This window comes from Flavobacterium profundi, from assembly GCF_006491645.1.
GTDB lineage: Bacteria > Bacteroidota > Bacteroidia > Flavobacteriales > Flavobacteriaceae > Flavobacterium > Flavobacterium profundi.
In genome coordinates, this window is sequence record NZ_VDCZ01000012.1 from 1 (window position 1) to 57,186 (window position 57,186).

A 57,186-nucleotide genomic window follows, 5' to 3' on the forward strand; every position below is an offset into this window, starting at 1 on the left:
GTTTTTCTAAAACTAATCTTACGCATTCTAATTTAAATGCATAATCGTACTTGACTTTTCTTTCCATAAAAATACCCCCAAATAGTGTCTAACTTTTTGGGGGCAGTGCAAAACGGCGCTTTTTTATTTAAAAATGCATTGTCTATTAATAATACGTATAACGTCTTACTTTAGAAATATATTTGGCTAATCGAATCACTTGATGGCTATAGCCATATTCGTTATCATACCAAACATACATCACGATATTTTTACCATCTGCAGAAACAATTGTTGCATTACTGTCATAAATAGATGGAGCAGAAGTACCTACAATATCAGAAGAAACTAATTCGTTATTTAATGAGTATTTAATTTGCTCTACTAATTTCCCTTCTAAAGCATATTTTTTCATGATATTGTTTAAATCAGCTACAGAAGTTTCTTTGTTTACTTCTAAATTTAAAACAACTAATGAACCATTTGGAACTGGTACACGAATCGCATTAGAAGTTAGTTTTCCGGCCAAAGTTGGTAATGCTTTTGCAACAGCGCTTCCAGCACCAGTTTCTGTAATTACCATGTTTAAAGCTGCAGAACGTCCTCTACGGTATTTTTTATGCATATTGTCTACCAAGTTTTGATCATTGGTATACGCGTGGATAGTTTCTATATGACCTTTTACAACTCCTAATGTGTCTTCAACTACTTTTAAAATTGGAGTAATTGCGTTTGTAGTACAAGATGCCGCTGAGTAAATGGTAACTTCGTCTGGATTAAAATCTTCATGGTTTACCCCATAAACAATATTAGGAACTCCTTTACCTGGTGCAGTTAATAAAACTTTATCTACACCTTTAGAAGTTAAATGTCTTTTTAAAGCTTCTTCAGTGGTGAAAGCTCCTGTGTTATCAATTACTAAAGAATCTTCAATACCATAATTAGTATAATCAATTTCTTCAGGGCTTGAAGCGGTGATAATATGTACTGTTGTACCATTAATAATTAAAGCGTTGTTTTCAATATCTGCTTGAACGGACCCCTCAAAATCACCATGTACAGAATCATAACGTAATAAAGAAGCTCTTTTTTCTAATAAAACAGCATCCGTTTTATCACGAGTAACGATAGCTCTTAATCGCAATTGTTGTCCTTTACCAATTTTACTCATCATTTCGCGAGCTAAAAGACGTCCAATTCTACCAAAACCATATAATACTACATCTTTTGGTTTGATTTCTTTATATTCTTTGGCATTCTTTAATTTGTCAATTACAAAAGCTTTAGAGTCGTTGTATTTATCATCTTCTAAATGGTATTCATACGTAAGTTTACCAATATCAATTCGTGAAGGTGGTAAATCTAAACTTTGAATAGCACTAGCAATTTCAACAGAATCAAAAATATTAATTGGTTTTTCAACAAATTGTCCTGCATATTCATGAAGGTTGATAATGTCACTCACGCTTCTGTCAATCAATTGATTTCTAAAAAGAATTAATTCAATAGACTTGTCATACCATAAATCACTGATGATTTTAATAAATTCGACACATGCTTTTCTTCTATCTGCTTGAAACGTAAGCTCTTTTTCGTATAAAGTGTTGTTGTTCATGAAGTAAAATATAAAATGGTGTTGTGTAATTTTTTTGCAAAAGTACTCATTTCAATCGTTTTCGTAAAATATTTTTTTAAATAAAAAATCACTATAAAAATATTTTGTCTCCAAGTAAATTAAAGTAATTTTGGAACTACTAATTGAACCCAAAATGAAATTTGTTTTTACGGCTATTTTCTGCTCACTTTATTTTATTGCTTATTCTCAAGAACAAACTACTGAAAAAAAATGGTTGCGAATTGGTTTAGTATCTGGATATACTTCCCAAGACACCTTTTTAAAACAAGATAGCGATTATTTGTATGAAAATATTAGTTATAAAATCTCCAGTCATTTTAATTTATCTAAAAAGGATAATCATACTTGGGAATTATTAGTAGAACCTAGTTATTACAGATCAAGGCATCAGTTGTTTAATTATTGGTTTATTAGTCATACGGTACCAAATGGAGATGAATTAAGAGCTAAATTCATGCCTTTTAAGTCCATGAACGAATACGTTCTAAATTTGGGGGTTATATATCGTTATTATTTTAATTCTAAAACTTCTGTATATGGTTTGGCTAATGTAGGTCCTATGTATATAGATACAGAGACTGAACGTTTGCAAAAAGGATTTGCTTTTAGTGATATTTTTGGCTTAGGTTCTAATTACAAATTAGGACGTATTTCTATAGATGTAAAATGTTTATTTAGACATGTATCCAATGCCAATCTTCAAAAGCCAAATTTTGGATATAATGCAATAGGTTTTGAATTGGGCACGTATTACGAATTTAATTAAATAAAAGAAGCAGGATTCTTCTTTAAAAGAATCCTGCTTTTACTTAAATAATAATGAAGATGAAAAATTAAAAGATAACCTGTATCAATTGACCATCACTTGTGATCAATTTGTATTGTGACCTTGGGTTTCTTTTACTTTTAATATACGTAGTCACTTTTTCAGCATCTTCTGCTTTTCTTCCGTCAACAGTCAGTACAATACTACCTTGTAAGGCTTCAGCATATTCCATTATTTCAGGGTTTTTTATGGTTTTAATGCGTACACCATAATCTATTTTGTTTTCTTTTTTCTCATTGCTAGAAATATCTTCAAATTCTACACCATTGGCTTCTAATATCAATAATTCTCTTTTGGTTAATTTAACTGGAATGATTTTTTCACCTCCTTCTCTTAAAACCGTAACATTAACTGTTTCTTCAGGACGTTTAGAGTTAATATATGTAGTTAAATCATTGAATTTGTTGATTTTTTTGTTATCTATCTTCACAATGATATCTCCTTCTTTAATTCCTGCTTTTTCAGCTCCCGATTTTTTGGTAACACCACCTACATAAAATCCTTGTGTTTCATTTACTCCAATTTCTTTTGAGAAAACACTATTCAATTCTCTACCTTCAATTCCTAAAACACCTCGTTGCACATTTCCAAACTGCATCAAATCTTCAATAATTTTTCGGGTTATATTAGAAGGTACTGCAAATGAATATCCTGTATAACTACCTGTTGGAGAAGAAATCATAGTATTAATGCCAATTAATTCACCACGTGTATTCACTAATGCGCCACCACTGTTTCCTGGGTTAACTGCTGCATCTGTTTGAATAAAAGATTGTAAACCTTGATTGCTTAAATCTCTAGCTTTAGCCGATACAATTCCAGCAGTTACGGTCGATGTTAAATTGTAGGGATTGCCCACTGCTAAGACCCATTCGCCCACTTTAAGGTTTTCTGAGTCACCAAAAACAATATACGGGAGTTTTTCGTCTGTATCAATTTTAATTAAAGCAATATCCATGCTAGAATCGGTACCAATTAACTTGGCTTTGTAACTCTTATTATTGTTTAGAGTGACTTCTAATTGGCTAGCATTATCAATTACATGATTATTGGTAACAATATACCCATCTTCTGAAATAATAACTCCAGAACCTGTTCCTATTTGCATTTGTTGTTGCGTACCACCTCTTCCGTAACCAAAAATGTATTCCATTGGATTACTGTACACTCTTTGTAAAGTCATATTTTTAACATGGACAACACTGTGAACTGCAGTTTCGGCAGCAGCAGTAAAATCAATATTTTCAGCTCCTAAGGCTACATTTCTTGTGTAGTTTGGAGCTACTGTAACTACTGAATTATTTTCGGGTTCTAAAAATAATTTGTAAGCACCTAAAGTAATGGCTCCACTTAATAATGCCACTAAAAAAATACTTCCTAATCGTTTCATATAAATTAAATTTTCTATAGTTATAAAAATGGGTTATTTTTTATTTAAATGTTTTTAAATAATGAAAACACATCTAAAAAAATAACAATAACGTTATGATATGATTCCATTGTAAAATTAAACACAATATTTTAACAAAAAACCAGTTTAACGCTCGCTTAACAATGTTTAACATCTTATTAGTAATTCAAAATTGTAAGATCTAAGATGATTAAAATTAAGTTAGGTATACGAAAGAATAGTTTTCAATCGTTATTTCTTTGTTTTATCTTTGTATCTTATTATTCACATACATGAACCTTACATTTTATAAATATCAAGGAACGGGAAATGATTTTGTTATGATTGACAATCGTACCAACTTCTTCCCCAAAAATAATACCAAACTCATTGCATTTTTATGTGATAGAAGATTTGGAATAGGTGCAGACGGATTAATTTTATTAGAGAATCATGAACACTACGATTTTAAAATGGTGTATTATAATTCGGATGGAAATGAGAGTAGTATGTGCGGGAATGGTGGAAGATGTCTCGTAGCTTTTGCAAAGCAATTGAATATTATTTGGGATAAAGCTGATTTCGAAGCTATTGATGGTTACCATTATGCGACTATTGATGAAATTAATAAAGTCTCTTTGCAAATGAAAGATGTAGATGAATTACAAGTGTTTGAGAATTATACGTTTTTAAACACAGGTTCACCGCATCATGTGGAAACCGTTACAGATTTAGCACAATTTGATGTAAAAACTATTGGTGCTCAAATTCGATATTCCGATTTGTATGGAAAAGCAGGTAGCAATGTTAATTTTGTAGAACAAATTGACAGTGACAAATTTGCAGTACGTACTTATGAAAGAGGAGTAGAGGATGAAACATTATCTTGTGGCACTGGAGTAACTGCAGTAGCAATTGCAATGTATCATAATCAGTTTACCAATTCTAATAAAGTGAATTTGAAAGTAGAAGGTGGTGATTTAGAAGTGAATTTTGAAGCAAATAACGGAAAATATACACATGTTTTTTTAACAGGTCCAGCAAAATTTGTTTTTGAAGGAACCATCGAAATCGAAGCTATATAGTGATTACTTTAAAAGGACAACATATCTATTTAAGAGCATTAGAACCTGAAGATTTAGAGTTCGTTTATGCAATTGAAAACAATGAGGAAATTTGGGAAATTAGTAATACACAAACCCCTTATAGTAGGTTTTTAATTCGCCAATATCTTGAAAACGCACATCAAGATATTTATGAAGCCAAACAACTCAGATTAGCGATTTGTCTCTTGAATTCTGATGTAGCTGTTGGATTAATTGATTTGTTTGATTTTGATCCCAAAAATAGTAGAGCAGGAATCGGTATTTTAATCCAAAAAGAAGAAGATAGAACCAAAGGAATCGGGACCGAAGCACTTCAATTAGTAATACAATATGCATTCCATCAATTGCAATTACATCAATTATATGCAAACATTGGTACTGAAAACTCACGTAGTTTGCAACTTTTTTCTAAATTTGGTTTTCAGAAAATCGGAATCAAGAAAGATTGGAATCTAAACAATGGGAAGTACCAAGATGAATATTTGTTTCAATTAATTAATTTTAAAAAATAGCCAATTGAATTTAAAAAAAATAGTTGCTTTTATAGCAGTAGCAGGAATTATAGTAGCAGGAATTGTAGCTTTTGTAATCTATAACAAGGCTTTTGTTCCGAATACAAAATTTACTCAAAATGAGGTGTACGTTTATATTCCAACGAATGCTTCTTACGAAGAAGTGAAAGATACGTTAAGTCATTATTTAGTAGATTTAGATAAATTTGACTTTATGGCTACCAATCGCAAATACAACCAAAATATAAAAGCAGGTCGTTTTTTATTGAAAAAAGGGATGTCTAATTTTGATGTTGTACGTGCCTTACGATTGAATGTGCCTGTTAAAGTAGCTTTTAATAATCAAGAAAGTATTGGAAATTTAGCTGGAAGATTAGCATCACAAACAGAACCAGATAGTTTGGATTTTGTAAAAGCCTTTACTGATCCAACATTTTTATCTGAAAATGAATTTACAGAAGAAACGGTTTTAGCTCTTTTTATTCCAGATACTTATGAGTTTTATTGGAATACATCTGCGGAAAAAATAGCAGATAAAATGGCTAAATCCTATCGAAGATTTTGGAATAATGAAAGAAGGATGAAAGCAGCGGATAAAAATCTTTCTCTTATACAAGTGGCTACATTGGCTTCTATCGTGCATAAAGAAACGGTTAAAGTAGAGGAAAGACCAAGAGTAGCGGGTGTTTATTTGAATAGATTGGCTACTGGAATGCCTTTGCAAGCGGATCCAACGATAATTTATGCCTTAAAAAAACGTTCAGGCGATTATAATCAAGTGATTAAAAGAGTCTTGTATGAAGATTTAAAAATAGATTCTCCTTACAATACCTATGTGAATGCAGGTTTGCCTCCAGCACCTATTACGATGCCAGATATTTCTGCTATAGATGCCGTCTTAAATGCAGAAAAACACGATTACTATTACTTTTGTGCCAGTCCTTCAAAACCAGGTTATCATGCTTTTGCTGCTAATTATGCACAACATCAAATCAATGCAAGAGAATACAGTCAGTGGGTAAATAAATTAGGAATTAACAGATAGTTTTTGAAGCGATTCATCCCTACATATTTGGTTTCCTTTTTCCTGTTTTTTGTTGCAATCTTTTCTTATTTTAAACTAAATAAGAAAAGGATTTTCACGTCAACCAGGGCTAGTTGGGGTTTCATTTTCTTTTGGGTGAGTTTTTTTTCGTATTCGCAATCCCAACTCAATTTATTTTTAAAACCTTCGGATACTTTAAATAGTAATAGAAAAAAAAGTGTTTACATAGCGGAATCAGTGGTTTTAGGAGGCACGTTAATTGGGTTAAATCAATTATGGTATAAAGACTACCCTAAAAGTAACTTTCATTTTATAAATGATAATGAAGAATGGCTTCAAATGGATAAATTGGGTCATATGTATTCGTCTTATCATTTGGGTAGGATAGGAGCAGAAGCTTTAGCATGGAGTGGTGCTTCTCAAAAAGAACAATTGTTGTATGGAGCGACTTTAGGTTTGGGTTTTTTAACTGTAGTCGAAGTTTTTGATGGTTTTTCTCAAGAATGGGGTGCTTCTTCAGGAGATATGATTGCCAATGTTACAGGAACTGCTTTATTTGTTTCTCAAGAATTACTTTGGAAAGAGCAACGAATTACACCTAAATTTTCTTTTCATCAAACCCGATATGCAGCTTTGCGACCTGAAACTCTTGGAAACGGATTGCAAGAAGAAATACTAAAAGATTATAACGGACAAACCTATTGGTTGTCTTTTAATTTGCATTCTTTTTTTAAAAAAGAATATCTCCCTAAATGGCTTAATCTAGCTGTTGGTTATGGTGGTGATGGAATGGTTTTTGGAAATCACCAAGAAGCTTTGAATGCTAATTTTAACACTTCCATTTCACGTCAATTTTATCTGAGCTTTGACCTAGATTTGACGAAAATTAAAACAAACTCCCATTTTTTAAAGACTATTTTTTCCGTTTTTAACACGGTAAAAATTCCGGCTCCAACGCTCCAAACTACTGATTTTAACGGATTTAAAATGCACTTTATCTATTTTTAGAAAACTTTAACAAGCTCATAATCAATATTGTAAATTTTGTCGTATCTTTGCCCCCGGAAATTTCAGTGCTGTGGCAGGGCCTGAGAAATTAAAATTTATGATAAAAAAAGGTTCGTATTTTTTTGGATTGACCATCCTAGTAGTATTAGTTTCATCGGGATTTAATTCGTATGAAATTGAAAAAGTAGAAGGGTTTCATTTAGGAGAAAATGAGAAAATTTCGTACTCAGTTCCTAGTGAGAATGAAGATGAAATCGAAATCGAGAGCAGCTTAGTAGCTGTCCCTTACGTTGGAAAGACTTTTGTTGGTTTTAAACAAGCATTAGCTTTCAAAGAATCAAGAGGTATTTTAAACATGGTGAACTCTTATGGGTACATGGGTAAATATCAATTTGGAAAAAGTACATTGCGTTCTGTAGGAGTTTATGACTTTGATGAGTTCTTAAGAAATCCAGAATTGCAAGACAAAGCATTTAAAGCTTTAATTGCAAAAAACAAATGGGAATTAAGAAAAGAAATTAAAAAGTATAACGGAAAAGTTATAAATGGTGTTAAAATTACAGAATCAGGTTTAATTGCTGCTGCTCACCTTGGAGGTGCTGGTTCAGTAAAAAGATACCTAAGAAGCAATGGTCAAAGAGGTTTCAAAGATGGTTTTGGTACTTCGCTAAGAAGTTACATTAAAAAATTTGGAGGTTATGATATTTCTCACATTGCTCCAAATAAAAATGCCAAAGCTAAAATTAGTTAGTTAATTACATTTTATGTACAATGAAAATGCAAGGTCGCTTATGTAAGTCGACCTTGTTTTTTTTCCACTCTGCTACAGTTCTAGTCTTAATAAATTCTGTAGGAAGTGTAATATCGCAAGCAATACATAAATGTGTATTTGGTTGTAATAGTTGTAATAAATCGTCCACTAATTTATTGTTTCGATACGGAGTCTCAATAAAAAGTTGGGATTGATTTTTTTCTTGTGATATACGTTCTAGGTACTTTACTTCGTTTTTCTTTTCATTTGCATCTATGGGTAAATAACCATTAAAAGCAAAACTTTGTCCGTTCATACCACTCGCCATTAAAGCTAATAAAATAGAACTTGGACCTACTAAGGGAACTACTTGAATCCCTTTTTCATGAGCTAATTTTACAATAACAGCACCTGGATCGGCTATACCAGGACAACCAGATTCGCTTAATAAACCTACGTTTTTACCTTCCAATAAAGGTTTAATCATAGTGTAATGTTCAGAAACCTCTGTATGCTTGTTTAATAATGAAAGTTTTAAATCGGATTGTTTTTTTTCAGGTTGTATTATTTTTACAAAGCGACGCGCTGTTTTTTCATTTTCTACGATGTAATCGTCAATAAAATCAATACTTCTTTTAATAGTTTGAGGTAATACGTCTTCAGGAACTACAGTTGTTTCTCCTGGATTAGATAAAGTACAAGGAATCAAATAGAGTTTTCCAAAAGAGGTATTCATAGTTTACTTTATTTTTTTTGCAATGACATCGCATGCTTTGTCTAACATTTGGTAAACATTTTCAAATCCTTCTTCTCCTCCATAATAAGGATCAGGTACTTCAACGTTTTCATTAGGAAAAAGCTCATTTAAAATTAATTTTACTTTGGCTTTCGCTTCTGAATCAGGGGCTAATTGAAGAATATTTTTGTAATTTGACATATCCATTGCATAAATAAAATCAAATTGTTCAAAATGTTTTGCTGTAAAATGTTGGGCTCTCTGGTCGGTAATATCAATTCCATATTTTTTAGCAATGGCAATCGAACGTTTGTCTGGTAGTTGTCCTACATGCCAATCTCCTGTTCCAGCTGAGTCTACTACAAATTGATCTTTAGGTAGTTTGCTTTTTAAAATACCTTCTGCCAATGGTGAACGACAGATATTTCCTAAGCAAACCATTAAGATTTTTGGAGCCATTTTTTATAAAGAAAGTTTTTTATTAATATCGTCGACAAACTTTCTGAATTGTTTGTCGGTTGTGACTAAGTTATCGACTGTTTTACAAGCATGCAATACAGTAGCGTGGTCTCTATCTCCAATTTGATTTCCAATGTTAGCTAAGGAAGACTTAGTGTATTTTTTTGCAAAAAACATGGCCAATTGTCTGGCTTGTACCACATGTCTTTTTCTTGTTTTAGATTGAAGTGTTTCAATGTCTAATTGGAAATAATCGGATACGATTTTTTGAATATAGTCGATAGAAATTTCTCTTTTTACATTTTTTACAAACTTTTCAACTACTTGTTTTGCTAATTCAATAGTCACTTCCCGTTTGTTGAAAGAAGATTGAGCAATTAATGAAATGATAGCGCCTTCTAATTCTCTTACGTTACTTTTGATGTTTTTAGCAACATATTCAATGATTTCTTCAGGCATTTCAACACCATCTCTATATAAAATATTTTTTAAAATAGAAATTCTTGTTTCGTAATCAGGCTGATGTAATTCAGCAGACAATCCCCATTTAAATCGAGAAAGTAAACGTTGTTCAATATCTTGCATGTCTACCGGAGCTTTGTCAGAAGTTAAAATAACTTGTTTTCCGTTTTGATGCAGATGGTTGAATATGTGGAAGAATACATCTTGAGTTCCAGATTTTCCTGATAAAAATTGAACATCATCTATAATAAGAACGTCAATTAATTGGTAAAAATGGATGAAGTCATTTCTTGTATTTTTCTTAACCGAATCGATATATTGTTGGGTGAAAATTTCAGCTGAAATATATAAAACTGTTTTTTCAGGGAATTTATCTTTTATTTCCACACCAATGGCATGAGCTAAGTGGGTTTTACCTAAACCTACACCGCCAAAAATTAATAATGGATTAAAAGAAGTTCCACCTGGTTTATTGGCTACTGCCATTCCAGCACTACGAGCCAATCGGTTGGAATCACCTTCTAAAAAATTATCAAAACTGTAATTCGCATTTAATTGCGAATCAATATTAATATTTCTAATTCCAGGAATGATAAAAGGATTTTTTAATTCTGGATTTTTTTGAACAATAGGAACATCAACTTCTTGCGTTTTTACCGCCTGACGATTGTTACTAGGAATTTGTTCAGTGAATGGAAGTTTGTTCCCGTAGGTGTTTTCCATTTTAATTTTATAAAGCAACTTTGCGCTTTGTCCTAACTCTTTTGTTAGGGCTACTTTTAAAAGCTTTACATAGTGCTCTTCTAACCATTCATAAAAAAATTTACTAGGTACTTGGATAGAAAGTGCGTTATCATTAAGGTCAACTGCCTGTATCGGTTCAAACCATGTTTTATAGGCTTGTTCCTGTATGTTATCTTTTATAAACAACAGACAATTTTTCCATACTGATTGCGCAGTTTTATCCATATATTTGTTTTTTTTTATAATTATTTAGCTTTTTATAGTAGTTGTCTTACAAAGATGAATGAGTTAATAGCTTTGTAAACGGGAGAACAAATATGTGAACAATTTTTGGTAAAAAAAAACAAAAACGCTATTGATTTTTAAAAAAAAATATTGTAAGCCTGTAAAGGGTTGCTTAACGTTAAATTAAGATGTATTTAATATGAGAGAATATCAGTTTGAAGTGCGTGTAAGATATGCTGAAACAGATCAAATGGGAGTAGTGTATCATGGTAATTATGCGCAATACTTTGAAATGGGAAGAGTAGAATGGCTAAGAAACTTAGGGGTTTCATATAAATGGATGGAAGAAAACGGGATTATGTTACCAGTGGTTTCTTTGCAAATGAATTATAAGAAGCCAGCGCGTTATGATGATGTGTTAACTGTGAAAACAATCTTCAAAAGTCAAACCTCTGTTAAGATAGAATTTGATTATGAAATTTATAATGATAAGGAAGAGTTATTAACAACGGGTTATTCTATGTTAGTATTTGTAAACATGAAAACAGGCAGGCCAACTTTACCTCCAGATTATGTAAGTGAGCGAATAAAACAGCTGTAGTTTTTTAAGTTGTTATTTTTTTACAGTCTATTTCAAATAAAGACTCAAATAATGCTGTGATTTTTGTTTCGTTTTGTTTTCGAGTTGCAATTTCAATTTGGCAGTTCATTTCCATTTTTTGTGAAATAATTTGTAATTGGTGTTCTTTAATCACACGCATTACTTTATTCATGTTTTTATAATCAAAAGTGATGAGAAAATGAACGTCAATCGTTTTTTCAACAATAGTTGCATTTTCAAGTGCCAATTGAGCTGCTATTTTATATGCTGAAATTAAACCGCCTACACCTAATTTAACGCCTCCAAAATAGCGAACTACTACTATTAAAATATTGGTTACATCAAAAGATTGGATTTGACCATATATTGGAGCGCCAGCACTGTTATTAGGTTCTCCATCATCATTAGCGCGGTAATATTTGTTTTCTGTACCAATTTGAAATGCATAACACCAATGTCTGGCAGCATGATGTTGTTTCTTTAATTCCGAGATGTGTTCTTTTATTTGTTCTTCATTCGTAACAGGAAATGCATAACCATAAAATTTGCTATTTTTTTCTTTGAAGAGTACTTCTTCAGATGGAATTTCAATTGTTTTATAAGTGTCGGTGTCAGTTAAACTCATTTAAAAAGATACTAATACTAATGCCAGTATCGCTAAGGCAATACCTACATAATTTTGTTTTTTTAATTTTTCTTTGAATAAAAGAAGTCCAATTAATGTGGTCAACAAAATTACGCCAATATTTATTAATGTGAACAAAGTTGCGCTTTGAATTTTTTCATTTTGCAAGGCACGGATTAGAAAATACATGGAAAAATAATTAGGAATACCTAAAGCAATGCCGCCAATTAAGTTTTTAAAGTGAAATTCAAATTGGTTTTTATAATGTTGGTAAACGAAAACCAAGCAGCCTACTAAAAAAGCACTTAGGAAGGTGAAAGAAGAAAACAAGCTGGTATCAGCTAAAGGTACTTTTGTTTTTTGAATAAAATGAATGCTGGTATCAATAATTCCTGAACCAAAAAAAAGTAATATAGGAAACATGAAATTAGTGGTTTCAATAGTGGTTGTGCTTTTTTTGGTCGTAAAATAAACCGCAAATAAGGCTGTTCCGATTCCTATAGCTTTTAAAAAACCAATACTTTCTTTAAAGAATAGAAGCCCGAATAAAACAGGTATTATCAAGGACATTTTACTAGCTACAGAGGCTACAGAAACGCCATTGAGTTGCGAAGTTTTTCCCATAGTAAAAAAAATAGCTATGAAAAGACTTCCTAGATACATGCAATATAATAACCAGGGTTTTTGCAGTGTTGTCGCTATAGAAATGGATTGCTCAGTAGTGTAGATGCCTACTATAAAAGCTACGATGTAATTGCAAACAATAGCTTGAAATGTATTGATGTTATATTTGGTAAAATATTTAAAAACAACAAATAAAAGCACAGAGAAAAAAATAGCCCAAAAAAGAGAAATCATCAAATGGTTTTTATAAATTCTAGTAAGGACGTAACATCTTCAGTTTTTGGGTTAAGGTGCCAAGTTTGTAAACCAGCTTTTTTTGCGCCTTCAATATTTTCTAATTTATCATCTACAAAAAGTGTTTTTTTGGGAACCAAATTATGATTACCAATGATGTATTTATAGGTGTTTTCGTCTGGTTTTCTTTTACCAATTTCAAACGAAAAATAGACTTTTTCAAAACAACCATAAAAATCACGCGCAAAAGATTGTCCTACTTTGTGTTCAAATTTATCAATATGGGTGGAATCGGTATTGCTGAGTAAAAACAAGCGATATTTGGAAGAAATCATTTGAAGGAATTCTAATCGATACAAAGGGAAGTCTAATAACAAGGCGTTCCAGGCCTCTCTAATAGTTACTAGATCGGCATTGTGTGTATGTTTCTGAATGCCTTCGATAAAGGCTAATTCGTCTATTTTGCCTACTTCATATTTTTTATTTAATATATCTAAATCGGAATTCCATTCCTTTACGCCTAGTTGCTCTAAAGCCCTCTCTGTAGCACCATAATCTAAATTGATGAAAACATCACCAAAATCAAAAATAATTGTATCAATCATGATTTCTGAATAATTTAAGTGTATCGTCCATTATGCTAATTGTTTCTAAAGCTGTTGAATTAAGAATCGGGGCTTTAATTCCTGAATTCAATTTTTGATTGCCTTTAAAAACACGAGCTTCGTCCCATAAATTTAAATCTATAAAGGATTGCAAGGTTTGACTGCCTCCTTCAATAATTATAGATTGGATTTCTTTTTTGTGCAAACGATTTGTTAAAATTAATAAAAAATCAGTATTAAAAACAATATTTTCGTAAATAATATTTTCATTTTTTGTTAAAATATCATTTTCTGTAAAGATAATTGTTTTTGTAGTGTTGTCTTTAACTGCATAATTATCAGTTATTTTATTGGATTTATCCAATACAATTCGAATGGGATTATTCCCTTTAAAATCACGTGCATTTAACTTTGGATTGTCCTCTAAAACAGTGGTTGTACCTACTAATATACCTTGTTCTTCAGTTCTCCATTTATGTACCATTTGTCTAGAATAGGGATTGGTTATCCAAACGGGACTTAATTTATGATGTTCTTTTGTTCTTAAAGAACTATCTGGAGCAATAAAACCGTCTTTACTTTCCGCCCATTTTAAAATAATATAAGGTCTCTTTTTTTGATGAAAAGTAAAAAAGCGTTTGTTTAACTCGTTGCATTCTTTTTCCAAAACGCCTACTATAACTTCGCAATTATTCTCCCGTAGTTTTTTAATCCCATTTCCTGCTACTTTTGCAAAAGGATCAATGGTTCCTACTACAACTTTTGGAATTTTATGGGTAATGATTAAATCGGAACAAGGTGGTGTTTTTCCAAAATGACTGCAAGGCTCTAAACTAACATAAATAGTTGCTTTGGAAAGTAAGGATTTGTCTTTTACAGATTGAATAGCATGTACTTCAGCATGTGCTTCTCCTGCTTTTCTGTGCCAACCTTCGCCAATAATTCTATCGTTATACACAATTACACTACCCACAAGTGGATTAGGATATGTGGTTCCTAAACCATTTTTAGCCAGTTGGATGCATCGCTTCATGTATAACTCATGTGTATTCATCTTACAAATGTAGTATTTTTAATATATATTTTAGAATGGATTTGTGGCAAATTATGTACTTTTACCACACAAATTTGTAGTTATGATTCTTAGAAAAATCGAACCTAAAGATAATGCACAAATAGCTAAAGTTATTCGTGATGTTTTTGATGAATTAGATGCCCCAAAAGTAGGAACTGCTTATGCGGATCCTATTTTAGATACTTTGTTTGAAGTGTATCAGCAACCTAGAAGTGTTTATTATGTAGTTGAAAATGAAGGTGTCGTTTTGGGAGGTTGTGGTATTGCTCCTTTAGAAAATGGAGCAACTCATATTTGCGAATTGCAAAAAATGTATTTCGCACCTGAAATTAGAGGTACGGGAATGGCTAAAACAATGATTGAAAATTGTTTGCAATTTGCCAAAGAAAATGATTTTACTCTTTGCTATTTGGAAACCTTGTCTTTTATGAAAGCTGCTCAAAAATTATATACTAATTTAGGGTTTAAAGCTATCGATGCTCCTTTAGGTTGTACAGGTCATAGTAGTTGTGAAGTTTGGATGACCAAAGAGTTGCAATAATAGAAATTAAGAAAAATGCTTTTAAAAGATTATAAAAAAAAATTCATTGCAAATCTTGAACCTTTGTTTGATCCAATGGAATCTGAAAGTTTCTTTTTTCTGATTCTAGATGATTTGCATCAGATGAAAAGAGTAGATTTGGCTTTACAACCTGATTTTGAAATTTCGGATACCGAACTCTTTAAATGGAATGAAATACTTTTCCAATTAAAAAAAGAAAAACCAATTCAATATATTTTAGGGGAAACCGAATTTTATGGTTTGCGTTTTTTTGTCAATGAAAACACCTTAATTCCAAGACCAGAAACGGAAGAATTGGTACAATGGATTATTGAATCGCAAAATAAATCTTCTCAAGAAATCACTATTTTAGATATAGGAACGGGTTCTGGTTGTATACCCATTGCAATAAAGAAAAATCTATCGAATGCAAACGTTAGTGCGATAGATGTTTCTAAAGAAGCACTTTTGGTTGCGGAAAGAAATGCTGTTTTAAATGGAGTTGCTGTTCATTTTATACATCAAGATATCTTACAAACCGAAGCTTTGGAAACCTTTTACAATGTTATCGTATCCAATCCTCCTTATGTGAGAGATCTTGAAAAAGAGGAAATCAAGAAAAACGTATTGGATTACGAACCTCATTTGGCATTGTTTGTAACCAATGAGGATGCATTACTTTTTTATCGAAAAATTGCACAATTAGCCAAACATAGTTTAACACCAAACGGCTATTTGTTTTTTGAAATCAATCAATATCTAGGCTCGGAAACCGTTAGCTTATTGCAAGACTTAGGGTTTCAAAACGTTACATTGAAAAAAGATATTTACGGAAACGACCGAATGATTCGTTGTACGTTGTAATTATTACTCGTAACGAAGTGCTTCAACCGGATCTAGTTTAGAGGCTTTAATTGCTGGATATAAACCTGAAATAATAGTTACAATTAATGTAGTAATAAAAGCTGCAAACATCGCTAACCAAGGAATTACAAAGGAAAATCCAAATAATAATGCTAATACGGTTCCTAATATAATTCCAAAAATAATTCCTAAAATACCTCCAATTTGACTGATAATAAAAGTTTCTGTGAAGAATTGCCATGCAATCGTGCTTCTTTTGGCACCAAGTGATTTTCGTATACCAATTTCTCGCGTTCGTTCACTTACCGATACTAACATAATATTCATCAAGGCAATGGTGGAACCAAAAACCGTAATAGCACCAATAATCACCGCTACTAAGTTAATAACGGCTAAATTTGATCCTAACGTTTGAATTAAATCATCACTGCGTTCAATACCAAAATTATTTTTTTGAATAGGATTCAAGCGTCTAATTAATCGCATGGTTAAGGTAGCATTGTCAACCGCTTCATCCAGTAACGCTTCGTTATGTACTTTTACATCTAAATCATAGTTGATGTTAGGTGCAGAAAAAATGGAACGCGCAATTTGATTGGGAATTAAAACACGTAAATCTTGACTGTTTCCAAAGGTTGAACCTTTTTCCTTTAGTACACCTATGACTTTAAATTTAGCACCACGAATAGAAATTGTTTTATCTAAAGGATTTTTATCTTTAAACAATCCTTTTTCAAAATCAGAACCTAAAATACAGACATAATTGTTGTTGGAAACATCAAAGGAGTTGAAATTTCTTCCTTTAACCACTTCTAATCCTTTATTCGGACAAAAGTTCTCATCCACACCTACAATGTTAATTTCTGGATCGGTTTTGTCTCCCTGATACTTTACTTCAATACCACTTGCTGCGGTAAAAGATAAGGAAGTTGTAGTGTAAGGAAAATTGAATTTATCTTTAAAGGCTTTAGCCTGCGGATAACTAATAATAGGATTTATTTTTTGATCGGCATCGTTACGATTAATTTGAGCTGAAAAATCATACCGACTTATGGAAAATGTATTGGCTCCCATAGAGGCAAAATTGCCAAATAAATTTTTCTCTAAGGCTTTCGTTAAGGTTAAAATACCTACCAAAAAGGTAATTCCTAACATAATAATGAAAACCGTTAACGATGTACGCAAAGCTTGACCCTTAATGGAATCGATTGCTATTCTTGTATTTTCTCTAAATAATCCTATCATAACGACTATTAGACTTTAGAATACAAATTTTGTTACATAAAAATGTAGAATTTAGAATTTAGAATTTAGAAAAACGATAAAAAGAGTAATTTTATAATTCAAAAAAATAAAATTTTTAAATGAGCGAAAAAGATTTAAAAACAAGAACAAAATCTTTTACATTATCTATTCTTGATATTGTTGAAGAAATAACACCTACTATTTCTTCTAAAGTTATTATTTATCAAATTTCTAAATCAGGAACTTCAGTAGGTGCTAATTATCGTGCATCTTGTAGAGCAAGAAGTGATAAAGAGTTCTTGTCAAAAATGAATATTGTTTTAGAAGAAACTGATGAAACTTTATTTTGGCTTGAAATTATAAAAGAAAGAAATTTAATAAAAAATGATAAAATCAAAAAAGCAATACTTGAAGCCAATGAATTAGTTTCTATATTTGTAACCATTATTAAAAACACTAGAAAAAGAATAGAAAACGAGAGTCAAAAAAAAGTCTGAATGGATAATTTATACTACTCATTTTCTAAATTCTAAATTCTAAATTCTAAATTTAAAATGGCTCAAAAACCAAGTATACCAAAAGGAACACGCGATTTTTCTCCTATTGAAGTCGCAAAACGCAATTATATTTTCAGTACGATAAAAACCAATTTCGAAAAATTTGGTTTTCAACCTATTGAAACGCCTTCTTTTGAAAATTCGGAAACCTTAATGGGAAAATATGGAGAAGAAGGTGATCGCTTGATTTTTAAAATATTAAATTCAGGAAATTATTTTTTTAGTAAGAATAAGATTGAATTACCAAATAATATTGTCGAACTTCAACATAAATCAGCGGAAGATATTTCAACAGAGGAGCTTATCGAATTAAATAAATTTACCAGTAAAATTTCAGAAAAAGCCTTACGCTACGATTTAACGGTTCCTTTTGCACGTTATGTGGTGCAACACCAAAATGAAATTGAGTTTCCGTTTAAAAGGTATCAAATTCAACCGGTTTGGAGAGCAGATCGTCCTCAAAAAGGTCGTTTTAGAGAGTTTTACCAATGTGATGCGGATGTTGTGGGTTCTAATTCGCTTTGGCAAGAAGTAGAATTGGTACAATTATACGATTCCGTTTTTAGCCAATTAGGTTTAAATGGAGTTACCATTAAAATTAACAATCGTAAAATATTATCAGGAATTGCTGAGGTAATTGGTGCTTCTGACAAATTAATCGATTTTACAGTTGCTTTGGATAAATTGGATAAAATTGGAGAAGAAGGTGTTAAAAAAGAAATGTTAGAAAAAGGAATCTCTAATGAAGCGATTCTAAAAGTGCAGCCTTTATTCAGTTTTACGGGAACCATTGTTGAAAAAATAGAAAAGTTAGCGCAATTACTGGCTACTTCAGAAGAAGGAATGAAAGGAGTGGAAGAGTTGCAATTCATTTGTGAGCATGTAAATGAAATTGGTTTACAAACTGCTACATTAGATTTAGACGTTACTTTAGCACGCGGGTTAAATTATTACACAGGAGCTATCTTTGAAGTGACTGCTCCAAAAGGTGTGGCTATGGGTTCCATTGGAGGTGGTGGTCGTTATGATGATTTAACCGGTATTTTTGGTTTGAAAAATATGAGTGGTGTAGGGATTTCGTTTGGTTTAGACCGAATCGCTTTGGTAATTGAAGAATTAAACTTATTTCCAGAAACTGTTACTGCAACTTCTAAAGCGTTATTCTTAAACTTTGGATTAGAAGAAGCCAAATATGCTATGAAAGCTATTGCAAAATTAAGACAAGAAGGAATTAAAGTTGAAATGTATCCGGATGCAACAAAAATTGGGAAACAGTTTCAACATGCGGATAAAAGAGGCATTCCATTTGCTGTTTTAGTTGGGGAAGAAGAAATGAAAAATAAGCAATACGGAGTTAAAAATTTAGTTACTGGTGACCAACAAAAATTGTCTTTTGAAGAATTGGTTAACCTATTAAAAGAGAATAAATAATCCTTATTGTGAAATAGTTATTTTGTAAGTAATAGTACATTTCATTTGGTTCAAAATTGTTACTTTTGGGCTTCAATAAAAAAATAGATCATGTCAGATACAATAGAAAAAGTAAAATGTTTAATTATAGGTTCGGGTCCAGCAGGATATACTGCAGCTATTTATGCGGCTAGAGCCAATATGTTTCCGGTTTTGTACCAAGGTCAGCAACCAGGTGGACAATTGACTACTACAAATGAAGTGGAAAATTTTCCAGGTTACCCAAATGGAATCACAGGTCCGGAAATGATGATAGAATTACAAGAACAAGCCAAACGTTTTGGTACCGATATTAGAGATGGTTGGGCAACTAAAGTAGATTTTTCAGGAACGATTCATAAAGTATGGATTAATGATACGATTGAAATTCATGCAGAAACCGTTATTATTTCAACGGGTGCTACTGCAAAATATTTAGGCTTACCTTCAGAACAAAAATATTTACAATTAGGAGGAGGAGTTTCTGCTTGTGCGGTTTGTGATGGATTTTTCTATAGAAATCAAGAAGTAGTAATTGTTGGAGCAGGAGATAGCGCTTGTGAAGAGGCGCATTACTTGTCTAACATTTGTAAAAAAGTGACGATGTTAGTTAGAAGTGACCAATTTAGAGCATCTAAGATTATGGAAGCTCGTGTTAGAAATACACCTAATATTGAAATTTTAATGCATACCGAAACAGAAGAAGTTCTAGGTGATGGGCAAGTAGTTACTGGTGTGAAAGCTAAAAACAGAGCAACTGGTGAAGTAGTAGAAATTCCAGCAACTGGATTTTTTGTGGCAATTGGTCATAAACCCAACACCGATATTTTTGCCGACTATTTAGATTTAGATGAAACGGGATATATTAAAAATATTCCAGGTACAGCTAAAACCAATGTTGCGGGCGTTTTTGTAGGTGGTGATGCTGCGGATCATGTGTATCGTCAAGCGATTACAGCTGCAGGAACAGGCTGTATGGCTGCATTAGACGCGGAACGATATTTGGCTGCAAAACATTAAAAGAGAAAAAATATAGAATAAAAAAAGTCATTCGTAAGAATGACTTTTTTTATTCAATTTCTTTAAAGAAATCAGAAAGCGATATTTTAAAATAGTTACATATTTTTGAAAGTGTGGAAATTGTAATATTTGTCTTTCCTTGTTCGATTCTTGCCAAGTGAATTCCAGTATCAAAATAAAATGTTTCTAATGTTACATTATTAGATTTTCTCAATTCTTTGATATTGAGAATAATTTTGATTAAAAGTTCTTTATCTTGAAACTGTTTTGGCACTATGCAATTTCAAATTACTTTAACAAAAAATTAATTACATATTTGTCATTTTTTTTAATTCCTTTTTATATTTTTGAAGAAGATATCATAGTTATAAATTCATGTTAAAACCGATTCATAAATATTTTATGATGATTAAAAATATTCTTGCGCAGGAATAGTCATAAATTCAAATGACTTTAAATGTTTGGACAAATTTTAATTTTATTACTTTTTTTAAATGAAAAAATCAATTTTAAATTTGAGTGGAGTGTCAGTATTGACTAAAAAAGAACAAAAAAATGTTGTTATTCTTGGAGGAGGAGATGAATTAATTACAAATCCGCCTAAATTACGTAAACCGCTTCCATTTGGTATTGAAGGTTCTCAATTTATGTGTACTATGTATTATGGTGTTGGGTGGACTTACGTTGGTTATGGTACTTGTATTCATCATAACTAATTATTATATTTGATTATTTAAGTTCGGATATTTGTCCGAACTTTTAATTTTAAATTATCTATAAATGAAAATTAAAATTGTATTTATTCTTTCAATTTTTAGTCTTATTGCTTGCAAAAAAGAAAAAAATAATGATTCTAAAGTTTCTTCAACTGTATTTAAACAATATGCTGTAAAAAAAGTTTTTCCACATGATACAAATTCATTCACTGAGGGTCTTTTTTTAAGTGAAGGTGTTTTATTTGAAAGTACAGGTGCTCCTGAAAATATGGTAAATACTAGGTCTCTTTTTGGGGAATTAAGTTTGGAAACAGGTAAAATTGATGTTAAAGCTGAACTAGATAAAAGCATTTATTTTGGTGAAGGTATTGCTAAGGCAAATAATAAAATTTTTCAATTAACTTACTTGAATAAAATTGGCTTTGTATATGATGCTGAAACATATCAACAATTGAATACTTTTAAATTTGAAAATAATGAAGGTTGGGGTTTAACAAATATTGGTGATTCAATTCTTGTTATGAGCGATGGTACAGATGTATTGACTTTTTTAGATGTAAATACTCAAAAACCTACAAAAAAAATTAAAGTTACAGAATATGGAAACCCAGTTTATAGATTGAATGAATTAGAATATGTAAATGGTTTTATTTATTCCAATGTTTACACTGAAAATAGAATTTTAAAAATAGATATTAAAACAGGAAAAGTAATAAAATCAATTGATTTATCGAGTTTATATTTTGATGCTAAAAATAGATTTGTTGGTTCTATGGAAATGAATGGTATTGCTTACAATTCTAAAAATGGCACGTTTTATATAACTGGAAAAATGTGGCCTATTCTTTTTGAGATTGAAATTTTTGATTAAAATTATTTCTCTTTTTTGTATAAAGTTGTCGTATTCGTAAATTTTCTTATTTCAATTTTAGGCTCGCCATATAATTCCACTTGGGTTTTCCCAGAAGCAGATAAGGCAATTTCATTGGCAGCGTTTACTTCACACTTCGCATAGTTTTCCACTGTTAAATCCATTGTTCCTACCGTAAATTTCTTAGCTGTTAAAAGCGTGCTATTGTCTAATCGGATTTTTGCATTTGCAGCGTCACCTTCAATTGTAGCTTCTGCTTTTTCATACATGTCTATTTTTATTTCTGGTGAAGCGACTAAGGCTTTTAATTCGGCACTTTTGCTTAATTCTAAAACAGTATTCTGCGCTTTAATGTTTAATTCCGCTTCAGATTTGTCATTTAAAATAAGTTTAAACGAATTGGAATTAACATTCAAATAAGAAGCTGAATTATCGAAATTTTGAATGGTAATGCTATCTAATTGTAAGGCATTCAATGCATGTAATTTGGCATCATTTTTTACAGTGATAAGTTTTAGGTCTGAAGCATAATTTACGCGTAAATCAAATTTTTTAGCACTGCTAACTGTTTTTAAGGTAGTTACTCGTAATGTGTTTCCTGTAACAACAAAATTCACTACATCGTGTAAATTGTCATCTGCTTCAATTTCAATGGATGGAGTGTCTGCTTTAACCAAATAGATTTCTACATTGTCTTCTACTTCAATATTGACAAAATTTTCAACTTCTTTAATCGTGTGGGTAATAATTTTCGAACCTTTAATTTTATCTTTTTTTTGAGCAAAAATAGTAGTGAAAGTAAATAATACTACAAGTGAAAAAGCTATTTTCTTCATGTTATATAATGTGATTTGATGGGTTAAGTTATACAATAATCATTCCAAAAAAGGATTCTGAAAAAAGAATAACATAGAGCAAATATAAAAAAAACATCAGTGATTAGCTGATGTTTGTTAAAAGTTATTATTTTGAAGAAACACTACCTCCGGAACTTTCATCTTTAATTAAAGAAGAAGGCTTCGTTACAAAATGAATACTGCTTCCGCTCGAGGCATCAGCTTTGAGTTCATTAGTAACATTTACATTTGTAGAACTTCCGCTAGACGAACTAGATTGACCATTTTCTGCAATCAAATTTTCTAGATCTATGGTACTACCACTTGAAGATTCTGTAGTAATTGATTTAGCACTTCCTTTAGCAATAATGGAGCTGCCGCTACTGCTCTCGCAGGATAGATAATTACTTTTCACAGTAATATCTATTACACTACCGCTGCTCGATTCTAATTCTAAATTATCAAAGTCTAATGTTTTCTCACTGTTTATACTTGCGCCACTTGAAGAGGAAATTTTGTTTAAATTAGGTGCGCAAACATAGATTTTTTTAGCTTTGTAGTTTAAAATATTAGCATCAGAATGTATTATTAATTCTCCATCTTTTACTTCAGTAAAAATATGATCTAGTAAATTTTCATCAGCTTCAACTTTAATACTTACGTTGTTGTCCTGTCTTATGATTACGTCTAAACCAGTTTGCGCTTTTACAGCTTGGAAAGGTTTATCTACAGTTCTACTCACTTCAACAATATTTCCATTTCCCGAAATAGTTTCTCGATTCCAATTGGAATTCATACAAGATTGTAATAACAAAACGGTAAGTGCAATTACAAACAATTTTGTTATTTGAATAATTAATTTAGTCATGACAAGTTGTTTATTAGTTATTGATTTTTTTATTCGGCTTCAATTCGTAGTCTATCATCAGTAACATCAATATTGATTTCTTTGTTGTTTACTCGAATAGACATTTTTTCTACAGTATCTTCGTCTTCATTGTCACTTTCCTCATCGTTATCTTCAACCGGACAATTGGTACAGATTGTTTTATTTCCTTCTACTTGATATATATATTCGTCAGAATCATAATGTAAATTGAAGAAATCATTATCCGATCTATCATAGTCTTGAATGCTTTCATCAGGTTTTACATAGGTTCCATTTGGTAAGTAGATGTATATATTTACTTCCTGATCTCTAAATTTGTTTCCAAAAGCCGTTGTGAAATAATTATCTAAAGTAATTCTATTCCCTTGAATATCAAAATTATATCTTATTTTTTCTGAACGGCTTGTTGCTTCTTTATGAGATTTTCCTGTTGCTGAACGTTCTACTTGTAAAAAAGGCTGATTTTCTTCTGTTTTTAGAAAATGAACTCTAACCTTTGTAGAATAAATAATTTCTTTATTATTTTCATCGTGCGTGTATTTGTGGTTTTCTCTTTCGTACAAACTCTTCGCATAATAATTATTGTACTGCATTCTTACAAAAAGAGTATCTGTTGGTTGGATGAAAATTTGTTCTTTTTTTACCGATTTGCCTTCAAAACCCACTGCAGTTGCTTGTTGAATTCCTAAATAGGTAATTCCAATAAGCGCAACAATCCAAATAGCTAATAAAGAATATTTAAAGTTGTTACCCAAAGATTTCATGTTGGTTACCAGTAGTTTAATTCCTAATACTAATAAGAAAAACAATGGAATACCAGCAGCAAACAATAATAACAAACCTTGTATCCACATAGGTACATCAAAATCTAGAGGTGTATGGAAATTGTTAAAGATATACGAATCAGGTAATGAAGAGGAGAATATCATAAAAATGGACCCAATAAGTATTCCTAGCAAAGCCATTGCAGAGAAAAAGATGATAAATAATCCAATTACTTTCGAGATGATTTTAAAAAAGCTTAGGAATAAATCACTAAGTGTTGCACCAATTTGATTCGCCCCAGATCGAGCAGAATTTGCTATTTTTTGATGATCAATGTTGTTGATTTTATCACTAATGTCGTTAATTCCTTCCTTGACTTTTTTTTCAATATTAGAAATTGTAATCGGTTCACCTCTCATTTCTAATTTCTGAGAGGTGGTGATTGCTTCAGGTACAATAACCCATAATAATAAATAGATTAATATTGGGCTACCTACTCCCGCAACAACGATTAATACAATTCCTAAACGTATCCATAATGGATCAATGTTAAAATAATGTCCGAAACCAGAAGCGACACCTCCTAAAATGGCATTGTCTTTATCTCTGTATAATCGTTTGTTTCTTCCCGTTTTAGAACTTGAAGTATACGTTCTTTCGTTACTATATGAAGTTTCTTCATCTATTTTGTAATCTTCAGGTTGCCCCATGATGGCGATAACCTCATCAATCTCGGAAAGTGTAATTACTTGTTTTTCATTTTTAATTCTTTCTTGAAAAAGTTCAGCAATTCTACTTTCAATATCTTTTATGATTTCATCTCTTCCTTCAGGTGAAAGCGATCTTTTTACAGCATCAAAATAACGTGATAATTTTTGATACGCATCTTCATCTATATGAAAAAAGAAACCTCCTAAATTTATACTAATTGTTTTGTTCATGACTCTTAATTTTGGCTAGTTTGTGTTATTATATTCACTGCATCAGATAATTCTGTCCAGGTACTATTTAATTCATTTAAAAATTCTTTCCCTAATTCGGTTAGGCCATAATATTTTCTTGGTGGTCCCGATGTGGATTCTTCCCAACGATAATTTAACAATCCATCGTTTTTTAATCTAGTTAATAGAGGATATACAGTTCCTTCAACTACTAGTAATTTTGCATTTTTTAGAGTCTCTAGAATTTCAGAAGTATACGCATCATTTTCTTTTAAGACAGAAAGGATACAGAACTCTAAAACACCTTTTCTCATCTGAGCTTTTGTGTTTTCAATATTCATAATTCATTTTGTTTTTTTAATTAAACTGTTCATTTTTTGATTTTTTAAATTCCTCATTTTATTGAGTAATTTATTGATTGATTGATTGATTGATTGATTGTGATTTGATGATTGAAACTATTTTATAAAATTTATGGTTAGTGGATAGTGATAATATTCTCCGTTTGCACTTTTAAAAGAAGCATAAATAATTAAAAAGAATTCACCTAACTTTAAAAAAAGTGCAATTATTACAGCGACGATACCAAGAATTACCATACCACTTATGTTTTCTGCAGTTATGATTTCTCTTACTGTAACTTGTTGGTCACTGATTTCTAATCTTTCAATTATATTAATAAACCAATACAAGCAAGTAGGAATTGCAATTACTAAAGCAATTAAAGAATATAACAACATACTTAATTGAAAATTTAAAGCTTGTTTTCCAGTATAATCTATAAAAGCAGATTTTTCTTTTTTAGATGACCAAAGTAATAGAGGAAATAAATAATTTCCGAAAGGAATTAAATACTGACTCAATGTACTTAGATGTATTAATGAACCTATGCTTTTTTCGTTTGAAGTTTCCATAATTATTTGTTTTTAGATTTGATGATTTTTAAAAGAACTATCTTATAGCTATTAATTTCTTATACAAAGATAAGTCTAAAAACTAGTATTATGTTACGCATAGTACTAATATTTAACAAAAAATTAACATTTAATAAAAATAGTATGAGTGCATAGTATTTTTTGTATTTTTACAAAAAAAATATACTAGTTATGCGATTTACACCATCAAAATTAAATACTTTCATGTTCTTTAAATTGCCATCCGCTTACTGGTCTGGCGTTAGAGTTAAGAATATTAATCCAGAGACTTGTTCAGTTACAGTAAAACACAGATGGTTTAATCAAAACCCTTTTAATTCTATGTATTTTGCGGTTCAAGCTATGGCAGCTGAATTTACAACGGGTGCTTTAGTTATGTATCAAATTAAAGAAAGTGGGGCCAATATTTCAATGTTAGTAGCAAATAATAAAAGTAGTTTTACAAAAAAGGCAACTGGAAGAATTACATTTACCTGTGTGCAGGGAAATCAAATTAAAGAAACCATCCAAAAAGCAATAAGTACTAAAGAAGGTCAGACCATTTGGTTGACTTCTATTGGTGTAAATGAAAAAGGAGAACAAGTTTCTGAAATGCAATTTGAATGGACCATTAAGACAAGAGGTTAATTGGTACACATGTTAACATTCGTTAATTAAATAGTAACGCACTGAATTACTTTGTATTTTTGTTAAAAAAGATAGCGTATGAAAGTCTTAATAACAGGTGCGACTGGTTTGGTGGGAAATGAGTTATCCAGCTTATTACTTCAAAATGGAGTAACAGTACATTATTTATCGACTTCTAAATCTAAATTAGTCTCTGAATCCAATTATAAAGGTTTTTATTGGAACCCAAATGCTGGTGACATAGATAAAAATGCATTGGATGAAGTAGATGTTATTGTACATTTAGCAGGGGCTTCTGTATCAGAAAGATGGACCACATCTTATAAAGAAGAGATTATAAATAGTAGAGTTTTATCTACTCGATTATTATTTCAAACACTTTCTAAGAATCAAAATCAAGTGAAGCATATTATTTCAGCTTCTGCTATCGGTATTTATCCGAGTAGCTATGATGCTGTTTATAGTGAAGATAATCAGAAAGTTGACGCTTCTTTCTTAGGGGAAGTTGTACAACAATGGGAAGAAGAAGTGGATCAATTTGAGCGATTGGGAATTCTTGTATCAAAAGTTAGAACAGGTATTGTATTAGCTGAAGAAGGAGGAGCATTACAAAAAATGGCAAAACCTATCAAATTAGGTTTGGGTGCCGCTTTTGGGACTGGTAAACAATACCAATCTTGGATACATAATCATGATTTAGCTTCTTTATATTATTATATTATTCAGCATAAATTAGAAGGGATTTATAATGCAGTATCTCCTTATCCTGTGACCAATGAAGGATTAACCAAAGCTATTGCTAAGACTCTAGCTGTGCCTTATTTTATGCCTAATATTCCAAAATTTGTCCTGAAAATAATACTTGGTGAAATGCATCAAATCTTATTTACGAGTCAAAATGTGAGTGCTAGAAAAATTTTGGAAAAAGGATTTCAATTTAAATATGCTTCTTTGGATAAAGCCTTGCAAGAACTATTAACATAAAAAAGTCGCTACACAAATAACGATATTTTTATATAGAAATATTACAAAACTAGTTTGTAGCTTTTACTTTTACAGTTAGTTCAATTTCGTCATCAATAAATTGATCTTTTAAATCATCAAAAACAGATTTAGAGGCATAGTCAATACCCCATTTTGTTCTGTCAATTTTAAAAGTATCTGAAATTATAGAAATTTCATGTTCTGAAATTGAAATTTTTGCTAGAAATTGTACAACATTAGCAATTTCTTTTATGGTTAAGGTTCCTTTTATCATGAATTTATCTCCTTCTTGTATACAAGAGTTGATTTTAAATGAACTCGTAGGGAATTTTGAAGTGTTAAAAAAGTGATCTTCAGATTTTTTATCACCTAATCCTTTTAAATGGCTTTCTAATTTAATTTTTTCATCTTCTGCTTCTAAATCTGTAACATTAATTGTAGTCATGTCAATGATAAATAAACCATCGTTTATTTGACCATTAATTACTTCAAAGTTACCCTCTTTAAGTTCTATTGTACCAGTATGTTCACCAGTAGGTTTAGAACCAATCCAATCAATAATAGAAAAAGTGGTGTCAACAGTATAATTTCCAGAATAATTAGTTGTTAGATGTTTCTCATTAGTACTATTTTCAGTATTTTCAGTTGAAGTTTCTTTGCAACTATTAAAAAATAATAGCCCAAATACAACTAGACTTAAAATGCTTTTTTTCATAATGAATTTCTAATTTTTTAATCAATAGGTCCAAATATAGGGATAAATAAAAAGAATAAAGACTGAATTTCTGAAATATAGCTAGTATATTCAGTGACAATTTGGCATTTTTATTTTTTTGGCAGTACATTTGCGATATCAAGTAAATAAAATTTATCTAAATAATATAAGTATGAGTCAGGATAATACTGAAAATATTGAAAAGGAAAATATTGAAAAAGAGATCATTCAAGACGAGAATGTTTCAGAAAATCAGCCTGTTGCTTTAACAGTTGAAGAACAACTTCAAGAAGATTTAGCAAAAGAAAAGGATAAATTTTTGCGTTTATTTGCTGAATTTGAAAACTATAAAAAAAGAACCACTAAAGAGCGAATTGATTTATTTAAAACAGCGAATCAAGAAGTATTACAATCCATGTTGCCAGTTTTGGATGATTTTGATAGAGCTTGGGACCAAATTTCTAAATCGGAAGACGAAGCTTTGGTTACTGGTGTAGCCTTAATTCATGAAAAATTGAAATCTACTTTAATGTCTAAAGGATTGGAAGTTGTTGAAATTAAAGCAGGTGACGATTTTAATGCAGATTTTGCTGAAGCGATTACTCAAATTCCTGCTCCCTCTCAAGAATTGAAAGGAAAAATTGTTGATGTTATTGAGAAAGGTTATAAACTGGGAGATAAAATTATTCGTTTTCCAAAAGTAGTGATAGGTAATTAATAATCTATTTTATACAACAAAATAAAAAAGATTATAAATAGGAATTTTTGAAGTTTATGAAAAAAGATTTTTACGAAATATTAGGAATAAGCAAAGGAGCATCTGCTGAAGAAATTAAAAAAGCGTATCGAAAAAAAGCGATTCAATACCACCCTGATAAAAATCCAGGTGACAAAACAGCAGAAGAAAATTTTAAATTGGCTGCGGAGGCCTATGAAATATTAAGTGATCCTGACAAAAAAGCACGCTACGATCAATACGGTCATGCGGCATTTGATGGTGCAGGCGGTTTTGGAGGCGGTCATATGAATATGGATGATATTTTTAGCCAGTTTGGTGATATTTTTGGAAGTGCTTTTGGAGGCGGTTTTGGAGGCGGATTTAGTGGTGGTGGTCAAAGAAGGGTGAAAGGAAGTAATCTAAGGATTAAAGTGAAACTTACCTTAGAAGATATTGTAAATGGTGTAGAGAAGAAAGTAAAAGTTAAACGTAAAGTTCAAGCAAAAGGAGTTACCTATAAAACCTGTTCAACATGTAATGGGAGCGGGCAAATAATGCGTGTTACCAATACAATATTAGGTAGAATGCAAACAGCCTCTACATGTTCTACATGTGGTGGATCAGGTCAAATATTAGATGCTAAACCAGCTGGTGCTGATGCGTATGGTATGGTAATGGAAGACGATACAGTTTCAATCAAAATTCCAGCAGGAGTAGTTGACGGAATGCAATTAAAAGTTTCTAATAAAGGAAATGAAGCTCCTGGAAGTAATAGTATTCCTGGTGATTTAATTGTAGCCATTGAAGAATTAGAGCATGAGTTTTTGAAGCGTGAAGGTGAAAATCTACACTATGATTTATACATTAGTTTTCCAGAGGCTGCTTTAGGGGTTTCTAAAGAAATTGAAGCAGTTGGTGGAAAAGTGAGAATCAAATTAGAAGAAGGAATTCAATCGGGTAAAATCCTTAGATTAAAAGGAAAAGGTATACCGAGTTTAAATGGTTATGGAAGTGGGGACTTATTAGTACATGTTAATGTTTGGACTCCAAAATCATTAAATAAAGAACAAAAGTCCTTTTTTGAATCCTTATTAAGTGAAGATAATTTTAAACCATCCCCTGAAAAATCGGACAAATCTTTTTTTGAAAAAGTAAAGGATATGTTTTCATAATTAAATAAAAATATATACATTTGAAATTCACTTCCTTAGGGAAAGTGAATTTTTCTTTTTCATAGCAATTTTTCCCATCCTTCGTAAAAAAGGGATGGGTTTTTTGTAACATTTCTAAAATATCTATACTAATTATTGCAGTAAATAATGTATTATGGAATATTTTGTAATGGCAGAAAGTTGTAATACGTACAATCTGATACACAATCATTCTGTACTCGGAGAAATGAACTACAAAGGTTGGTTCAATGTTAATTATCCTTCTTTTTTTATTAATGACTCAGGTAACTTTATAATAAAAAAGCCTAGTATTTGGAAGTCTAACTTTTCCATTTATAATGGGAATCAAAAAATTCTCTCTGCCATATTTCAATGGAATGGTAGTGTACACCTAAAATTATATGATGAAAGTAAAACCGAAGTTTTCAAATTAAAAAGGAAAAGCATTTGGAAATCAAATTACAGCTTACTAAATGAGGAAGGAAAGGAGCTGCTTTTTATTTCTTGTCAGTACCAATGGAAGATTTGGAAAACGAAGTATTGTATTCAAGAAAACACTACTTTTACAAGTAATAACAAAGAAATGCTATATCTTACCTTAATTCATTGTATCATCAACTTAAAAAATAGAGCAGCAGCAGTTGCTTAAAATAAACCAATATGAATAATATACTTGAAGTAAACAATGTAGTCAAAAAGTATGGAGATTACACAGCCTTAAATAATGTTTCTTTAGCTGTTCCTTCTGGCAGTATTTATGGTCTTTTAGGTCCAAATGGAGCAGGAAAAACAACACTCATTAGAATTATTAATCAAATTACCATGCCTGATTCAGGTAAAGTACTATTAGACGGAAAAGTACTAAACCCTAATCATATTCAATACATTGGTTACCTTCCAGAAGAAAGAGGCTTGTACAAAACTATGAAAGTGGGTGAACAATGTCTCTATCTTGCCCAACTGAAAGGATTATCTCATCAAGAAGCTAAAAAACAATTGCAATTTTGGTTCGAAAAATTTGGTATCCAAGAATGGTGGAATAAAAAAATTCAAGAACTATCTAAAGGAATGGCTCAAAAAATTCAGTTTGTAGTTACGGTTTTACACCAACCCAAATTATTAATTTTAGACGAACCTTTCTCTGGTTTTGACCCGGTAAATGCCAATTTAATTAAGGATGAAATTATTGAATTAAATAAAAAAGGAACATCTATTATATTCTCTACGCATCGTATGGAAAGCGTAGAAGAAATGTGCAATCACATCGCTTTAATTCATAAATCGAATAAATTAATTGAAGGTAAATTAAACGATGTGAAACAACAATACAGAAGCAATACGTTTCAAATTGGTATTTTAACGAATAACATTGAAGGACTTATGTATCAGTTAACGCAAAAATTTGAAGTAAATCCAACGCATTTTAAATCTTTAAATGAGGATATAAAATTAGAAATTAATGTTGGGAATCACTCTTCTAACGAACTATTATCGATATTAACCAATTTTGGACAAGTAACACACTTTGTCGAAAAAATACCAAGTGTTAATGATATTTTTATTCAAACTGTTTCCCAATAATTCGCGTACTAAAGTTACCAAATACAAGTAAAAAAATGAACAAATTATTCTTAATTTTAAAAAGAGAATTCATTGCAAAAGTGAGAAACAAATCCTTTATTGTAATGACTTTTTTAAGTCCAATGTTATTTGTTGGAATTGCAGTATTAGTAGGATATTTATCTTCAATGAATAAAGATAAAGCTACAGAAATAGCCATTCACGACGAAGGAGGATATGTTAAATCTACTTTTAAAAATAATAAAGATTATCACTATACGGATATTTCTGCTATGCCTTTTGATATTGCGAAAGACTCAGCTTCTAAAAATTATGAAGGCCTATTATATATACCAAAAGTTGATTCTATTCAATCATTAAAAGATAAAGTAGAATATATATCTGAAAATAGTGCGAGCATTAATTTCATTGGTCAAGTGGAAGAAAAGGTAGATTCTGTTTTAACTTCAGATCGATTGAAAAATTTAGGATTAGACGAACAAATGATTGTTGGTGCTAAAGTGAATTCTAATTTAAAATTATCTAAATTTTCTGGAGGAGAAAGTCTAAAAGGATTAAACGAAATTAAAATTGCTATTGGTGGTTTTATGGGATATTTAATCATGATGTTTATTGTTATCTACGGTAATTTTGTCATGCGAAGTGTAATTGAAGAGAAAACCAATCGTATTATTGAAATTATAATTTCATCTGTGAAACCGTTTCAATTAATGATGGGTAAAATTATTGGTAACTCTTTAGCGGGTATACTTCAGTTTTTAATTTGGATAATTGTTGGACTTTTATTAGCCTTTGTGGCTCAAACATTTTTTGGTTTACAACTAAGTTCTAATGCATCTATGTCTCCAGAAATGATGCAAGCAGCAGAACAATCAGCGGGAATGCTAAAACTACAATCTTACATTACAGAAATTGTAAATTTACCTTTAGGCCTTATGCTGTTTTGTTTTGTAATCTACTTCATTGGAGGGTATTTCTTATATAGCTCATTATATGCAGCTATTGGTGCAGCAGTGGACTCTGAAACCGATTCGCAACAATTTTTATTGCCTATTATAATGCCATTGATTTTAGGAGTTTATATTGGGTTTTTCACTGTAATTAATGATCCTCACGGAACGGTTGCTACTGTTTTCTCCATTATTCCACTTACATCTCCTATCGTAATGTTAATGCGAATTCCATTTTTAGAACCGCAACATTATTGGCAATTGATTCTTTCTATAGTACTTTTATTTGGAAGTTTTATCTTTGTAGTTTGGTTTGCAGCCAAAATCTATCGCGTTGGAATTTTAATGTATGGTAAAAAACCTACATGGAAAGAATTGTTTAAGTGGATGAAATATTAAAAATGACAAAAAAAAATATTGCTATAGCTGGCCTTATTGCTTTTTCCTATTCTTGTATTGGTTATTATCCCAAAGAGGTTTTTACGTCTTTGCAGGATGAACCAATAACATGTAAGAAAAAAGATAGTATTGTAGCATTATATTTTGAAGGGGAGCCTATTAATTTTGAATATGAAAAAGTCGGTCTAATAGAAATTCAAGGCGCTAATTATGATAATGACAGTCAGGTAATTAGTGATTTAAAAAAGTTAGCTATTGCAAAATGTTGTGATGCAGTAATAGGAATAAGGAAAGGCAGTGTCGAAAGAGAAGAAGGGTTAGCTTTTGTAGGAGAAGAAGGTTTCACTTATAAATCAATTACTTACTATGGAATCGGTATTAGACGAAACTAATGTTTTTGAAACGTTTAGAAAAATTATCAATTTTAAATTAATTGATACAGATACTATTGATATAACTGTTGGAACATTTGCTTTACTTTTAATCGTTCTTATTTTAACTAGTTTTTTGTTGAAATTAATTCGAATGGTGGTAACTCGAAAATTGCCATTAGAAGATAAGAATAGATTCATTAGTTTCTTTCAGTTTATCCGCTATATCGTTTTTATTTTCGCAGTTATTTTTGCTTTAGATGTCTCTGGCGTAAATATGAGCGTGCTTCTAACTGCCTCAGCAGCCTTATTGGTTGGTTTAGGTTTCGCATTGCAACAATTGTTCCAAGATATTATTTCTGGAGTATTGATAATTTTAGATCAATCTTTGCATGTAGGCGATATTGTTGAAGTAGATGGTAAAGTTGGAAAAGTACTAGAAATAAAGTTAAGAACTACTAGAGTAGTCACAAGAAACGATAGGGTAATGGTAATTCCAAATCATAAGTTTATGATGGATACCCTTTTTAACTGGACTCAAAATAGTTTTACCAATAGAGAACAAGTAGATGTAGGTGTGGCTTATGGTAGCGATGTGGAATTAGTTCGTAGGCTAATGTTGCAATGTGCTCAAAGTGCTGAAAATGTATTAAATGAACCAGAGCCTTTGGTTTTGTTTGAAGATTTTGCAGATTCATCCTTGAATTTTTCACTGTATTTTTATGTGTCAGATGGCATGCAAAGTCCCAAAATTAAAAGCGATTTGCGATTTAGAATCGATGCTATTTTTAGACAAAATAACATTTCAATACCTTTCCCTCAAAGAGATGTACATATCATAAAGCAATAACAGAATTTACATTCCTAGAAATGTATGTATTTTTCATTAACTTTGAAGCCAATAGAAGAAATTAGTTACAAATTAGAAACACAATATGCCAAAAATATTAGTTATTGAAGACGAAGCGGCTATTCGTAGAGTATTGGTAAAAATACTGTCAGAAGAAAACGATAGCTATCAGGTAGATGAAGCTGAAGATGGAGTTCAAGGAACCGAAAAAATAAAAAATGAAGACTATGATTTAGTGCTTTGCGATATCAAAATGCCTAAAATGGATGGTGTAGAAGTATTGGAGGCAGTAAAAAAGATAAAACCTGAAATTCCGATGGTCATGATTTCTGGTCATGGTGATTTAGAAACGGCAGTAAACACCATGCGATTAGGAGCATTTGATTACATTTCAAAACCACCAGATTTAAATCGACTTTTGAATACGGTACGAAATGCTTTAGACAAAAAGAAATTAGTAGTTGAAAACAAAATCTTGAAAAAGAAAGTGAGTAAAAACTACGAAATGATTGGTGAAAGTGACGCAATCAACCATATTCGTACAATGATTGACAAAGTTGCACCAACAGACGCGCGTGTTTTAATTACAGGACCTAATGGTACAGGAAAAGAATTAGTAGCACATCAATTACATGAAAAAAGTGAACGATCAAATCAACCCATTATTGAAGTTAACTGCGCAGCAATACCTGCTGAATTAATTGAAAGTGAGTTGTTTGGTCATGTAAAAGGAGCTTTTACTTCAGCTGTAAAAGATAGAGCGGGTAAATTCGAAGCAGCTAATGGTGGAACTATTTTCTTAGATGAAATTGGTGACATGAGTTTGCCAGCACAAGCAAAAGTATTAAGAGCTTTACAAGAGAATTTAATTCAACGTGTAGGAGCTGACAAAGATATTAAAGTAGATGTGCGTGTAGTTGCTGCTACAAATAAAGATCTAAAGAAAGAAATTGAAGAAGGTCGTTTTAGAGAGGATTTATACCATCGTTTAGCTGTAATTTTAATTAAAGTTCCAGCTTTGAATGATAGAAGAGACGATATTCCTGCTTTATTAGAACATTTTACTCATAAAATCGCAGAAGAACAAGGTAATTCTACGAAGAAGTTTTCTAAATCGGCGATTAAATTATTGCAAGAATACGATTGGACAGGAAATATTAGAGAACTTAGAAATGTAGTCGAACGATTAATTATTCTTGGTGGAACCGAAATATCCGAACAAGATGTCAAACTATTTGCTAGTAAATAATTTTGGTTAAAAGCAACAACTTTTTACCCAAATAAAAGAATCAATGAATTTAAAAAAGATAAATGCAGCACTTCAAAAAGCCTTAATTGAAAACGGTTTTGAAGAAGCTACTGAATTGCAAGAAGAAACTTTTTCATATATAAAAAGTGGGGCAGATGTGGTTATACAAGGAGAAAAAGGCTCTGGAAAAACAATAGCTCTAATTTTAAACATTATTCACAAACTCAAAGAGCCTTTTGAAGAATCACCAAGGGCTTTGATTATGGTGGAAGACAAACCACAAGTGTTAGCATTATACGAATTGTTTGAACAACTCAATAAATACAATAAATTACGCTTGTATTATACGCATGATAAAACTGATTTTGATGATGATAAAAATCAAATTTCATTGGGGATTGATGTATTAATTGGGACACCCAATCGTTTAAACGAAATGTTTTCAGGAGCAGGATTTAATGTAAATAAATTACAAGTTATCGCTTTTGATGATGTAGATGTATTGCTTAGAAATCGTTATGAAAATAAAATATTGCGTTTGCTTGGAAGTATTGAAAAAGGACAACGCTTGTATTTTTGTTCTCAAATTACCGAAAGGGTAGAAGCGGTAGCTTTAAATGATGAAGAACGCGAACCTATTTTCTTGGAAATGGAATAAGAGTAAATACTAAATTAAGAAAGGAAGAATTTTTTAAATGTAGTTTTAAATTTATGAATAGTAAAAAGTATAAATTTTCTTGTTTATTCTTCATTTTAATTTTCATTATTTTTCTAGGATTCTTTTTCTATTTAATTTGGCTTTTCTTTTACTTAAAATATACAGATTAAAAAAGCCAAGCATTTGCTTGGCTTTTCATTTATTAAATATTTTATTATTCAAACTGAACCGAACCGTTTATAGCTACTTCACTCCAAGTTTTGCTCACACCGTCAGGACCTTTGTGTAATTCAAAACAAGCTTTATTAATGGCTTCAATAGCAGCTTGACCACCAAAATCATCTAAGTTAATCGTTGAACTAATAGCAAATTTCTTATTTTCAAAAGTATAAGGAACTTCCATTTGTTTGGTTACATCATTTAAAGTTAATGTCAAGAAACATTTGCCTTCTCTAAAATTGAATGCGCCACCTATCATTTCTGTATTTTTCAAAGCGGCAAAGAAAATCGTTTTCAATTTGCTATCACGGTCTTCATTATTGGTAAATAAACTACTCACAGGAATGGAGAAGGATGCTCCTTCTAAAACGCTTTCTGGAGTAGTACCATTTTGAGTATTTTTCAATTCAATTTGTTTAAAACTCCCACCAACAGCTACTTTATCTGTAGTTTTATATGCTGTCCAATTTACTTTTGTGGAATCTGAAATAATTTGTAAACCACTTGTTGCTTCGGTTTTAACCTCTTCTCCAGGAGTTTCTTCTTGTTTGTCTTCTTTTTTACAACTTGTAAAAGCTAAAGCTAAGGAAAAAGTAAGAATAGCTATTTTTTTATTCATCCTGTTTAATTGGTGTTTGTAAATCCTCGTTTTCATAAGATTGATTTTGTTAAAAATTCTATATCAAAGATAGGAAGAAAATTATCGTGTAACAAGATACGGTTGATAAAGATTGACTTAATTTTTTCAATAAAAAAATAGTAGATGAATAAAAATAACACATATCGATAGTTGATGCCACAAAAGGATAGTAATTTCATTACAAAAGGACTTAGTTTTGTTATTATTAGGGGTAACTTAAGAATTGTTAAGTTTCGAGTAGTAAAATTAAATTAAAATTTGATTTGGAAACCGTCCTGTTAAGGACGGTTTTTTTTATAAATTTCTATCTTTAGATATTCAAAAATTAAAATTATAGAATAAGTATATTAGCAACTTATAGGCTTATAATGCAAAAGATAATTTGTTTACTCTTTTTTTTATTTAAAACTACTTTCATTCTTTGTCAAAACGAATATGAAAAAAGTAGTGATAGCTTACTAGTTTTAATTAATGAAACCAATGATGATCATCTAAAAATGGATTATTATATTAATCTTTGTGATCTGTATGTAGAAAATGATTTAAAAGAAATAAAAAAAATAAATCCCAAATTATTTGCTGTTTCAAAAAAAATAAACTCCAAAAAAGGATTAGCTTTCTATTATTTTTACAACGCCATCCTACTTAGAAATTCTAATCAAGAAGGAGCAGCTTTTACCAATATTGAAGAATCTATCTCCATTTTTAAAGAAATTAAAGATTGGGACAATTACTTTATTGCAAATGCGAAGTTTGGTCATTATTTGATACTAAATGAAAACTATCTCAAAGCTGAAAACTTACTCAATGAGAATATAAAGTTCGCATTGAAACTAAACAATGAAAAGGTTTCTTATTTGTATTATATTATGAGTCAGATGTATAACTTTAAGAGTGATTATAATGAAGCCTTAGTTTATGCAAAGAAAGCCTTAGATTCTGAAAAGAATATTTCTCAAACCATAAAAATTTACAATTTAGCATCGAATATTTATCGTTCTTTAAAAAATTTCGATGAAGCGCTACAATTCAACCAAATGGGGATAGATCTTGAAAAATCAATTAGTGGTTTAAATCTACTTTTTTTTACTAGAGCCATCATTTTTTTTGATATGAAACGATATCATGAAGCTCTTGATTTGGCTTTAAATTATAAGAAGCATTTGGTGAAAAAGAAGAGTAATCGTAGCTTAATAGATTGTAATATTTTTATTTCAAAATGTTATTTTTATTTAGAAGATTATCATTTAGCAAATAAGTGTGTTGATGAAGTTTTAAATGTTGAAATTCCAAGAGCCGATATTAAGATGATGGCTTATGGTCTTAAAAGTAAAATCAGTTTGAAACAACACCGTCTAAACGATGCTAAAAAATACATTGATAAAGCGTTACGATTACTTCATGGCAATCATTATTATGAAATTAAATTGTTTGTATATGAAACAAAATTTGAAGTGGAAGAAGAATTAGGAAATTACAAAACAGCGCTTACGTTTTCTAAAAAAATTATGGAAATCAATAATTTGAATTATGAGACTGATAATGTAGATAGGCTAAATCAATTGCAAATTAATTTTAATATTTCTGAAAAAGAAAATAAAATAAAAAGTTTGCAACTTCAAGAATTGAAAAGTACCATGAAAATTGAGAAACAAAAAAATTATATTATTTATATTTCCATTGCTTGTTTTGTAGCTTTACTTTCAGTTTTATTTTATTTGAAAAACAACATTACTATTAAGAAAAAGAATGCTTTAATTGAAAGCGAAAAACTATTGACTCAGAAATCTCTTCAAGAGAAAGAAGTCTTGTTAAAAGAAATACATCATCGAGTTAAGAACAATTTACAATTGGTAAAAAGCTTATTGTATTTACAAGCCAAACAACAAGATGTAAGCTTGAAAACCTTTGTTGAAGCCTCTCAATCTAGAATTTTATCTATGGCTTTAATACACGAAAATTTATATTTAAAAGGAGATTTAAGTCAGGTTGATTTTAAAGAATATCTCCATAGGTTAGCACAGAATATTTTAGAAGCGCATAAGAATGAGAACAAGCTAATTGAATTACAAATCGAAGTAGAGCCAATCTATTTTAATATTCAAACTGCTATTCCTTTAGGTTTAATTATTAATGAGTTGGTAACGAATGCCTACAAACATGCTTTTATTATTAAACAAAAGGGTACAATACGACTTGTGCTGAAAAAAAAGGGGGATTGCTATTACGATTTAAATGTAATTGATGATGGTGATGGTATTGGAAAATTTAAACGTCCCATTCATTCTTTGGGTTTGGATTTAGTACATCAATTAGTAGTACAAATTAACGGGAAACTTTTCCTAAGCCATGAAGAAGGTATGCATTTTACCATACAATTTAAAAAAGCTTAAAAATAAATGTCCGTTTAATACTGTTCCCAATTGTTTGTTATTTTTTAAAATTTATGAATAAATGATGCCATGAAAAGCTGTTTTGTTTTAATTGTCGAAGATGAAGCTTTAATTGCCATGCACATTAAAGCGATTCTTGAAGACGAAGGTTACTGTGTTTTTTTAGTTAATAATGTAGATGATGCGATTAGTTGTATTGAAAATGAATCGATTGCATTAGTACTTATCGATATTCATTTAAACAAAGATAAAGACGGTGTAAGTTTAGGTAAATATTTACTTCAACTAGACCGTATTCCCTATATTTATATTACCTCTTACATAGACAAAGAGACTTTAGATAGAGTCAAAGAAACGAGACCTTATGGTTATATAGTAAAACCTTTTAAAGACATAGATGTAATTACGAGTACGTCTATAGTCTTAAATAATTACAAGTATAAAGAAATAGATATTTTAAGAAAAAAAGAAGTCCCTAATGATTTTATTCCCTATCGACTCAAAGAAGTTATTACCTACATCAATGAGAATATTGAACAAAAATTAGAGATAGACGAATTGGCTTTAAAATCACAATGGAAAAGACATCATTTTATGAAAATGTTCACAAAATACGTACATGTTTCTCCATACCAATACATACTTACTCGTAAAATTGAAAAAGCAAAAATTTTACTAGTAGATACAGCTATTCCTCTAAACCAAATTGCTTTTGAATTAGGTTTTAAAAGTTATGCTAATTTTAGTAATGCTTTTAAAAAAAACTGTAATATGACTGCTGAAAATTACAGAAAAAGATTTCAAAAAAAATAGTATGTATCCCTTTTTCAAAAAAATGAGAAAGTGTTTCAACAAAAAAGACAATAACTAAACTTTCTCATTATATTTGCACCTTCAAAAAAACAAGTTAAATGCCTACTAATGTATCGCTTTTAATTTTTTGATTTTTAACTTTTGACTTTATCATAATGATTACAGTAAATGACATCGCCGTAGAATTTGGTGGAACCACACTTTTTAGTGAAGTAACTTTTGCCATTAATGAAACCGATAAAATTGCCTTAATGGGTAAGAATGGAGCCGGGAAATCCACTTTATTAAAAATTGTTGCAGGTGAAAATAAACCCACTAGAGGAGCTATTTCTGCTCCAAAAGAAACGGTTATTGCGTATTTACCACAGCATTTGTTAACTGATGATCAATGTACGGTTAGAGAAGAAACTTCGAAGGCTTTTTCTGAAATTTTTAAAATGAAGGCAGAAATCGATGACATCAATGAGCAGTTAACCATTCGTACCGATTACGAAAGTGATGCGTACATGAAGTTGATTGAAAAGGTTTCTGAACTTTCTGAGAAATTTTATGCTATTGAAGAAGTCAATTATGAAGCTGAGGTTGAAAAAGTTTTAAAAGGGTTAGGTTTTGCTAGAGAAGATTTTGACAGACCTACAAGTGAATTTTCTGGAGGTTGGAGAATGCGTATTGAACTAGCAAAAATTCTATTGAGAAAACCGGATTTAATTTTACTCGATGAGCCTACAAACCATTTGGATATGGATAGTATTCAATGGTTGGAAGACTTTTTGGTAAACCAAGCCAAAGCCGTAATGGTAATTTCACACGATAGAGCTTTTGTGGATAATATTACCAATCGTACTATAGAAGTTACTATGGGACGTATTTATGACTATAAAGCAAAATATTCGCATTATTTAGAATTGCGAAAAGACCGTCGTGCACACCAACAAAAAGCATACGAAGAACAGCAAAAATTTATTGCCGAGAATCAGGCTTTTATTGAGCGTTTTAGAGGGACTTTTTCTAAAACAGAGCAAGTACAATCGCGTGTGCGTATGCTAGAAAAACTAGTTTTAGTAGAAGTAGACGAAGTAGATAATTCGGCTTTAAAATTGAAATTTCCACCTTCGGTACGCTCGGGTCAATATCCTGTTATTGTAAAAGATTTACATAAAAGTTACGGAGACAAGGTCATTTTTAAAGATGCTAATATTGTAATCGAAAGGGGTCAAAAAGTAGCTTTTGTGGGTAAAAATGGAGAAGGAAAATCAACCATGATCAAAGCCATTATGAAAGAAATTGGCATTGATAGTGGTAGTGTGGAAATTGGTCATAATGCTCAAATTGGTTATTTCGCTCAAAATCAGGCTGCTTTATTAGATGGAGAAGCTACTATTTTTGAAACGATTGATCGCATTGCAGTGGGTGACATTCGTACCCAAATTAAAAATATTTTAGGGGCTTTTATGTTCCAAGGTGATGATATACAAAAGAAAGTAAAAGTACTTTCTGGTGGAGAAAAGACACGTTTGGCCATGATTAAATTGTTATTAGAACCAGTTAACTTATTAATCTTGGATGAGCCTTCTAACCATTTAGATATGAAAACCAAAGATATTATCAAAGATGCGTTACGAGATTTTGATGGAACTTTAATTCTAGTATCTCACGATCGTGATTTCTTAGATGGTTTGGCTACCAAAGTATTTGAATTTGGAAATAAAAGAGTAAAAGAACATTTTGAAGATTTGAAAGGCTTCTTGGAAATCAAAAAAATGGATTCTTTAAAAGAGATAGAGAAGTAATAGAAAGCTAATTAGTAATTTAAAATTAAAATACTTAAGTTAACTATAGCATTTTAATTTTTAAATTACTAATTATATATTTTATCATAGTTTTATAAAACTAATTTCATTATTTTCTTTCTTTTCTAATCCTATTCATTATCTCTAAATTATATCGGCAAGAAAAACTAATTGTCCTTTTTGAACGTACTTTTTCTTCATAATAAGTTGCAGGTTTCCATTTAGGCATTATTAGAAGTAACCTTCTAATTTCGTATTCTACTTCTTCATTTAAATCTTCTTTATTAAATTTCAAAAATGAAATACTTCCATCTTTTTCAATGATGACATCAGCTAGGACACTCCAATATTTCATTTTTTTTAATTCTTGTGTATTATGAAGTAAAAAATTTTTAATTGTTCCATATTCTTTTGGAAACTCTGCATTAATATGAGCAGGATTAAAAACATAACCAGTATCTATTTTCGGTTTTATTTCTTCAATATATTTTTTAGACTTTTTTAAGTTAACTAATGCTTCTCGATAAATTTTTTCTTCAATATTAGTTCCAAATTTTTTTAAAACTAATTCTCGCATTGTCTTTTTATAACAAGAATTATATGGAAATAAAACACAGTCTGAACGTGTTAAAGTTATTCCATACTTTTCCTTTGCAACCTTAATTTGAAAATCTTGAAATTCTGGAAAGTAAACTTGACCTAAAGTAGTTAAAGTATATTTTTTAGAATTAAAATGAGAAATAGCATCATTTGTGCCTTCGTCACAACTTTTATATATTGATTGACTATGTACGAAATTTATAGATACTAAAATTGTTAAAAAGGCGATAATTTTCATATGTAAAATTTTTAAAAAATATTTACAAAAATTATACCAAATGAAATTACTCTTTTAAGTTATCTTGTAGTTCTCTAAAATAGGCAATAAGTGTAGCTTGTTCTGCTTCTGTTAAAACAGCGTCTTTATGAATCAGGGTATAACTTGAAAGTGGCATTTCACCTTTTTCAATAAGTTCGTATGATTCTTCAAGCTTATGTGCTTGTTTTTTGGGAGAATAAGTTCCAAATTCAGAAAAATTTAAATGTTTTTTTCCGTCTTCAATATGATTTTTTAAATACCAACCTACAGGTTGTATATTGGAATACCATGGATATTCGCTTACATTAGAATGACAATCATAGCAAGAAGCCTTAATTTTTGAGGCAATTTCGGCAGTAGGTTTGTACATCATTATAAAATCTTGATTTTGATCTAAAGGTGGGTTTGTTTTATCAATTTGAAAGAACTGAATGACAATAAATGCTACAAGCAATAATAAAAGTATTTTTTTCATTTTGTAAAATTTAGTTTAAAAATACAAATTTTTAAGTTTCGTAGCTATTTTTTTACTTTTTTCCATTCTAAAAAACCCATAGCTGAATTTTTTATTTCTTTTTCCCACTGTTTTCCAAAGTTAGCTGTAAGGTTCTCAAAAACCAGTGTATTTGCTTTTTCATATTTGTCAAAATCTAGAGGCGCAACACATCCAAAATCATAATATTGAATATTGTATTTTTTAGAAAAAGCGATATCTTCTTTAGTAATTGTAGATGCGATGCCACCTAAAATATAAATGGTTTTCGTTTTCGAATTGCTTTCAATTTTTATTTCTTTTTCTATTCTTGTATCTTTTTCTTGTGCAAAACTCTGCCAACTAATGAAAACCAGAAAAGCAATAATTTTATAATTCATTTTTTTTAATTTTTTGAGAAACATCCGTTCCGCCCCATTCTACTAAGGTGAAACCTTTGCGTTCTGTTTTTGGTAATTTTTGTTCGGGCACCGATTGAAATTGGTTGACACCAAAAAACTCCATATATACTCGAATGCTGGTTTCTGGTTGCGGATGAACTGTATTTACCGCAACTTCATTGCAGGCATCGTTTACTAAGAAATGAATGAAATTGAATTGATTTTGTTCTAAAATGGGCAACCAAAACTGAATAAAATCATTTGTTTCTTGATTGTTTAAACCGATATGTTCCAATTTTTCAATTAAGAAAGTTGTCAAATTTTCTTTTGCAATTACAAATCCTTCGTTGTATTGGTAATGCGATTTTGGAAGTTCAATTTCACCGTCCCAAAATAAAGAAGTGTAGGTTCGTTTGGTTTTGGTGTCATATAATTGTCCGTTTGGAGAAGCCATTACTTTCCAGTTTTTGTCATATTTTGGAAAGGTAGTTTTTAATGTACCGTTAAAATGAAATTGTATCGTGACTTCCGTTTCTTGAGTAGGATAAAGATAAAGTATTGGTTTTTTTAATAAAATACCTTGGTCTTCTTTTGGATTAACTTTTAATGTAACAGTTATTTCTTCTTTATTTTTAATGCTGATTTTTTGAGATATATAAGTAATGGCTTCAATTAATAAAACATCATTTTTATGAGCTTTTATTTTAAATTTGCCATAAAAATCAGAGAGGACTTTCTCTTTGGTATTTAAATTAATGACAGTTGCACCTATAACTGATAACTTTTCACAATCTAAAATGCTACCAGTAAGTATGAACTCCTTTCCTGTATTTTGTACATATTCAGCAGAATGTAATTGATAGAGTTTTTCCAATTTTTTATCAGAAATGTTTTTTGTTGTAATAAGAACAGCTCCATTTTTAGCTCTAGTTCCATACAATGAAGTGGCTTTATCTCCTTTTAAAATGTTAATTTCTTTTATTTTTTCTGGCTCAATTTTTTGTAATAGTGTTGAATCAACTACATGTCCATTTATGATATATAAAGGAGCAGGAATTGAATTGATTGTTCCTTGACATCTAATTTTTACGACTGTTGGCTTAGGAATACTGTCTTGTGCAAAAACAAAAACAGAACTTAGAACAAGAAGTATGCACATTAATTTTTTTTTCATTTTGAGTTTTTTTAAATGATTACTATTTAACAATTTCAACTAAACGAATAAATTCCGCTTTATAACCGTCTTCATCTTTAGATTTTCCTTCTTTTCCTAAATCTAATATAGCTTCTGTCGATTTATTAGTAATTAACTTTGAATCTCTTAATTTTAAACCAAACCAAGCTACTGCAGTTGCAAATTTAAAATCTTCTGTTGCATTTTCAATTGTGATGGCTTTATTTTCGATAACCTGAATCATTTCAATGCTTTTATCTCCATCCGGTTTTTTATATCTAAATTTAACAGTAGCTAGTTCATTGGTAAACGCATTAGATGACTTTTCTATCTTTGTGTATTTCAATTCGTCTGTTTCTAATAAATAGTTGCTCTTAACATTTGTGGGTATAATTTCATATAATGCTGTTACGGTATGACCACTTCCTAATTCACCAGCATCAATAGCATCATTTTTAAAGTCTTCTGGACGTAATTTTCGATTTTCATAACCAATTAGGCGATAGCTTTGTACCTGATTTGGGTTGAATTCAATTTGAATTTTAACATCTTTTGCAATCGCAAACATACTGCTTTTAAATTCTTTTCCAAGGAAACGATTTGCTTCTTGAATATTGTCGATGTATGCATAATTTCCGTTGCCTTTATCTGCTAAGATTTCCATTTTACTGTCTTTATAATTGTTCATCCCAAAGCCAAGACAAGTGAGAAAAATTCCAGATTTTCTTTTCTCTTCAATAAGTTCTTCCATGTCTTTATTGGTAGAAGCACCTACATTAAAATCACCATCTGTAGCTAAAATGATACGATTATTACCTCCTTTAATAAAGTTTTCTTGTGCTATTTTATAGGCTAATTCAATGCCTTCTCCACCAGCAGTACTGCCACCAGCATTTAGTTTTTCAAAAGCATTTAGTATGGTTTCTTTGTCATTTCCTGAAGTTGGAGGTAAAACCAATCCAGCAGCTCCAGCATAAACTACGATACTCACTTTGTCTTTTTCTCTCATTTTGTTTACTAATACTTTAATCGATTGCTTTAACAAGGGTAATTTATTAGCATCACTCATAGAACCTGAAACATCTATTAAGTAAACAAAATTTGAAGCAGGTAGATTTTCATCTTCAATTTCTTTTCCTTGTAACCCAATTTTTAGTAATTTATGATTCACATTCCATGGGCAGTCACTATATTCTGTCCCAATTGAAAAGGGATGTTCATTTTGAGGAGGATCGTATTCATATTTGAAGAAATTAATCATTTCTTCAATACGAACCGCATCTTTTGGAACGGTTTGTCCTTGGTTGATAAAACGTCTAATATTAGTATAAGAAGCATTGTCTACATCTATAGAGAAAGTAGATAAAGGTTCCGTTTTTGGACTGGTAAAAGGATTTTCAACAAATGACTCATATTCTTCTTGAGAGGAATCAACCTCGATTTTTTGATTTTCAATGGTGTCATTAGTTTCCTTTAAAAGTTTTTTGAGTTTTCTTTTAGATAATTTTTCTTTTGTAATAATGATAATTGCTCCATTAGCACCTCTAGCACCATATAAGGAAGTTGCAGCAACGCCTTTTAAAACTTGAATCGATTCAATCTTGTTGTGCTTTAATTTGGATGTTTCTATATTTTTCATAGGAATTCCATTAATGATATAGAGAGGAGTATTATTCCCATTTATACTATTATACCCTCTAATTACTACATTGGTTGAAGATCCAGGTATTCCATTTGAAGATGTTACGTTTACACCAGAAATAAGTCCATTTCTTATTTGTGGAGTTTTAGGTTTAGAGTTTGGAGTAATTTCTTGAGAGGGTACTTGGGTTACAGCATAGGAGGTGGTAGCCATTTTTCTAGTAACTCCATATCCAACAACAACTATTTCATTAGCTACTATTTCATAATCCATTGTTAAACTATCCTCAATTTTTATAATATCGGGTTTGTTACTATTTGCAAAGGTTTGAATTTGATTTCCATTACTGAAAGTTTGGTTTATTCTTTCTTTATCAATTTGAGGTTCTTTGGATTCAGATTCTACAACAGTTTGGTTTGAACCTTCAATTATATTCTTTTTGTCCATATCAATTACTATCGAATCTTTAGATTTAGTTGATATTGAATCTTCTTTAGACCATTGGTAACCTAGTATTATAAAAACTAAGAAGGAAGCTGCAATACTCACTTTTTTCCATAATGCAATTGTTTTTTTATCTTCTTTTTTATCTAATTTTTCTTCAACACGCGTCCATACTTTTTCCATTCCAGGAAAAGTTTCTGAAGGAGCATTTTCTGCGGCTTGTTGTATTTTTTTATATAATTTATCTTCTGTTCCCATGATTATTTTGCTTTTTGATAGTAAAAAGTGTTTACCAATTCTTTTAACTTCGTTTTCGAAGCATTCAATTGTGATTTTGAAGTACCTTCTGAAATGCCTAATTGTACTGCAATTTCCTTGTGTGAAAATCCTTCAATTACAAAAAGAGTAAAAATCGTTCTACAACCTTCTGGAATAAAGTTTAATAGATTTAATAAATCGGCTTCTTCTAGTTGGGTAACTTCTTCTGCTAGAGGCTGGGATTTGTAATTCACATCTTCTAAATACAAATTGAAGTTAAGGTTCTTTTTGAGTTGTAATAAACATTGGTTCACCACAATTTTACGAGCCCAGGCTTCAAAAGCGTAATTTTCCTTTAATTGATCTATTTTAGTAAAAATGATATAAAATCCATCCGCTAAAACTTCTTCTATTTCTTCCTCTTTTTTTAGATAGCGTTTGCAGATGAAATATAGCTTTGGAGCCATATATTCATACAGTTTTCGTTGCGCTTCACGATGTTGCTTTCTGCAGGCTTGTATTATTTTTTCATCCATCACAATGGGTTTGCTTTACTATATAGAGTATAAATTGCTAGTAAAGGTTGGGAACTTGAATAATTTTTTTTAAAAATAAGTATATTTACTAAAATTATGAGCTTTATGAAACATATAGATACTTCATCATTAAAAGTAACACAAACCATACAATTAGATAAAATTCCCACATTTATTGATGTAGCCACTTCTGAAAAAAAGAAAGAAAAGGAACTTCAAAAAGTGAGAGAGAAATTGAGCAAACTGCAAGATAAGATGTATGCACACAACAAATATGGCGTCTTGATTTGTTTGCAAGGCATGGATACAGCGGGAAAAGATAGTTTGATAAGAGAAGTTTTTAAAGAATTTAATGCACGTGGAGTAGTGGTGCATAGTTTTAAAACACCAACTAGTACCGAATTAGAACATGATTATTTGTGGAGACATTATTTGGCTTTGCCAGAAAAAGGGAAATTTTCAGTTTTCAATCGAACCCATTATGAAAACGTATTGGTAACTCGAGTGCATCCTAATTATATTTTAAACGAAAATATTCCAGGTATTGAATCAGTTGAAGATATTACTCCTGCATTTTGGGATAACCGTTTTGAAAGTATCAATGCATTTGAAAAACATATTGCTACTAATGGAGTGATTGTTTTAAAATTCTATTTGCATTTGAGTAAGGAAGAGCAAAGACAGCGTTTGTTACGAAGATTAGAAACGGAAAAACACAATTGGAAGTTTTCACCAGGAGATTTAAAAGAACGCGAACTTTGGGATGCGTATCAAAAGTGTTATGAAGATGCCATTAATAGAACATCTAAAGAATATGCTCCTTGGTATGTTGTTCCAGCAGATAATAAAGAAACGTGTAGGTATATTGTGGCCAAAACTATTTTGGAAACACTACAACAATACACCGATATTAAAGAGCCAGAATTAGAAGATGAGGTAAAAGAAAATATTAAAATGTATCATGATAAATTAGCTTCTGAAAAGTAAAAGTTCAATTGGGCTTTTTTTTATAAAAATTCCTAAAGTCATTTGGTTGAGAATGCGTAATTTTGCAGACTTAATTTAATACAATGCAATTAAAAACCTATTTTCAAGAGTTTTCCTATAACTTGAAACTGGCTTATCCAATTATTTTAGGAATGTTAGGACATACCGTTGTAGGTATTGTTGATAATATTATGGTTGGAAAATTAGGAGCAACCGAATTAGCAGCCGTTTCATTAGGAAATAGTTTTGTATTTATTGCCATGTCTTTAGGAATTGGATTTTCTACAGCTATAACTCCTTTAGTAGCTGAAGCGGATGGTAAAGGAGATATTGAAAAAGGAAGAAGTGCGTTTCATCACGGATTGTATTTGTGTACCATTTTAGGAGTGGTTCTTTTCACTATTATCTTTTTTTCAAAACCATTAATTGCTTTTATGGGGCAACCAAAGCATGTAGTTGACTTAGCCAAGCCGTATTTAGATATTGTAGCTTTTTCTTTAATTCCATTGATTATGTTTCAAGCCTATAAGCAGTTTGCTGATGGGATGAGTGAAACCAAATATTCCATGTGGGCTACCATTTTGGCAAATATAACCAATGTGGGGTTGAATTATTTATTAATTTATGGAGTTTGGATATTTCCAAAATTAGGAATTGTAGGTGCTGCAATTGGAACCATTGCTTCTCGATTTGTCATGTTAGGATATATGCATTACATGATGAATCTAAGAAAGAAATTCCATCCATTTTTTAAGGGTTTTAGTTTAAAAGAAATTAAAAGAGAAGTCAATTTAAAAATTATTCGATTAGGTACTCCTTCAGCGATGCAAATGTTTTTTGAAGTAGCCTTGTTTACAGGAGCAATTTGGTTATCAGGAAGTTTGGGTACTACAAGTCAGGCAGCAAATCAGGTAGCTTTAAGTTTGGCTTCGTTTACTTTTATGTTTGCCATGGGATTGAGTGTTGCAGCCATGATTCGTGTGGGGAATCAAAAAGGATTAGAAGATTACAACAAGTTGCGTTTAGTGGCTTTTTCAATTTTTTTATTAACCACTTTGCTTGAAATTGTTTTTGCATTAATTTTTGTAATCTTTCACGATTATTTTCCGTTGTTATTTTTAAAGCAACTGGATAGTTTTGGAAATCCAATATTGGAAAATATTGAAGCTGCAGCTATTGCTTCCCAATTATTATTGGTTGCTGCAATTTTTCAAATTTCAGATGGATTACAAGTTGTGGTTTTAGGAGCCTTAAGAGGTTTGCAAGATGTTAAAATCCCAATGTATATTACTTTTATCGCATATTGGATTATTGGTTTTCCAACTTCAATTTATTTAGGGAAGTTTACTAGTTTAGGAGCAGCTGGTATTTGGATAGGATTATTAGCAGGTTTAACAGCCGCTGCTTTATTTTTGTTTGTACGTTTTAATGCTGAAACTAAAAAATTAATTCATTCTAATCATAAATAGGGCAGAATTAATACTTTTGTAATATAAATTATACATCATGAATTTACCAAAATTTGTCATAGCTGACAATTCCGATTTTCCAGATGATATTTTCATCATTCATTTAGATTTTCCTCAATTTATTATTAATTTAAAAGATGATGAGGTAGAGTTTTTAGAAGATATTGAAGATGAAGACGAAAAAGAATTAGAGTCGGAAATGGAACATCTAATTACTTTAGCTGGAGAGTTTTACGATAGAGAAATGGAACGATATGAAGAGTAATTTACTCTTCATATCCATTTTTAAGGGCATAAACTGCTAGCCCAACTCTAGTTTTTAATTCTAGTTTTTCAAAAAGACTATCCCTATAATTTTCAACAGTTCGAGGACTACAAAACATCTTTTCTGCAATTTCTTTGTAGGTCATCTCGGTAATTGTGTATTTTAAAAATTCTTTTTCTCGATCTGAAATAGTAATTTCATCTGAAGATTTACTATTTCCATACAAGGTCGATAATACTTTACTAGTGGCCCATTCTTGAAAGTATTGTCCGTTTTTGACTATTTTATGTAATGCTTCTTCTAATTCTTTCGGATGTGCATTTTTCAATAGATATCCTTTGGCACCATTTTTAATCATTTTGATGAGACTTTGTTCGTCATCTTGCATGCTCAAAGCCATAATTAAAACTTGAGAATGTTCTTTTTTTAACCAATTGGCAGTTTCAAATCCGTCCATTACAGGCATGCTTATATCTAAAAGGATAATGTCTGGCAAGGATTCTGTTCTCATTTTTTTTTGTAATTCAGTACCATTTTCACAAACATAGAGTACTTCAAAATCTTCAAAATTGGTAATGATACTAGCTAAAGCATTGGCAATTAAAATATGATCATCAACAATAACAATCTTTTTTTTCATTCTGATATGGGTATTTGAAGAGTTAATTGAGTTCCTATATTTTTTTCACTTGTTAAAGTATACGTTCCATTAATCATTTCAGATCTTTTTTTCATATTGAGTAAGCCAATTCCATTAGATTGTTGTGAAAGGTCAAAACCTATTCCATCATCTTTTAAAGTGAGCTGGATGTAATTTGCTCTTTTTTCTAATATAACAGTAATATTTTTGCATTTCGAATATTTCATACTATTTTGAATGAATTCTTGTGTAATACGCAATAGTATACTTTTACTTTGATAACTGGCAATATCTATACTTTCTTGACAATAGAAATGAACGTCACATTTTTTCAACTCATTTATCTTTTTGCATTCTTGTTTTAATAAATCGAGGAGTGAATTTTGTTCAATATTATTATCTGTTAGAGATTTGGATAGTTGTCTTAATTCACTTAACGAATCATTTATAATAGTGCTAATATTTTCAATATTTTCAGTAATTTGTGGTGCTTTGTTTTCATAAGCTAATTGTTGTGTATATAAACTCGCAAGTGTTAATTTCTGACCAATATTGTCATGGATTTCTCTACCTATATACTGCATGGTTTGCGTTTGTATTTCCAATTGTGTAGTTAATAATTCTTGTTCATGTTCTTTTTGTTGTAGGAATAATTTATTTTCATGTTCCTTTTTCTTTTCCTTGTATTGTTTTATAAATACAATTATTCCTAATAAGAATAGGATAAAAAATAAATTAAAAAGTATTATAGTGACTATAATTTCGCTTTTCCCCATATAAAAGATGCTGTAAATAACAAATACATTAAACAATTAGAAAGTAAAAAATAAAGATAATAGATATTCCATATTTCTGGCTCTTTTACTATTAAATTATACAAACCAAAAAAAGGTAAAGTGCCCACATAAAAGAGCATGATACCTATGTTTATGTAAAACATTTTATTTTGCTTGAATTTTAAAATATCATCATTAAGTATTTGTTTTTGAAATTCTAAAAATACCAAAATCATTAATAAAAAAGAACCCATAGTTGTATTAAAAGAGTAAATTATATCAAATGATTTAAAATATAATTCAATTGGAATAAATGATAAAAAATAAAATAAAGTAAAAATAAAAAACAACTTTTTATTCTTTAAAGATTTAATTGAATATAACCAAAAAAAGAATATATATTCCAAAGGTATTCCTATAAATGCGAAATAAATTTTTTTCTCAATCGAGAATAAATTAAATATATGAGTACCATATTTTTCTATAATAAAGATATAAACAATAAAGAAAACAAACCACTTCCAATAGGTGTTTTTAATTTCATTAAATTTAATAATTGCTACTATAGCACAAAGGAATTCACACCATAATAGCAAATCAATAATTTCAGGATGTAATTTGTGCATTTTATAATATTAAATTCCAAAGCCTTCTTGACCTCCACTTGTAACAGGCGGTATAAGTGTTCCATGATTTTGAGAACCAGTTAAATTATTTGGGTCATTCTCTGTTGATCCAGTCATTGCTACGGTTTTTAAAGAACTACTAATTAATGGTGTTACTATATAACCAGGCATGTCGTTTAGTCCATTTGGATAGGTATTTGTGTCTTTTGGATTAAAATCTACCATTTTACCTTCAATATTAAGAGTAGGAACCATTACTAATGTATGTAAATGTTCGTATAATTGTTTATTCGGGTCAGTATACAAATCAATTAAATCAGGAAATTTAGCTTTCCAATTTTCTTCTTTTTTTGGATAAGCCGCATAGTAAATGCGTATTCCTAAATCTTTATCCGAAATAGTTCGATTAATCCCAGCTCCCAAATCACGAGATGTTTTTTCAATATGATAAATGAATTTTTTTAAGGTAATCAAATCAAACCATATGGAATGAGCATCTTTTTTATTGTAACCTAAGAAATCAGTATTTCTATTGACAAAGTCCAATTGATTACTACGATATTTATTCGTCATAGTATGAATAAGATCCACTCTTAGTTCATTTATTTGGCTATTACTATAATCCAAACATATTTTATTTGAATCTGCACAAGGACATGGATTTTTTCTAGGAGGGAATTTATATACATAAACTACAAATGCAATTGCTACTACTATTAAAAGTACTGTTGTTATCATCTTGTTTTTTTAAGTTATGAAATTACTTTTTTATTCTTTACAAAGAAACAACTCTTTACTTTTTTTAATGAAAGTTTAAAAACGTTTTTTGTAGGGGTAAATAACCCTATTATCTTAAAACTAATTTTTAGTAAATAAAAAAACGCATCCTTATATTTTAAGAATGCGTTAGTATTTAATAAATTGATATTTTAGAAACTTTCTTCATTATCAGGATCTGCAGGAGGAATCAAATTACCATGATTTTGAGCCGTGATATCACTATTTGCAGATGTTTTAGACATTATTTTATAATCACCCTTCTTTGTAGTATTTTGAAAACCAGTAAAGGTATTTTTGTCCATAGGGTTAAAATCTACATTTTTTCCTTCTACATCAATAGTAGGTATCATAACTAATGTATGTTTGTTTTCGTACTGTTGTGTAATGGGGCTATTTAATAAAAAAGATAATTCTTCATAACCTGTTGTTCCCCATTTTACTTTTTCAGGATAAGCAGCATAATAAAAACGAATTCCTAAGTCGTTACTTGAAGTGTTTCCATTTTTTTTAGCTTCATTTTCAACATCAGTAATAAATTTTTTCAATGTTTCTAATTCAAACCATATAGAATGCGCATCGTTCTCTATATTTGTTTTGTTGATAGTTGCTAATTGATTATTTCTGTACTGTTGAATCATCTCATTAACTAACGATTGTTTTAAAGTGTTTGGTTTTGAACTTTTTAAGGTTTTTTCTTTTGTGTCTAGACTTTCTGAGTTAGAACAAGAAAATAAAAATAGACTTGTAATAGCCAATAATGCAATGTTTTTCATGTGAATTTAATTAATTTGTTAGTCAAAACACAATTCAAAAATTATGCCACTTCCTTTTTTTAAGTTACTACTTGTCAAAATACTTTTCCAATAAAATTTGGGCAGCAGCAAAAGGTGATATTTCATTGTTTTGGACCGCTTTTTTATTGGCCTCCAGTAAAGTAATAATTTCAGAATGATGGTAAAAACGATTTTTTAATTGTTCATTAATCGTTTCTAACATCCAAAATTGGTTTTGTTCTTGTCTCTTAAGTTCGAAAAAATGATTCTTTTTTGTAATTTCTAAATAATCAGCAATCAATTGCCAAACGTTATCAATACCCTCTTTATCAATAGCACTGCAAGTAGTAACTTTGGGTATCCAACCACTTTTTTTTGCAGGAAATAAATGTAATGCTCTATTGAATTCTGTTTTTGCTAACTTTGCTTTTGCTTTATTGTCACCATCCGCTTTATTAATAACGATGGTATCTGCCATTTCCATGATACCTCTTTTAATACCTTGTAATTCATCTCCAGCACCAGCTATTTTCAATAAAAGAAAGAAATCGACCATACTGTGTACAGCAGTTTCACTTTGTCCTACACCGACGGTTTCTATAATAATGGTGTCATAACCACAAGCTTCACATAAAATGATACTTTCTCTGGTTTTTCTAGCGACACCACCTAAACTATCACCAGAAGCACTTGGTCTAATAAAAGCATTTTCATCTTTTACTAATTCTTCCATTCGGGTTTTATCACCTAAAATACTTCCATGACTAATAGACGAACTAGGGTCAACCGCTAAAACAGCTACTTTTTTACCTAAGGATGTAAGGTATTTGCCAAAAGCTTCAATAAAAGTCGATTTACCCACTCCAGGAACACCGGTTATACCTATTCTTACCGATTGATTGGCATATGGTAAACACCCTTGAATTACTTCATTTGCTTTGTCTAAATGCGCTTCATTGGTACTTTCAATTAGAGTGATGGCTCTACTTAAAGCAATTTTATCACCTTTAGTAATGGCTGTAATTAATTCTTTTGCAGAAGGTTGTTTTCTACGAAATTGTAAAATATTTTGAGCAACAGTAGAACTAATAGAGTCGGGTTGCTGCACTCCATTAATTTCTGATAAAGCCGATTTGTTATTTTTATTTTCCAAAATCCTAGTTGTTGTTGTAAAAGTACAATTTTTTTGAAAAAAATAAGGTTTCCGATGGCGAATCGAATAAAGCTTATACCTTTGTGTTTTTAGGACTACAATGGACAATATTTTACTATTATTTGTATGTTTATTCATAGGCGTTGCTTTTCAATTTGTAAAAGCATTTCCTAAAAACATGCATTTATCTCTAAATCAGTTTGTTATTTATGTTTCATTGCCAGCTTTAGGTTTATATTATATTCCAAAAATTCAAATCTCTATTGCTTTATTGTACCCTTTAGGAATTGCTTGGTTTGGGTTTATACTATCATTCGTGTTTTTTTATAGTTTAGGAAAATACTTTGGATGGTCTAAAAAATTAACTGGATTTTTAATTGTTACAGCAGGTTTAGGCAATACGTCTTTTGTAGGTTTTCCAGTAATTGAAGCTTTATATGGAACTGAAGGCTTGAAAACTGCCATTATTGTAGATCAACCAGGTTCCTTTGTGGTAATGGCAACGTTAGGCATTATTACGGCAACTTTATTTTCTAGAGAAGCATTAAGTACAAAAACAATGGTATTAAAAATTGCTCTTTTTCCACCATTTATTGCTTTTTCTGTAGCTTTACTAATGAATTGTATACAAATCGATTTTCCTGTGGTGTTGCAAAGTGTTTTTCAGCGCATCGGAAGTACGGTTACACCTATTGCATTAGTAGCAGTAGGCTTACAATTAAAAATCGAAAGAAACAGTAAACATTGGAAATTCCTCTGGTTAGGTTTAGGTTTTAAATTACTACTAACCCCTTTGTTTTTTTACATTTTATATAAAAAAATAGCACATGCTTCTGGTATAGTGATTGATGTATCCATTATGGAAGCAGCCATGGCACCCATGATAACAGGTGTAATTTTAGCTTCAAGTTATGGGTTAAAACCAAAATTGGGCAGTATGATGATTGGAATAGGTATCCCTTTGTCGTTTATTACATTAGCATTATGGTATTGGATTCTGAAATTTTTTTAGAGAATGAAAATCGGTTTTTATAACATTTTTATTAGTCTTCTGTATTTTTTGATGTTGTTAATGACAACTTATACTGGGTATGTCTATTTTAAAAATCAAGTATATAATTATGATATTTTGAAGCAAATTATACCAATACTTATTCTTATTTTAGCCTTATTATTATGGAGTTATTTTTTTTATAAGTTTAAGATTATAATCATTAATAAAAATTGTATTCTTCAAATCAACCCCTTTTTATTTAATTTTAAAAAAATATATTTTAAGAAGGTTAAGATTTTTAACTATTACCCTTGGATTACTGGAAAAAGATATTATTTCGTGTGTATGGAAATAAAAGATTATGAAGACAATACTATAATAATATCACAAGCTCTTTTTGAAAATTTTGAAAATTTAGTAAATAAAATCCATTTGAATACTAATATAAAAATTCCTTTTAAAATGAGAGATTTACTTTTGAAAGAAGCTAAAAGTAGTCTTGGAAATACCATTTTTAATTTTTTTTTATTATCATT

63 protein-coding genes (1 of these 63 only partly in view) are annotated in these 57,186 nt (G+C 30.5%); 33 read left to right on the forward strand and 30 right to left on the reverse strand.

The annotated features are described in order from the left end of the window. Positions 1–145: 145 nt before the first annotated feature. Positions 146–1,594: a glyceraldehyde-3-phosphate dehydrogenase gene (locus FHG05_RS14370; protein WP_140998799.1), complete on the reverse strand. Its 1,449-nt coding sequence runs from the start codon at positions 1,592–1,594 to the stop codon at positions 146–148. 154 nt (positions 1,595–1,748) lie between these two features. Here FHG05_RS14370 and FHG05_RS14375 point away from each other — a divergent pair, with 154 nt between their 5' ends. After that, positions 1,749–2,381, forward strand: a complete 633-nt coding sequence (locus FHG05_RS14375; protein WP_140998800.1) for an acyloxyacyl hydrolase — start codon at positions 1,749–1,751, stop codon at positions 2,379–2,381. 67 nt (positions 2,382–2,448) lie between these two features. Here FHG05_RS14375 and FHG05_RS14380 read toward each other — a convergent pair whose 3' ends face one another. Beyond that, entirely contained in the window at positions 2,449–3,831 is a 1,383-nt protein-coding gene (locus FHG05_RS14380) for a S1C family serine protease (protein WP_140998801.1), read from the reverse strand. 293 nt (positions 3,832–4,124) lie between these two features. On the opposite strand from FHG05_RS14380, the gene dapF reads away from it, so the two are divergent. From dapF to FHG05_RS14405, 5 genes are all read left to right on the forward strand, one after another. Then, the gene (dapF, locus tag FHG05_RS14385) at positions 4,125–4,916 is read left to right on the forward strand and encodes a diaminopimelate epimerase (RefSeq protein ID WP_140998802.1); all 792 of its coding nucleotides are present in this window, start codon (positions 4,125–4,127) and stop codon (positions 4,914–4,916) included. Beyond that, positions 4,916–5,449, forward strand: coding sequence for a GNAT family N-acetyltransferase (locus FHG05_RS14390; protein WP_140998803.1), 534 nt, complete (start codon positions 4,916–4,918; stop codon positions 5,447–5,449). The genes dapF and FHG05_RS14390 overlap by 1 nt, the downstream gene beginning before the upstream one ends. A gap of 4 nt (positions 5,450–5,453) precedes the next feature. Beyond that, positions 5,454–6,494 (forward strand): endolytic transglycosylase MltG, encoded by a 1,041-nt coding sequence (gene mltG, locus FHG05_RS14395; RefSeq protein WP_140998804.1) that lies wholly within the window; start codon positions 5,454–5,456, stop codon positions 6,492–6,494. A gap of 135 nt (positions 6,495–6,629) precedes the next feature. Continuing rightward, positions 6,630–7,502 (forward strand): DUF2279 domain-containing protein, encoded by an 873-nt coding sequence (locus FHG05_RS14400; RefSeq protein WP_140998805.1) that lies wholly within the window; start codon positions 6,630–6,632, stop codon positions 7,500–7,502. A gap of 97 nt (positions 7,503–7,599) precedes the next feature. After that, on the forward strand, positions 7,600–8,253 hold the full coding sequence (locus FHG05_RS14405; RefSeq protein WP_140998806.1) for a lysozyme family protein: 654 nt from the start codon (positions 7,600–7,602) through the stop codon (positions 8,251–8,253). Between the two features lie 4 nt (positions 8,254–8,257). On the opposite strand, the gene FHG05_RS14410 is transcribed toward FHG05_RS14405, so the two are convergent. Genes FHG05_RS14410 through dnaA form a run of 3 tightly spaced genes read right to left on the reverse strand, consistent with a single transcriptional unit; the run spans position 8,258 to position 10,879 of the window. After that, positions 8,258–8,989 (reverse strand): SAM-dependent methyltransferase, encoded by a 732-nt coding sequence (locus tag FHG05_RS14410; RefSeq protein ID WP_140998807.1) that lies wholly within the window; start codon positions 8,987–8,989, stop codon positions 8,258–8,260. Positions 8,990–8,992: 3 nt separating this feature from the next. After that, positions 8,993–9,448 (reverse strand): low molecular weight protein-tyrosine-phosphatase, encoded by a 456-nt coding sequence (locus FHG05_RS14415; RefSeq protein ID WP_140998808.1) that lies wholly within the window; start codon positions 9,446–9,448, stop codon positions 8,993–8,995. 3 nt (positions 9,449–9,451) lie between these two features. Next, positions 9,452–10,879 (reverse strand): chromosomal replication initiator protein DnaA, encoded by a 1,428-nt coding sequence (gene dnaA / locus FHG05_RS14420; protein ID WP_140998809.1) that lies wholly within the window; start codon positions 10,877–10,879, stop codon positions 9,452–9,454. A gap of 199 nt (positions 10,880–11,078) precedes the next feature. Here dnaA and FHG05_RS14425 point away from each other — a divergent pair, with 199 nt between their 5' ends. Continuing rightward, entirely contained in the window at positions 11,079–11,480 is a 402-nt protein-coding gene (locus FHG05_RS14425) for an acyl-CoA thioesterase (RefSeq protein WP_140998810.1), read from the forward strand. Positions 11,481–11,484: 4 nt separating this feature from the next. Here the strand turns inward: FHG05_RS14425 and FHG05_RS14430 are convergent, their stop codons facing one another. Genes FHG05_RS14430 through ribD form a run of 4 tightly spaced genes read right to left on the reverse strand, consistent with a single transcriptional unit; the run spans position 11,485 to position 14,622 of the window. Beyond that, complete coding sequence (locus tag FHG05_RS14430; protein ID WP_140998811.1) at positions 11,485–12,105, reverse strand: IMPACT family protein; 621 nt, start codon at positions 12,103–12,105, stop codon at positions 11,485–11,487. Then, complete coding sequence (locus tag FHG05_RS14435; protein ID WP_140998812.1) at positions 12,106–12,963, reverse strand: EamA family transporter; 858 nt, start codon at positions 12,961–12,963, stop codon at positions 12,106–12,108. Then, a complete protein-coding gene (locus FHG05_RS14440; RefSeq protein ID WP_140998813.1) occupies positions 12,963–13,568 on the reverse strand; it encodes an HAD family hydrolase in 606 nt (201 codons plus the stop codon). Before FHG05_RS14440 ends, FHG05_RS14435 begins: the two co-directional genes overlap by 1 nt. Continuing rightward, positions 13,561–14,622 carry a bifunctional diaminohydroxyphosphoribosylaminopyrimidine deaminase/5-amino-6-(5-phosphoribosylamino)uracil reductase RibD gene (gene ribD / locus FHG05_RS14445; RefSeq protein WP_140998814.1) on the reverse strand — a complete coding sequence of 354 codons (1,062 nt, stop codon included), beginning with the start codon at positions 14,620–14,622 and terminating at the stop codon, positions 13,561–13,563. The genes FHG05_RS14440 and ribD overlap by 8 nt, the downstream gene beginning before the upstream one ends. Positions 14,623–14,704: 82 nt before the next feature. On the opposite strand from ribD, the gene FHG05_RS14450 reads away from it, so the two are divergent. Together FHG05_RS14450 and prmC are read left to right on the forward strand one after the other, a co-directional pair. Further along, a complete protein-coding gene (locus FHG05_RS14450) occupies positions 14,705–15,184 on the forward strand; it encodes a GNAT family N-acetyltransferase (RefSeq protein ID WP_140998815.1) in 480 nt (159 codons plus the stop codon). Between the two features lie 15 nt (positions 15,185–15,199). Further along, entirely contained in the window at positions 15,200–16,048 is an 849-nt protein-coding gene (gene prmC, locus FHG05_RS14455; RefSeq protein ID WP_140998816.1) for a peptide chain release factor N(5)-glutamine methyltransferase, read from the forward strand. A 3-nt stretch (positions 16,049–16,051) separates the two neighbouring features. On the opposite strand, the gene FHG05_RS14460 is transcribed toward prmC, so the two are convergent. Continuing rightward, a complete protein-coding gene (locus FHG05_RS14460) occupies positions 16,052–17,293 on the reverse strand; it encodes an ABC transporter permease (RefSeq protein ID WP_140998817.1) in 1,242 nt (413 codons plus the stop codon). A gap of 119 nt (positions 17,294–17,412) precedes the next feature. Here FHG05_RS14460 and FHG05_RS14465 point away from each other — a divergent pair, with 119 nt between their 5' ends. The 3 genes from FHG05_RS14465 (at position 17,413) to trxB (ending at position 20,319) form a co-directional block, all read left to right on the forward strand. Next, positions 17,413–17,790, forward strand: a complete 378-nt coding sequence (locus FHG05_RS14465) for a four helix bundle protein (RefSeq protein WP_140998818.1) — start codon at positions 17,413–17,415, stop codon at positions 17,788–17,790. 57 nt (positions 17,791–17,847) lie between these two features. After that, positions 17,848–19,281, forward strand: a complete 1,434-nt coding sequence (hisS, locus tag FHG05_RS14470) for a histidine--tRNA ligase (RefSeq protein WP_140998819.1) — start codon at positions 17,848–17,850, stop codon at positions 19,279–19,281. A 90-nt stretch (positions 19,282–19,371) separates the two neighbouring features. After that, complete coding sequence (gene trxB / locus FHG05_RS14475; RefSeq protein ID WP_140998820.1) at positions 19,372–20,319, forward strand: thioredoxin-disulfide reductase; 948 nt, start codon at positions 19,372–19,374, stop codon at positions 20,317–20,319. A 49-nt stretch (positions 20,320–20,368) separates the two neighbouring features. On the opposite strand, the gene FHG05_RS14480 is transcribed toward trxB, so the two are convergent. Further along, positions 20,369–20,593 (reverse strand): helix-turn-helix domain-containing protein, encoded by a 225-nt coding sequence (locus FHG05_RS14480; protein WP_198172272.1) that lies wholly within the window; start codon positions 20,591–20,593, stop codon positions 20,369–20,371. 250 nt (positions 20,594–20,843) lie between these two features. On the opposite strand from FHG05_RS14480, the gene FHG05_RS14485 reads away from it, so the two are divergent. Together FHG05_RS14485 and FHG05_RS14490 are read left to right on the forward strand one after the other, a co-directional pair. Further along, entirely contained in the window at positions 20,844–21,035 is a 192-nt protein-coding gene (locus tag FHG05_RS14485) for a hypothetical protein (RefSeq protein ID WP_140998821.1), read from the forward strand. 64 nt (positions 21,036–21,099) lie between these two features. Beyond that, positions 21,100–21,906 (forward strand): glutaminyl-peptide cyclotransferase, encoded by an 807-nt coding sequence (locus tag FHG05_RS14490; RefSeq protein ID WP_140998822.1) that lies wholly within the window; start codon positions 21,100–21,102, stop codon positions 21,904–21,906. Positions 21,907–21,908: 2 nt separating this feature from the next. Here FHG05_RS14490 and FHG05_RS14495 read toward each other — a convergent pair whose 3' ends face one another. From FHG05_RS14495 to FHG05_RS14515, 5 genes are all read right to left on the reverse strand, one after another. Beyond that, positions 21,909–22,742 carry a GIN domain-containing protein gene (locus FHG05_RS14495; RefSeq protein WP_140998823.1) on the reverse strand — a complete coding sequence of 278 codons (834 nt, stop codon included), beginning with the start codon at positions 22,740–22,742 and terminating at the stop codon, positions 21,909–21,911. Positions 22,743–22,869: 127 nt separating this feature from the next. Continuing rightward, positions 22,870–23,610, reverse strand: a complete 741-nt coding sequence (locus FHG05_RS14500; protein ID WP_140998824.1) for a head GIN domain-containing protein — start codon at positions 23,608–23,610, stop codon at positions 22,870–22,872. 29 nt (positions 23,611–23,639) lie between these two features. Beyond that, positions 23,640–25,337: a PspC domain-containing protein gene (locus FHG05_RS14505; protein ID WP_140998825.1), complete on the reverse strand. Its 1,698-nt coding sequence runs from the start codon at positions 25,335–25,337 to the stop codon at positions 23,640–23,642. A gap of 5 nt (positions 25,338–25,342) precedes the next feature. Further along, positions 25,343–25,678, reverse strand: a complete 336-nt coding sequence (locus tag FHG05_RS14510) for a PadR family transcriptional regulator (protein ID WP_140998826.1) — start codon at positions 25,676–25,678, stop codon at positions 25,343–25,345. Positions 25,679–25,795: 117 nt separating this feature from the next. Then, positions 25,796–26,251, reverse strand: coding sequence for a DUF4870 domain-containing protein (locus FHG05_RS14515; RefSeq protein WP_140998827.1), 456 nt, complete (start codon positions 26,249–26,251; stop codon positions 25,796–25,798). Positions 26,252–26,443: 192 nt separating this feature from the next. On the opposite strand from FHG05_RS14515, the gene FHG05_RS14520 reads away from it, so the two are divergent. Together FHG05_RS14520 and FHG05_RS14525 are read left to right on the forward strand one after the other, a co-directional pair. Beyond that, on the forward strand, positions 26,444–26,899 hold the full coding sequence (locus FHG05_RS14520; protein ID WP_140998828.1) for a DUF4442 domain-containing protein: 456 nt from the start codon (positions 26,444–26,446) through the stop codon (positions 26,897–26,899). 78 nt (positions 26,900–26,977) lie between these two features. Continuing rightward, positions 26,978–27,883, forward strand: coding sequence for a TIGR01777 family oxidoreductase (locus FHG05_RS14525; protein WP_140998829.1), 906 nt, complete (start codon positions 26,978–26,980; stop codon positions 27,881–27,883). Positions 27,884–27,932: 49 nt separating this feature from the next. On the opposite strand, the gene FHG05_RS14530 is transcribed toward FHG05_RS14525, so the two are convergent. Then, complete coding sequence (locus tag FHG05_RS14530; RefSeq protein WP_140998830.1) at positions 27,933–28,598, reverse strand: YceI family protein; 666 nt, start codon at positions 28,596–28,598, stop codon at positions 27,933–27,935. A gap of 172 nt (positions 28,599–28,770) precedes the next feature. Here FHG05_RS14530 and FHG05_RS14535 point away from each other — a divergent pair, with 172 nt between their 5' ends. From FHG05_RS14535 to FHG05_RS14575, 9 genes are all read left to right on the forward strand, one after another. Then, on the forward strand, positions 28,771–29,316 hold the full coding sequence (locus FHG05_RS14535) for a nucleotide exchange factor GrpE (protein WP_140998831.1): 546 nt from the start codon (positions 28,771–28,773) through the stop codon (positions 29,314–29,316). Positions 29,317–29,372: 56 nt separating this feature from the next. Further along, on the forward strand, positions 29,373–30,488 hold the full coding sequence (gene dnaJ, locus FHG05_RS14540; protein WP_140998832.1) for a molecular chaperone DnaJ: 1,116 nt from the start codon (positions 29,373–29,375) through the stop codon (positions 30,486–30,488). Positions 30,489–30,642: 154 nt separating this feature from the next. Further along, positions 30,643–31,137, forward strand: coding sequence for a hypothetical protein (locus FHG05_RS14545; RefSeq protein WP_140998833.1), 495 nt, complete (start codon positions 30,643–30,645; stop codon positions 31,135–31,137). 11 nt (positions 31,138–31,148) lie between these two features. Beyond that, positions 31,149–32,069 (forward strand): ABC transporter ATP-binding protein, encoded by a 921-nt coding sequence (locus tag FHG05_RS14550; RefSeq protein WP_140998834.1) that lies wholly within the window; start codon positions 31,149–31,151, stop codon positions 32,067–32,069. 35 nt (positions 32,070–32,104) lie between these two features. Then, a complete protein-coding gene (locus FHG05_RS14555) occupies positions 32,105–33,418 on the forward strand; it encodes an ABC transporter permease (RefSeq protein ID WP_140998835.1) in 1,314 nt (437 codons plus the stop codon). A 2-nt stretch (positions 33,419–33,420) separates the two neighbouring features. Continuing rightward, complete coding sequence (locus FHG05_RS14560; protein WP_140998836.1) at positions 33,421–33,810, forward strand: hypothetical protein; 390 nt, start codon at positions 33,421–33,423, stop codon at positions 33,808–33,810. Continuing rightward, positions 33,785–34,639, forward strand: coding sequence for a mechanosensitive ion channel family protein (locus FHG05_RS14565; protein ID WP_140998837.1), 855 nt, complete (start codon positions 33,785–33,787; stop codon positions 34,637–34,639). The genes FHG05_RS14560 and FHG05_RS14565 overlap by 26 nt, the downstream gene beginning before the upstream one ends. An 85-nt stretch (positions 34,640–34,724) precedes the next feature. Next, on the forward strand, positions 34,725–35,888 hold the full coding sequence (locus tag FHG05_RS14570) for a sigma-54-dependent transcriptional regulator (RefSeq protein WP_140998838.1): 1,164 nt from the start codon (positions 34,725–34,727) through the stop codon (positions 35,886–35,888). A 43-nt stretch (positions 35,889–35,931) separates the two neighbouring features. Beyond that, positions 35,932–36,546 (forward strand): DEAD/DEAH box helicase, encoded by a 615-nt coding sequence (locus tag FHG05_RS14575; RefSeq protein WP_140998839.1) that lies wholly within the window; start codon positions 35,932–35,934, stop codon positions 36,544–36,546. A gap of 214 nt (positions 36,547–36,760) precedes the next feature. Here the strand turns inward: FHG05_RS14575 and FHG05_RS14580 are convergent, their stop codons facing one another. Beyond that, positions 36,761–37,420, reverse strand: coding sequence for a YceI family protein (locus tag FHG05_RS14580; RefSeq protein WP_140998840.1), 660 nt, complete (start codon positions 37,418–37,420; stop codon positions 36,761–36,763). A gap of 353 nt (positions 37,421–37,773) precedes the next feature. Here FHG05_RS14580 and FHG05_RS14585 point away from each other — a divergent pair, with 353 nt between their 5' ends. The 3 genes from FHG05_RS14585 (at position 37,774) to FHG05_RS14595 (ending at position 42,401) form a co-directional block, all read left to right on the forward strand. Beyond that, positions 37,774–39,798, forward strand: a complete 2,025-nt coding sequence (locus tag FHG05_RS14585; protein WP_140998841.1) for a tetratricopeptide repeat-containing sensor histidine kinase — start codon at positions 37,774–37,776, stop codon at positions 39,796–39,798. Between the two features lie 69 nt (positions 39,799–39,867). Further along, positions 39,868–40,611: a response regulator transcription factor gene (locus tag FHG05_RS14590; RefSeq protein WP_140998842.1), complete on the forward strand. Its 744-nt coding sequence runs from the start codon at positions 39,868–39,870 to the stop codon at positions 40,609–40,611. A 155-nt stretch (positions 40,612–40,766) separates the two neighbouring features. After that, positions 40,767–42,401, forward strand: a complete 1,635-nt coding sequence (locus FHG05_RS14595; protein ID WP_140998843.1) for an ABC-F family ATP-binding cassette domain-containing protein — start codon at positions 40,767–40,769, stop codon at positions 42,399–42,401. A 109-nt stretch (positions 42,402–42,510) separates the two neighbouring features. Here FHG05_RS14595 and FHG05_RS14600 read toward each other — a convergent pair whose 3' ends face one another. Genes FHG05_RS14600 through FHG05_RS14625 form a run of 6 tightly spaced genes read right to left on the reverse strand, consistent with a single transcriptional unit; the run spans position 42,511 to position 48,187 of the window. Next, the gene (locus FHG05_RS14600) at positions 42,511–43,239 is read right to left on the reverse strand and encodes a hypothetical protein (RefSeq protein WP_140998844.1); all 729 of its coding nucleotides are present in this window, start codon (positions 43,237–43,239) and stop codon (positions 42,511–42,513) included. A gap of 46 nt (positions 43,240–43,285) precedes the next feature. Further along, entirely contained in the window at positions 43,286–43,735 is a 450-nt protein-coding gene (locus FHG05_RS14605) for a heme-binding domain-containing protein (RefSeq protein ID WP_140998845.1), read from the reverse strand. A 44-nt stretch (positions 43,736–43,779) separates the two neighbouring features. Continuing rightward, on the reverse strand, positions 43,780–44,133 hold the full coding sequence (locus FHG05_RS14610) for an FEKKY domain-containing protein (RefSeq protein ID WP_140998846.1): 354 nt from the start codon (positions 44,131–44,133) through the stop codon (positions 43,780–43,782). After that, positions 44,123–45,307: a TonB-dependent receptor plug domain-containing protein gene (locus FHG05_RS14615; protein WP_140998847.1), complete on the reverse strand. Its 1,185-nt coding sequence runs from the start codon at positions 45,305–45,307 to the stop codon at positions 44,123–44,125. The genes FHG05_RS14610 and FHG05_RS14615 overlap by 11 nt, the downstream gene beginning before the upstream one ends. 22 nt (positions 45,308–45,329) lie before the next feature. After that, positions 45,330–47,651 carry a vWA domain-containing protein gene (locus FHG05_RS14620; protein ID WP_232338100.1) on the reverse strand — a complete coding sequence of 774 codons (2,322 nt, stop codon included), beginning with the start codon at positions 47,649–47,651 and terminating at the stop codon, positions 45,330–45,332. A 2-nt stretch (positions 47,652–47,653) separates the two neighbouring features. Next, entirely contained in the window at positions 47,654–48,187 is a 534-nt protein-coding gene (locus FHG05_RS14625) for an RNA polymerase sigma factor (RefSeq protein ID WP_140998848.1), read from the reverse strand. Between the two features lie 105 nt (positions 48,188–48,292). On the opposite strand from FHG05_RS14625, the gene FHG05_RS14630 reads away from it, so the two are divergent. From FHG05_RS14630 to FHG05_RS14640, 3 genes are all read left to right on the forward strand, one after another. Continuing rightward, positions 48,293–49,174 (forward strand): PPK2 family polyphosphate kinase, encoded by an 882-nt coding sequence (locus FHG05_RS14630; protein ID WP_140998849.1) that lies wholly within the window; start codon positions 48,293–48,295, stop codon positions 49,172–49,174. A gap of 83 nt (positions 49,175–49,257) precedes the next feature. After that, the gene (locus tag FHG05_RS14635) at positions 49,258–50,643 is read left to right on the forward strand and encodes an MATE family efflux transporter (RefSeq protein WP_140998850.1); all 1,386 of its coding nucleotides are present in this window, start codon (positions 49,258–49,260) and stop codon (positions 50,641–50,643) included. 37 nt (positions 50,644–50,680) lie between these two features. Next, positions 50,681–50,908, forward strand: a complete 228-nt coding sequence (locus tag FHG05_RS14640) for a hypothetical protein (RefSeq protein ID WP_140998851.1) — start codon at positions 50,681–50,683, stop codon at positions 50,906–50,908. 1 nt (position 50,909) lies between these two features. Here the strand turns inward: FHG05_RS14640 and FHG05_RS14645 are convergent, their stop codons facing one another. The 6 genes from FHG05_RS14645 to meaB form a co-directional block, all read right to left on the reverse strand. Continuing rightward, complete coding sequence (locus tag FHG05_RS14645; protein WP_140998852.1) at positions 50,910–51,548, reverse strand: response regulator transcription factor; 639 nt, start codon at positions 51,546–51,548, stop codon at positions 50,910–50,912. Next, positions 51,545–52,324, reverse strand: a complete 780-nt coding sequence (locus tag FHG05_RS14650) for a sensor histidine kinase (RefSeq protein ID WP_140998853.1) — start codon at positions 52,322–52,324, stop codon at positions 51,545–51,547. The genes FHG05_RS14645 and FHG05_RS14650 overlap by 4 nt, the downstream gene beginning before the upstream one ends. Further along, entirely contained in the window at positions 52,303–52,950 is a 648-nt protein-coding gene (locus tag FHG05_RS14655; RefSeq protein ID WP_140998854.1) for a hypothetical protein, read from the reverse strand. The genes FHG05_RS14650 and FHG05_RS14655 overlap by 22 nt, the downstream gene beginning before the upstream one ends. Positions 52,951–52,959: 9 nt before the next feature. Beyond that, complete coding sequence (locus tag FHG05_RS14660) at positions 52,960–53,688, reverse strand: hypothetical protein (RefSeq protein ID WP_140998855.1); 729 nt, start codon at positions 53,686–53,688, stop codon at positions 52,960–52,962. 191 nt (positions 53,689–53,879) lie between these two features. Continuing rightward, entirely contained in the window at positions 53,880–54,503 is a 624-nt protein-coding gene (locus tag FHG05_RS14665; protein WP_140998856.1) for a hypothetical protein, read from the reverse strand. Between the two features lie 67 nt (positions 54,504–54,570). After that, positions 54,571–55,659, reverse strand: coding sequence for a methylmalonyl Co-A mutase-associated GTPase MeaB (gene meaB, locus FHG05_RS14670; protein WP_235889687.1), 1,089 nt, complete (start codon positions 55,657–55,659; stop codon positions 54,571–54,573). 97 nt (positions 55,660–55,756) lie between these two features. Between meaB and FHG05_RS14675 the strand changes: the two genes are divergently transcribed. Together FHG05_RS14675 and FHG05_RS14680 are read left to right on the forward strand one after the other, a co-directional pair. After that, positions 55,757–56,668, forward strand: a complete 912-nt coding sequence (locus FHG05_RS14675) for an AEC family transporter (RefSeq protein ID WP_140998858.1) — start codon at positions 55,757–55,759, stop codon at positions 56,666–56,668. 327 nt (positions 56,669–56,995) lie between these two features. Then, a protein-coding gene (locus tag FHG05_RS14680; RefSeq protein ID WP_140998859.1) for a hypothetical protein crosses the window boundary here: on the forward strand, positions 56,996–57,186 show its 5' portion. The gene runs 151 nt beyond the window's last position; 191 of the gene's 342 nt are visible here — the first part of the coding sequence; its start codon is at positions 56,996–56,998; its stop codon lies beyond the right edge, outside the window.

Coding starts and splice junctions, on each gene's coding strand:
- FHG05_RS14370 (WP_140998799.1), bottom strand. CDS start 1,594: ATGAACAACAACACTTTATACGAAAAAGAGCTTACGTTTCAAGCAGAT.
- FHG05_RS14375 (WP_140998800.1), top strand. CDS start 1,749: ATGAAATTTGTTTTTACGGCTATTTTCTGCTCACTTTATTTTATTGCT.
- FHG05_RS14380 (WP_140998801.1), bottom strand. CDS start 3,831: ATGAAACGATTAGGAAGTATTTTTTTAGTGGCATTATTAAGTGGAGCC.
- dapF (WP_140998802.1), top strand. CDS start 4,125: ATGAACCTTACATTTTATAAATATCAAGGAACGGGAAATGATTTTGTT.
- FHG05_RS14405 (WP_140998806.1), top strand. CDS start 7,600: ATGATAAAAAAAGGTTCGTATTTTTTTGGATTGACCATCCTAGTAGTA.
- FHG05_RS14410 (WP_140998807.1), bottom strand. CDS start 8,989: ATGAATACCTCTTTTGGAAAACTCTATTTGATTCCTTGTACTTTATCT.
- FHG05_RS14415 (WP_140998808.1), bottom strand. CDS start 9,448: ATGGCTCCAAAAATCTTAATGGTTTGCTTAGGAAATATCTGTCGTTCA.
- dnaA (WP_140998809.1), bottom strand. CDS start 10,879: ATGGATAAAACTGCGCAATCAGTATGGAAAAATTGTCTGTTGTTTATA.
- FHG05_RS14425 (WP_140998810.1), top strand. CDS start 11,079: ATGAGAGAATATCAGTTTGAAGTGCGTGTAAGATATGCTGAAACAGAT.
- FHG05_RS14430 (WP_140998811.1), bottom strand. CDS start 12,105: ATGAGTTTAACTGACACCGACACTTATAAAACAATTGAAATTCCATCT.
- FHG05_RS14435 (WP_140998812.1), bottom strand. CDS start 12,963: ATGATTTCTCTTTTTTGGGCTATTTTTTTCTCTGTGCTTTTATTTGTT.
- FHG05_RS14440 (WP_140998813.1), bottom strand. CDS start 13,568: ATGATTGATACAATTATTTTTGATTTTGGTGATGTTTTCATCAATTTA.
- ribD (WP_140998814.1), bottom strand. CDS start 14,622: ATGAATACACATGAGTTATACATGAAGCGATGCATCCAACTGGCTAAA.
- FHG05_RS14450 (WP_140998815.1), top strand. CDS start 14,705: ATGATTCTTAGAAAAATCGAACCTAAAGATAATGCACAAATAGCTAAA.
- prmC (WP_140998816.1), top strand. CDS start 15,200: ATGCTTTTAAAAGATTATAAAAAAAAATTCATTGCAAATCTTGAACCT.
- FHG05_RS14460 (WP_140998817.1), bottom strand. CDS start 17,293: ATGATAGGATTATTTAGAGAAAATACAAGAATAGCAATCGATTCCATT.
- FHG05_RS14465 (WP_140998818.1), top strand. CDS start 17,413: ATGAGCGAAAAAGATTTAAAAACAAGAACAAAATCTTTTACATTATCT.
- hisS (WP_140998819.1), top strand. CDS start 17,848: ATGGCTCAAAAACCAAGTATACCAAAAGGAACACGCGATTTTTCTCCT.
- trxB (WP_140998820.1), top strand. CDS start 19,372: ATGTCAGATACAATAGAAAAAGTAAAATGTTTAATTATAGGTTCGGGT.
- FHG05_RS14490 (WP_140998822.1), top strand. CDS start 21,100: ATGAAAATTAAAATTGTATTTATTCTTTCAATTTTTAGTCTTATTGCT.
- FHG05_RS14495 (WP_140998823.1), bottom strand. CDS start 22,742: ATGAAGAAAATAGCTTTTTCACTTGTAGTATTATTTACTTTCACTACT.
- FHG05_RS14500 (WP_140998824.1), bottom strand. CDS start 23,610: ATGACTAAATTAATTATTCAAATAACAAAATTGTTTGTAATTGCACTT.
- FHG05_RS14505 (WP_140998825.1), bottom strand. CDS start 25,337: ATGAACAAAACAATTAGTATAAATTTAGGAGGTTTCTTTTTTCATATA.
- FHG05_RS14510 (WP_140998826.1), bottom strand. CDS start 25,678: ATGAATATTGAAAACACAAAAGCTCAGATGAGAAAAGGTGTTTTAGAG.
- FHG05_RS14515 (WP_140998827.1), bottom strand. CDS start 26,251: ATGGAAACTTCAAACGAAAAAAGCATAGGTTCATTAATACATCTAAGT.
- FHG05_RS14520 (WP_140998828.1), top strand. CDS start 26,444: ATGCGATTTACACCATCAAAATTAAATACTTTCATGTTCTTTAAATTG.
- FHG05_RS14525 (WP_140998829.1), top strand. CDS start 26,978: ATGAAAGTCTTAATAACAGGTGCGACTGGTTTGGTGGGAAATGAGTTA.
- FHG05_RS14530 (WP_140998830.1), bottom strand. CDS start 28,598: ATGAAAAAAAGCATTTTAAGTCTAGTTGTATTTGGGCTATTATTTTTT.
- FHG05_RS14535 (WP_140998831.1), top strand. CDS start 28,771: ATGAGTCAGGATAATACTGAAAATATTGAAAAGGAAAATATTGAAAAA.
- dnaJ (WP_140998832.1), top strand. CDS start 29,373: ATGAAAAAAGATTTTTACGAAATATTAGGAATAAGCAAAGGAGCATCT.
- FHG05_RS14545 (WP_140998833.1), top strand. CDS start 30,643: ATGGAATATTTTGTAATGGCAGAAAGTTGTAATACGTACAATCTGATA.
- FHG05_RS14550 (WP_140998834.1), top strand. CDS start 31,149: ATGAATAATATACTTGAAGTAAACAATGTAGTCAAAAAGTATGGAGAT.
- FHG05_RS14555 (WP_140998835.1), top strand. CDS start 32,105: ATGAACAAATTATTCTTAATTTTAAAAAGAGAATTCATTGCAAAAGTG.
- FHG05_RS14560 (WP_140998836.1), top strand. CDS start 33,421: ATGACAAAAAAAAATATTGCTATAGCTGGCCTTATTGCTTTTTCCTAT.
- FHG05_RS14565 (WP_140998837.1), top strand. CDS start 33,785: ATGGAATCGGTATTAGACGAAACTAATGTTTTTGAAACGTTTAGAAAA.
- FHG05_RS14570 (WP_140998838.1), top strand. CDS start 34,725: ATGCCAAAAATATTAGTTATTGAAGACGAAGCGGCTATTCGTAGAGTA.
- FHG05_RS14575 (WP_140998839.1), top strand. CDS start 35,932: ATGAATTTAAAAAAGATAAATGCAGCACTTCAAAAAGCCTTAATTGAA.
- FHG05_RS14580 (WP_140998840.1), bottom strand. CDS start 37,420: ATGAAAACGAGGATTTACAAACACCAATTAAACAGGATGAATAAAAAA.
- FHG05_RS14585 (WP_140998841.1), top strand. CDS start 37,774: ATGCAAAAGATAATTTGTTTACTCTTTTTTTTATTTAAAACTACTTTC.
- FHG05_RS14590 (WP_140998842.1), top strand. CDS start 39,868: ATGAAAAGCTGTTTTGTTTTAATTGTCGAAGATGAAGCTTTAATTGCC.
- FHG05_RS14595 (WP_140998843.1), top strand. CDS start 40,767: ATGATTACAGTAAATGACATCGCCGTAGAATTTGGTGGAACCACACTT.
- FHG05_RS14600 (WP_140998844.1), bottom strand. CDS start 43,239: ATGAAAATTATCGCCTTTTTAACAATTTTAGTATCTATAAATTTCGTA.
- FHG05_RS14605 (WP_140998845.1), bottom strand. CDS start 43,735: ATGAAAAAAATACTTTTATTATTGCTTGTAGCATTTATTGTCATTCAG.
- FHG05_RS14610 (WP_140998846.1), bottom strand. CDS start 44,133: ATGAATTATAAAATTATTGCTTTTCTGGTTTTCATTAGTTGGCAGAGT.
- FHG05_RS14615 (WP_140998847.1), bottom strand. CDS start 45,307: ATGAAAAAAAAATTAATGTGCATACTTCTTGTTCTAAGTTCTGTTTTT.
- FHG05_RS14620 (WP_232338100.1), bottom strand. CDS start 47,651: ATGGGAACAGAAGATAAATTATATAAAAAAATACAACAAGCCGCAGAA.
- FHG05_RS14625 (WP_140998848.1), bottom strand. CDS start 48,187: ATGGATGAAAAAATAATACAAGCCTGCAGAAAGCAACATCGTGAAGCG.
- FHG05_RS14630 (WP_140998849.1), top strand. CDS start 48,293: ATGAAACATATAGATACTTCATCATTAAAAGTAACACAAACCATACAA.
- FHG05_RS14635 (WP_140998850.1), top strand. CDS start 49,258: ATGCAATTAAAAACCTATTTTCAAGAGTTTTCCTATAACTTGAAACTG.
- FHG05_RS14640 (WP_140998851.1), top strand. CDS start 50,681: ATGAATTTACCAAAATTTGTCATAGCTGACAATTCCGATTTTCCAGAT.
- FHG05_RS14645 (WP_140998852.1), bottom strand. CDS start 51,548: ATGAAAAAAAAGATTGTTATTGTTGATGATCATATTTTAATTGCCAAT.
- FHG05_RS14650 (WP_140998853.1), bottom strand. CDS start 52,324: ATGGGGAAAAGCGAAATTATAGTCACTATAATACTTTTTAATTTATTT.
- FHG05_RS14655 (WP_140998854.1), bottom strand. CDS start 52,950: ATGCACAAATTACATCCTGAAATTATTGATTTGCTATTATGGTGTGAA.
- FHG05_RS14660 (WP_140998855.1), bottom strand. CDS start 53,688: ATGATAACAACAGTACTTTTAATAGTAGTAGCAATTGCATTTGTAGTT.
- FHG05_RS14665 (WP_140998856.1), bottom strand. CDS start 54,503: ATGAAAAACATTGCATTATTGGCTATTACAAGTCTATTTTTATTTTCT.
- FHG05_RS14675 (WP_140998858.1), top strand. CDS start 55,757: ATGGACAATATTTTACTATTATTTGTATGTTTATTCATAGGCGTTGCT.